The sequence below is a fragment of the Paenibacillus sp. ISL-20 genome, from assembly GCF_018613005.1.
Classification (GTDB): Bacteria; Bacillota; Bacilli; order Paenibacillales; family Paenibacillaceae; genus Paenibacillus_AQ.
The window spans coordinates 57,672-115,342 of record NZ_JAGGRD010000031.1 but is presented as its reverse complement, the minus strand read 5'-3'; the positions used below and the strand labels follow the sequence as shown (position 1 = coordinate 115,342).

Annotated in this window: 54 protein-coding genes and 1 pseudogene (2 of these 55 cut by a window edge); 37 read left to right on the top strand and 18 right to left on the bottom strand. The window is 50.7% G+C overall.

Going from position 1 to position 57,671, the window contains the following annotated elements; all coding sequences use genetic code 11:
• Positions 1 to 879, bottom strand: partial view of an NAD-dependent malic enzyme gene (locus J7E85_RS19205; RefSeq protein WP_213647857.1) — the 5' portion only. 537 nt of this gene lie to the left of the window's left edge; 879 of the gene's 1,416 nt are visible here — the first part of the coding sequence; the start codon lies at positions 877 to 879; its stop codon lies off the left edge, out of view.
• A gap of 205 nt (positions 880 to 1,084) precedes the next feature.
• On the opposite strand from J7E85_RS19205, the gene J7E85_RS19200 reads away from it, so the two are divergent.
• Both J7E85_RS19200 and J7E85_RS19195 read left to right on the top strand, forming a co-directional pair.
• Positions 1,085 to 1,384 carry a hypothetical protein gene (locus J7E85_RS19200; RefSeq protein ID WP_215160500.1) on the top strand — a complete coding sequence of 100 codons (300 nt, stop codon included), beginning with the start codon at positions 1,085 to 1,087 and terminating at the stop codon, positions 1,382 to 1,384.
• A 378-nt stretch (positions 1,385 to 1,762) separates the two neighbouring features.
• Positions 1,763 to 2,800 (top strand): lytic polysaccharide monooxygenase, encoded by a 1,038-nt coding sequence (locus tag J7E85_RS19195; protein ID WP_215160498.1) that lies wholly within the window; start codon positions 1,763 to 1,765, stop codon positions 2,798 to 2,800.
• A 786-nt stretch (positions 2,801 to 3,586) separates the two neighbouring features.
• Here J7E85_RS19195 and J7E85_RS19190 read toward each other — a convergent pair.
• Positions 3,587 to 4,348: a DeoR/GlpR family DNA-binding transcription regulator gene (locus J7E85_RS19190; protein ID WP_098741885.1), complete on the bottom strand. Its 762-nt coding sequence runs from the start codon at positions 4,346 to 4,348 to the stop codon at positions 3,587 to 3,589.
• 361 nt (positions 4,349 to 4,709) lie between these two features.
• Between J7E85_RS19190 and J7E85_RS19185 the strand changes: the two genes are divergently transcribed.
• From J7E85_RS19185 to J7E85_RS19160, 6 genes are all read left to right on the top strand, one after another.
• A complete protein-coding gene (locus tag J7E85_RS19185) occupies positions 4,710 to 5,765 on the top strand; it encodes an ABC transporter ATP-binding protein (protein ID WP_215160497.1) in 1,056 nt (351 codons plus the stop codon).
• On the top strand, positions 5,758 to 6,636 hold the full coding sequence (locus J7E85_RS19180) for a carbohydrate ABC transporter permease (RefSeq protein WP_215160496.1): 879 nt from the start codon (positions 5,758 to 5,760) through the stop codon (positions 6,634 to 6,636). The genes J7E85_RS19185 and J7E85_RS19180 overlap by 8 nt, the downstream gene beginning before the upstream one ends.
• Positions 6,637 to 6,666: 30 nt before the next feature.
• Positions 6,667 to 7,500: a carbohydrate ABC transporter permease gene (locus J7E85_RS19175; RefSeq protein WP_215160495.1), complete on the top strand. Its 834-nt coding sequence runs from the start codon at positions 6,667 to 6,669 to the stop codon at positions 7,498 to 7,500.
• Positions 7,501 to 7,561: 61 nt separating this feature from the next.
• Positions 7,562 to 8,878, top strand: coding sequence for an ABC transporter substrate-binding protein (locus tag J7E85_RS19170; RefSeq protein ID WP_215160494.1), 1,317 nt, complete (start codon positions 7,562 to 7,564; stop codon positions 8,876 to 8,878).
• A 26-nt stretch (positions 8,879 to 8,904) separates the two neighbouring features.
• On the top strand, positions 8,905 to 9,672 hold the full coding sequence (locus tag J7E85_RS19165; protein WP_215160492.1) for a glycerophosphodiester phosphodiesterase family protein: 768 nt from the start codon (positions 8,905 to 8,907) through the stop codon (positions 9,670 to 9,672).
• A complete protein-coding gene (locus J7E85_RS19160; protein ID WP_215160486.1) occupies positions 9,669 to 10,889 on the top strand; it encodes a sn-glycerol-1-phosphate dehydrogenase in 1,221 nt (406 codons plus the stop codon). The genes J7E85_RS19165 and J7E85_RS19160 overlap by 4 nt, the downstream gene beginning before the upstream one ends.
• A gap of 163 nt (positions 10,890 to 11,052) precedes the next feature.
• Here J7E85_RS19160 and J7E85_RS19155 read toward each other — a convergent pair whose 3' ends face one another.
• The gene (locus tag J7E85_RS19155; protein WP_215160484.1) at positions 11,053 to 12,516 is read right to left on the bottom strand and encodes a carboxylesterase/lipase family protein; all 1,464 of its coding nucleotides are present in this window, start codon (positions 12,514 to 12,516) and stop codon (positions 11,053 to 11,055) included.
• Between the two features lie 204 nt (positions 12,517 to 12,720).
• Between J7E85_RS19155 and J7E85_RS19150 the strand changes: the two genes are divergently transcribed.
• The 6 genes from J7E85_RS19150 to J7E85_RS19125 all read left to right on the top strand — a co-directional run bounded on the left by J7E85_RS19150 (position 12,721) and on the right by J7E85_RS19125 (position 18,637).
• Positions 12,721 to 13,719 (top strand): Gfo/Idh/MocA family protein, encoded by a 999-nt coding sequence (locus J7E85_RS19150; protein ID WP_215160482.1) that lies wholly within the window; start codon positions 12,721 to 12,723, stop codon positions 13,717 to 13,719.
• A complete protein-coding gene (locus J7E85_RS19145; RefSeq protein WP_215160480.1) occupies positions 13,716 to 14,711 on the top strand; it encodes a Gfo/Idh/MocA family protein in 996 nt (331 codons plus the stop codon). The genes J7E85_RS19150 and J7E85_RS19145 overlap by 4 nt, the downstream gene beginning before the upstream one ends.
• Positions 14,712 to 15,011: 300 nt before the next feature.
• Complete coding sequence (locus tag J7E85_RS19140; RefSeq protein ID WP_215160479.1) at positions 15,012 to 15,317, top strand: hypothetical protein; 306 nt, start codon at positions 15,012 to 15,014, stop codon at positions 15,315 to 15,317.
• A gap of 108 nt (positions 15,318 to 15,425) precedes the next feature.
• Positions 15,426 to 16,244: a MurR/RpiR family transcriptional regulator gene (locus J7E85_RS19135; protein WP_251035842.1), complete on the top strand. Its 819-nt coding sequence runs from the start codon at positions 15,426 to 15,428 to the stop codon at positions 16,242 to 16,244.
• 228 nt (positions 16,245 to 16,472) lie between these two features.
• Positions 16,473 to 17,963: a PTS transporter subunit EIIC gene (locus tag J7E85_RS19130; RefSeq protein ID WP_076325939.1), complete on the top strand. Its 1,491-nt coding sequence runs from the start codon at positions 16,473 to 16,475 to the stop codon at positions 17,961 to 17,963.
• A gap of 29 nt (positions 17,964 to 17,992) precedes the next feature.
• On the top strand, positions 17,993 to 18,637 hold the full coding sequence (locus tag J7E85_RS19125; RefSeq protein ID WP_215160476.1) for an N-acetylmannosamine-6-phosphate 2-epimerase: 645 nt from the start codon (positions 17,993 to 17,995) through the stop codon (positions 18,635 to 18,637).
• A gap of 174 nt (positions 18,638 to 18,811) precedes the next feature.
• Here J7E85_RS19125 and J7E85_RS19120 read toward each other — a convergent pair whose 3' ends face one another.
• The 8 genes from J7E85_RS19120 to J7E85_RS19085 all read right to left on the bottom strand — a co-directional run bounded on the left by J7E85_RS19120 (position 18,812) and on the right by J7E85_RS19085 (position 27,575).
• The gene (locus J7E85_RS19120) at positions 18,812 to 19,654 is read right to left on the bottom strand and encodes an undecaprenyl-diphosphate phosphatase (RefSeq protein WP_215160474.1); all 843 of its coding nucleotides are present in this window, start codon (positions 19,652 to 19,654) and stop codon (positions 18,812 to 18,814) included.
• 88 nt (positions 19,655 to 19,742) lie between these two features.
• The gene (locus J7E85_RS19115) at positions 19,743 to 20,354 is read right to left on the bottom strand and encodes a DedA family protein (protein ID WP_215160472.1); all 612 of its coding nucleotides are present in this window, start codon (positions 20,352 to 20,354) and stop codon (positions 19,743 to 19,745) included.
• A 42-nt stretch (positions 20,355 to 20,396) separates the two neighbouring features.
• Positions 20,397 to 22,346, bottom strand: coding sequence for an ABC transporter permease (locus J7E85_RS19110; RefSeq protein WP_215160470.1), 1,950 nt, complete (start codon positions 22,344 to 22,346; stop codon positions 20,397 to 20,399).
• A complete protein-coding gene (locus J7E85_RS19105) occupies positions 22,321 to 23,091 on the bottom strand; it encodes an ABC transporter ATP-binding protein (RefSeq protein WP_215160468.1) in 771 nt (256 codons plus the stop codon). Before J7E85_RS19105 ends, J7E85_RS19110 begins: the two co-directional genes overlap by 26 nt.
• Positions 23,092 to 23,272: 181 nt before the next feature.
• On the bottom strand, positions 23,273 to 24,280 hold the full coding sequence (locus J7E85_RS19100; RefSeq protein ID WP_215160466.1) for a HAMP domain-containing histidine kinase: 1,008 nt from the start codon (positions 24,278 to 24,280) through the stop codon (positions 23,273 to 23,275).
• Positions 24,277 to 24,978 carry a response regulator transcription factor gene (locus J7E85_RS19095; protein ID WP_215160464.1) on the bottom strand — a complete coding sequence of 234 codons (702 nt, stop codon included), beginning with the start codon at positions 24,976 to 24,978 and terminating at the stop codon, positions 24,277 to 24,279. Before J7E85_RS19095 ends, J7E85_RS19100 begins: the two co-directional genes overlap by 4 nt.
• A gap of 411 nt (positions 24,979 to 25,389) precedes the next feature.
• Positions 25,390 to 26,892, bottom strand: a complete 1,503-nt coding sequence (locus tag J7E85_RS19090; RefSeq protein ID WP_215160462.1) for a sensor histidine kinase — start codon at positions 26,890 to 26,892, stop codon at positions 25,390 to 25,392.
• Positions 26,889 to 27,575: a response regulator transcription factor gene (locus tag J7E85_RS19085; protein WP_215160459.1), complete on the bottom strand. Its 687-nt coding sequence runs from the start codon at positions 27,573 to 27,575 to the stop codon at positions 26,889 to 26,891. The genes J7E85_RS19090 and J7E85_RS19085 overlap by 4 nt, the downstream gene beginning before the upstream one ends.
• A 238-nt stretch (positions 27,576 to 27,813) precedes the next feature.
• Between J7E85_RS19085 and J7E85_RS19080 the strand changes: the two genes are divergently transcribed.
• The 4 genes from J7E85_RS19080 to J7E85_RS19065 all read left to right on the top strand — a co-directional run bounded on the left by J7E85_RS19080 (position 27,814) and on the right by J7E85_RS19065 (position 30,986).
• Positions 27,814 to 28,578 carry a pirin family protein gene (locus J7E85_RS19080; protein ID WP_215160457.1) on the top strand — a complete coding sequence of 255 codons (765 nt, stop codon included), beginning with the start codon at positions 27,814 to 27,816 and terminating at the stop codon, positions 28,576 to 28,578.
• Positions 28,579 to 28,953: 375 nt separating this feature from the next.
• On the top strand, positions 28,954 to 29,820 hold the full coding sequence (locus J7E85_RS19075) for a C40 family peptidase (RefSeq protein WP_251035841.1): 867 nt from the start codon (positions 28,954 to 28,956) through the stop codon (positions 29,818 to 29,820).
• 189 nt (positions 29,821 to 30,009) lie between these two features.
• Complete coding sequence (locus J7E85_RS19070; RefSeq protein WP_053490029.1) at positions 30,010 to 30,207, top strand: YwbE family protein; 198 nt, start codon at positions 30,010 to 30,012, stop codon at positions 30,205 to 30,207.
• A 173-nt stretch (positions 30,208 to 30,380) separates the two neighbouring features.
• Positions 30,381 to 30,986 carry a hypothetical protein gene (locus tag J7E85_RS19065; protein ID WP_251035840.1) on the top strand — a complete coding sequence of 202 codons (606 nt, stop codon included), beginning with the start codon at positions 30,381 to 30,383 and terminating at the stop codon, positions 30,984 to 30,986.
• Positions 30,987 to 31,093: 107 nt separating this feature from the next.
• On the opposite strand, the gene J7E85_RS19060 is transcribed toward J7E85_RS19065, so the two are convergent.
• Together J7E85_RS19060 and J7E85_RS19055 are read right to left on the bottom strand one after the other, a co-directional pair.
• Positions 31,094 to 31,456: an AMP-dependent synthetase and ligase gene (locus J7E85_RS19060; protein WP_098741910.1), complete on the bottom strand. Its 363-nt coding sequence runs from the start codon at positions 31,454 to 31,456 to the stop codon at positions 31,094 to 31,096.
• A 75-nt stretch (positions 31,457 to 31,531) separates the two neighbouring features.
• Positions 31,532 to 32,017, bottom strand: coding sequence for a GAF domain-containing protein (locus J7E85_RS19055; protein ID WP_215160456.1), 486 nt, complete (start codon positions 32,015 to 32,017; stop codon positions 31,532 to 31,534).
• A 186-nt stretch (positions 32,018 to 32,203) separates the two neighbouring features.
• Here J7E85_RS19055 and J7E85_RS19050 point away from each other — a divergent pair, with 186 nt between their 5' ends.
• A complete protein-coding gene (locus tag J7E85_RS19050) occupies positions 32,204 to 32,509 on the top strand; it encodes a hypothetical protein (RefSeq protein WP_071221900.1) in 306 nt (101 codons plus the stop codon).
• Positions 32,510 to 32,614: 105 nt separating this feature from the next.
• Here J7E85_RS19050 and J7E85_RS19045 read toward each other — a convergent pair whose 3' ends face one another.
• Positions 32,615 to 33,637 carry an alpha/beta hydrolase gene (locus J7E85_RS19045; RefSeq protein WP_215160454.1) on the bottom strand — a complete coding sequence of 341 codons (1,023 nt, stop codon included), beginning with the start codon at positions 33,635 to 33,637 and terminating at the stop codon, positions 32,615 to 32,617.
• Positions 33,638 to 33,863: 226 nt separating this feature from the next.
• On the opposite strand from J7E85_RS19045, the gene J7E85_RS19040 reads away from it, so the two are divergent.
• From J7E85_RS19040 to J7E85_RS19020, 5 genes are all read left to right on the top strand, one after another.
• On the top strand, positions 33,864 to 34,439 hold the full coding sequence (locus tag J7E85_RS19040; RefSeq protein ID WP_215160452.1) for a GNAT family N-acetyltransferase: 576 nt from the start codon (positions 33,864 to 33,866) through the stop codon (positions 34,437 to 34,439).
• Between the two features lies 1 nt (position 34,440).
• The gene (locus J7E85_RS19035) at positions 34,441 to 35,199 is read left to right on the top strand and encodes an energy-coupling factor transporter transmembrane component T family protein (RefSeq protein WP_215160450.1); all 759 of its coding nucleotides are present in this window, start codon (positions 34,441 to 34,443) and stop codon (positions 35,197 to 35,199) included.
• A 122-nt stretch (positions 35,200 to 35,321) separates the two neighbouring features.
• Complete coding sequence (locus J7E85_RS19030) at positions 35,322 to 35,912, top strand: ECF transporter S component (protein WP_483311329.1); 591 nt, start codon at positions 35,322 to 35,324, stop codon at positions 35,910 to 35,912.
• Positions 35,913 to 35,916: 4 nt separating this feature from the next.
• Positions 35,917 to 37,482 (top strand): ABC transporter ATP-binding protein, encoded by a 1,566-nt coding sequence (locus J7E85_RS19025; RefSeq protein WP_251035839.1) that lies wholly within the window; start codon positions 35,917 to 35,919, stop codon positions 37,480 to 37,482.
• Between the two features lie 193 nt (positions 37,483 to 37,675).
• Positions 37,676 to 39,196 carry an MDR family MFS transporter gene (locus tag J7E85_RS19020; protein ID WP_215160448.1) on the top strand — a complete coding sequence of 507 codons (1,521 nt, stop codon included), beginning with the start codon at positions 37,676 to 37,678 and terminating at the stop codon, positions 39,194 to 39,196.
• A 67-nt stretch (positions 39,197 to 39,263) separates the two neighbouring features.
• On the opposite strand, the gene J7E85_RS19015 is transcribed toward J7E85_RS19020, so the two are convergent.
• The gene (locus J7E85_RS19015; RefSeq protein WP_215160445.1) at positions 39,264 to 39,734 is read right to left on the bottom strand and encodes a MarR family winged helix-turn-helix transcriptional regulator; all 471 of its coding nucleotides are present in this window, start codon (positions 39,732 to 39,734) and stop codon (positions 39,264 to 39,266) included.
• 213 nt (positions 39,735 to 39,947) lie between these two features.
• On the opposite strand from J7E85_RS19015, the gene J7E85_RS19010 reads away from it, so the two are divergent.
• From J7E85_RS19010 to J7E85_RS19000, 3 genes are all read left to right on the top strand, one after another.
• Positions 39,948 to 41,288 carry an MFS transporter gene (locus tag J7E85_RS19010; RefSeq protein ID WP_215160444.1) on the top strand — a complete coding sequence of 447 codons (1,341 nt, stop codon included), beginning with the start codon at positions 39,948 to 39,950 and terminating at the stop codon, positions 41,286 to 41,288.
• 82 nt (positions 41,289 to 41,370) lie between these two features.
• Positions 41,371 to 42,102 carry an ABC transporter ATP-binding protein gene (locus J7E85_RS19005; RefSeq protein WP_215160442.1) on the top strand — a complete coding sequence of 244 codons (732 nt, stop codon included), beginning with the start codon at positions 41,371 to 41,373 and terminating at the stop codon, positions 42,100 to 42,102.
• Positions 42,103 to 42,116: 14 nt separating this feature from the next.
• Complete coding sequence (locus J7E85_RS19000; RefSeq protein ID WP_215160440.1) at positions 42,117 to 43,379, top strand: ABC transporter permease; 1,263 nt, start codon at positions 42,117 to 42,119, stop codon at positions 43,377 to 43,379.
• 55 nt (positions 43,380 to 43,434) lie between these two features.
• Here J7E85_RS19000 and J7E85_RS18995 read toward each other — a convergent pair whose 3' ends face one another.
• A complete protein-coding gene (locus J7E85_RS18995) occupies positions 43,435 to 44,709 on the bottom strand; it encodes a BaiN/RdsA family NAD(P)/FAD-dependent oxidoreductase (RefSeq protein ID WP_215160438.1) in 1,275 nt (424 codons plus the stop codon).
• A gap of 211 nt (positions 44,710 to 44,920) precedes the next feature.
• Here J7E85_RS18995 and J7E85_RS18990 point away from each other — a divergent pair, with 211 nt between their 5' ends.
• The 3 genes from J7E85_RS18990 to nadE all read left to right on the top strand — a co-directional run bounded on the left by J7E85_RS18990 (position 44,921) and on the right by nadE (position 48,444).
• On the top strand, positions 44,921 to 46,645 hold the full coding sequence (locus tag J7E85_RS18990) for a two-component system sensor histidine kinase NtrB (protein ID WP_215160436.1): 1,725 nt from the start codon (positions 44,921 to 44,923) through the stop codon (positions 46,643 to 46,645).
• Between the two features lie 324 nt (positions 46,646 to 46,969).
• Positions 46,970 to 47,404, top strand: a complete 435-nt coding sequence (locus tag J7E85_RS18985) for a BrxA/BrxB family bacilliredoxin (protein WP_215160434.1) — start codon at positions 46,970 to 46,972, stop codon at positions 47,402 to 47,404.
• A gap of 230 nt (positions 47,405 to 47,634) precedes the next feature.
• The gene (nadE, locus tag J7E85_RS18980; RefSeq protein ID WP_215160432.1) at positions 47,635 to 48,444 is read left to right on the top strand and encodes an ammonia-dependent NAD(+) synthetase; all 810 of its coding nucleotides are present in this window, start codon (positions 47,635 to 47,637) and stop codon (positions 48,442 to 48,444) included.
• 68 nt (positions 48,445 to 48,512) lie between these two features.
• On the opposite strand, the pseudogene J7E85_RS34875 reads toward nadE, so the two are convergent.
• A pseudogene (locus J7E85_RS34875) lies at positions 48,513 to 48,593 on the bottom strand (dihydrofolate reductase family protein); the annotation flags it as partial.
• A gap of 155 nt (positions 48,594 to 48,748) precedes the next feature.
• On the opposite strand from J7E85_RS34875, the gene acpS reads away from it, so the two are divergent.
• Genes acpS through J7E85_RS18965 form a run of 3 tightly spaced genes read left to right on the top strand, consistent with a single transcriptional unit; the run spans position 48,749 to position 51,612 of the window.
• Entirely contained in the window at positions 48,749 to 49,144 is a 396-nt protein-coding gene (gene acpS, locus J7E85_RS18975; RefSeq protein WP_215160423.1) for a holo-ACP synthase, read from the top strand.
• 25 nt (positions 49,145 to 49,169) lie between these two features.
• Positions 49,170 to 50,318, top strand: coding sequence for an A/G-specific adenine glycosylase (gene mutY / locus J7E85_RS18970; RefSeq protein ID WP_215160420.1), 1,149 nt, complete (start codon positions 49,170 to 49,172; stop codon positions 50,316 to 50,318).
• Between the two features lie 58 nt (positions 50,319 to 50,376).
• Positions 50,377 to 51,612: an MFS transporter gene (locus tag J7E85_RS18965; RefSeq protein ID WP_215160418.1), complete on the top strand. Its 1,236-nt coding sequence runs from the start codon at positions 50,377 to 50,379 to the stop codon at positions 51,610 to 51,612.
• A gap of 102 nt (positions 51,613 to 51,714) precedes the next feature.
• Here J7E85_RS18965 and J7E85_RS18960 read toward each other — a convergent pair whose 3' ends face one another.
• Positions 51,715 to 52,323: a superoxide dismutase gene (locus J7E85_RS18960; RefSeq protein ID WP_100540176.1), complete on the bottom strand. Its 609-nt coding sequence runs from the start codon at positions 52,321 to 52,323 to the stop codon at positions 51,715 to 51,717.
• 320 nt (positions 52,324 to 52,643) lie between these two features.
• On the opposite strand from J7E85_RS18960, the gene J7E85_RS18955 reads away from it, so the two are divergent.
• The 4 genes from J7E85_RS18955 to J7E85_RS18940 form a co-directional block, all read left to right on the top strand.
• Positions 52,644 to 55,211: a hypothetical protein gene (locus J7E85_RS18955; RefSeq protein ID WP_215160416.1), complete on the top strand. Its 2,568-nt coding sequence runs from the start codon at positions 52,644 to 52,646 to the stop codon at positions 55,209 to 55,211.
• Between the two features lie 27 nt (positions 55,212 to 55,238).
• Entirely contained in the window at positions 55,239 to 56,006 is a 768-nt protein-coding gene (locus J7E85_RS18950) for an ABC transporter ATP-binding protein (protein ID WP_215160414.1), read from the top strand.
• 68 nt (positions 56,007 to 56,074) lie between these two features.
• Positions 56,075 to 57,352 (top strand): ABC transporter permease, encoded by a 1,278-nt coding sequence (locus J7E85_RS18945; protein WP_251035838.1) that lies wholly within the window; start codon positions 56,075 to 56,077, stop codon positions 57,350 to 57,352.
• A 33-nt stretch (positions 57,353 to 57,385) separates the two neighbouring features.
• Positions 57,386 to 57,671, top strand: the 5' end (the start) of a protein-coding gene (locus J7E85_RS18940; protein WP_215160410.1) for an efflux RND transporter periplasmic adaptor subunit. The gene runs 803 nt beyond the window's last position; only the first 286 of its 1,089 coding nucleotides appear in the window; the start codon lies at positions 57,386 to 57,388; its stop codon lies off the right edge, out of view.

Below are 57,671 nucleotides of genomic sequence, written 5' to 3'. Positions count from 1 at the left end.
ATCGACGCCAATGATGTCCTTGACGCCTGCCGACAGGAGGATTTTGCTGCATGCTACGCCCGCAGCACCGATTCCGCACACTACGACTCTAACTTTATCGATCGATTTGCCGACAATTTTGAGGGCATTAATGAGTGCGGCATACAGAACCACCGCCGTACCGTGCTGATCATCATGGAATACGGGAATATCCAACTCATCCCGAAGTCGTTGTTCGATCTCGAAGCAGCGCGGGGAGGAGATATCCTCGAGGTTGATGCCACCAAAAGCCGGAGCCATTGCTTTGATGCAGGCGATAATCTCTTCGGTATCCTGGGTATCCAGGCAGATCGGAAAGGAGTCTACGCCTGCAAACTGTTTGAAGAGCATCGACTTTCCTTCCATGACCGGCATGGCCGCATAAGGACCGATGTTGCCCAAACCGAGTACGGCGCTTCCGTCCGAGATGACGGCCACCGTATTTCTTTTAATTGTAAGCGTAAAGGCTTTTTTCGGGTCCTCTTGGATGGCTGCACATACGCGGGCAACATCTGGCGTATAGACGCGCGACAGGTCATCACGGTTTTGGATTGGGATTTTGGGCTGGGTTTCGATCTTGCCGCCGAGATGCAGCAGGAAGGTGCGGTCCGAAACGTTGACGAGCCGGACGCCCTTTAGATTTTTCACTGAATTTGTAATTTTACCGATATCCACGCTGTCAGTAACCGTAATAGTAATATCGCGTACGGTAATGTGGCCGCTCGCCTGAATGACGTCAATGGCTACCATGTCTCCCCCCGCTTCAAATATGGCGGATGCAACTTGACCGAATTTGATTTCTTGTGTATTCATTTCTAGTCTGAGGATAATGCTTTTTCCTCCGAGTCCATTGTTTTCCATTGCTACCTCCAAGTGTTTGATCGATTTCGTCCTTCTGAGTGTATGTAGCTGTGCAAAATGTTAACGTTATCATAGTTCGCTGAGCAGTGGTCAATTTCCTGTTTCATTGCAAAGAAACCGTGATATATATAAGAAGAATTTATTGGAAATGCGAATGCCAGGGAAGTATAATCGAAAGCATCTTATTGTGAAGGAGAGAGCTGCCATGAATGCCAGAATCGAGGAGCTTGAAAAGCGTTTGACGACCCAGCATCATAAGGACCTGTTCCTTCAGATGAAACATACGTTGAAAGCCGTTGATGATTTGGCCGAACAGCACCGGGTCTACCAGGCTGTTCAGGCACTCAGTGGGACACGCATTGTGGGGACGGAGGAACATGTTTATTTCGACACCTTGAATCAGGTCAAGGAACAAATTTTGCATACCCTGGAGCTGACGATTGAGGATTTGGAGCACAAAGGGGATAAACATTATACGAAGCATTTTAAGGACGGCGTGGAATAGAAGTCGTTCTGCCGAACAGAACGCGGATAAAATGTTTGGATGATAGCAAGAATCCCCAGGGATTCTTGCTTTTTTTATATTTTGTTTTTTTGATTGTTTTCAGCAATGTCCGTCATTTTCATAATATTTTGGGTTACATATTTATCCGATTTCATTGAAATGTGTAACAAATCGTTGATTAGTATTATGGGATACGGCTTCCGGATGCTTTAAAATAATGATAGTACTGGTAAAGCTTGGACAATGCAGTTTGATGATTTCCAAGTTCAGTCAAGTCAGATAGCAACAACTGTCTCAATGGAAGGGAGGTGGCCTGAGAAGCCCAGAGGTTTTGTAAACGCTTTAATTATTATTTTATATTAAAGGAGGAAGAATTGTATGACTTTAAGTTTGCCGAACAAAGCTTGGCTCAAGCATCTAATCATTGCCGGTTCCACGATGTTAGTGATGACCTTATTCATGGTATTATTTGCGGATAAAGCTTTTGCCCACGGGTATGTCGATTCTCCAGGCAGCCGCGCCATTCTGTGTAAGCAGGGGCAAAATACCGATTGCGGCGCAATCGTGTATGAGCCTCAAAGCTTGGAAGCTCCTAAAGGCTGGCCGAACGCAGGCCCCGCCGATGGCAAAATCGCCAGTGCAGGCGGCGCGTTCCCTAAACTTGACGAGCAATCCGCAACTCGCTGGAGCAAAGTAAGCATTTCCCCGGGAACCACAACGTTCCAATGGCATTTGACAGCCAACCATGCAACGGCAAGCTGGAAATACTACATTACGAAAGATGGCTGGAATCAAAATGCTCCGCTGAGCAGAGCTTCGTTTGATCTGACGCCTTTCTGCTCCATTGACTACGGCGGTGTAAAACCTCCGACAAACTATGCGTCCACTTGTAACGTTCCTGCTAAATCCGGTTACCATGTCATTCTGGCGGTATGGGAAGTAGCTGACACACCTAACGCTTTCTATAACGTCATCGACGTGGACTTTGGCGGTGGCGGTGGAACTCCGGATCCAGGCGTACCAGCACCGACAGGACTTACTTCCCCATCCCAAACCAACAACAGTGTTTCCTTGGCATGGGCAGCTTCCACCGGTGCTTCCAGTTACGAAATTTACCGTAACGGATCTCTTGTGGGTACATCCACAACAACCTCCTATACCAATACGGGGTTAGCCGAAGGAACGTCCTATACGTATACTGTGGTAGCCGTAAGCAGTACGGGCAGCAAATCATCAGCATCCGCCCCGCTTACCGTGTCAACATCCGGAAGCTCAACGACCTATCCGGCATGGAATGCAACAGCCGTTTACTTAGGTGGCAGCAAAGTCAGCTACAACGGCGTGAACTATGAGGCAAAATGGTGGACTCAAGGCGAAACTCCTGGATCTGCCGATGTTTGGAAGGTCATCCCTTAATCGAATAGTGTGAGAGGATCCGGCGTCTTATGACTGCCGGATCTTTTTTTTAAGCAGCCGAGGAGGGAATGGGGTAGTGGGTTCTTGATATGTGTAGAGGAAATAGCTCCCGTCGGCTACGTATTGACCCTGGTGGCTCTTGGAATTACCTATCGAAATGTTGTGGGTTCACTGACTGTCGATGTTCTTCATTCGAAGATTTCATGGCCTTCGTCAACTTTAACGGACCCTAGTTCCGTTATTTAAGATCATAACCCGGTTTTTCACAATGTACCGGACTCCAGATCCGCTATTATGAGAATTACGGGAGCAAATACCGATTAAAACAGCAAATAAGGTTTGCTGGGTCCGCTAAAGTTACTAAAAGGGCTGTTTTCTAAGAGTTAAGGTATTCTGAGTCCGTTAGGAAGTCCTCACACCAAAGAACAAGTTGAGTTTTGGACATATTGAATGATATGGCGATCGTATTTTTGGACGTACAGTGAATTTCTGCTTATTGCCCTTTTGGTCTAAGCGGGGGGAATCGCAGTCCGCTCCCCAACTAGTCTTAATGGTAGCAGAAGAGCTATCCTTGAGAGTTAAAGGCAGCATGAGCTTGTTGTCACTTGGATGGTAAACATAGCAGTGGAATAGAAATAAATAAGCTGCCGGCAAGCAGCAGCTTGATCAGGGCACCCTAGGGGTGCCTTTTGTGTTTTCTGTAAGAAGGATGTTTAGGTATGCCAGGTACGCAATGGTACGTAAAGGTATGCAATGGTATGCCAAGGTATACAAAGTGCGCAAGCCTCAAACCCTGTACACGGTAATGCCCCGTTCCTGAAACGGCCTGATATCCGAGTCAGAAGCCTCAGTACCGGTGACGAGGGTATGTATCGCGCTGTTGGGAGCGACCGTGTGCAGAGACAGCTTGCCAATCTTGCTGTGGTCGGTGACCACGACAATTTCGCCGGCGGCCTGAATCATATTCTGTTTGGCAGGGACGAGCAGCGCTTCCGGGTGCATGAGGCCATGCTGAGGATGCAGGGCGGGGGTACCGATGAACGCTTTCTCGACATGCAGGGATTTCAGCACATGGTCGGTAAACATGCCGTTTAGCATATAACTCGAGGGGTACAACTCCCCGCCGGTCAGAATGACTTTGATTCCCGGAGCATCGCGAAGCTCAACAGCGACGTTCATATCGTTCGTAATGACCGTAATGTCCGAGCGGTGCACAAGATGCGTCGCAATATGAAGGGTGGTTGTTCCCGAATCAATGATGATATTTTCCCCGTCTTCCACAAGCGAAGCCGCAAGCTGACCGATGCGTATTTTCTCGTCCCGGTGAAAGTTGGTTCGCTCATTAAAGGATGGCTCGTTATGCGTCCATTGCTCCATGATGACCCCGCCATGTGTGCGCTTCAAAGCGCCTTCCTGTTCAATCTCCGCCAGATCGCGGCGAATGGTGGCCGTGTGAACACCGAATTCCGATGCCAGCGCAGCAACCGTTGCTGTTCGGTATTGCCTTACGTAATCAATGATCCTTTTCTTTCGTTCATGTGCCAGCAATCGATAATTTCTCCCTTCCTAAATGGACAATGAGCTGTAGAGGTGCGTTTGTACATACAATGCGCATTTTTGCTCTTTTATGCTTAAGGATTCCATGTCTTAATAGTGTACTCCCATTATGTTAATTCCATGTTAAATCCCTTGATGCGAAGCGAATTTACAAAATCCGTACGAAGGTCTAACACTCTCCTAATATTGCACATCTACAATCGAATTAAATAAAAATGAACAAAAGTGATCATTGTATGTGCATTTGATGCGTACTTATTATCAGGTGCATGTAAGGGATTTCATTTTTATGGATTCATTGATTTTTGCTTGTCATGACAACATCATTACACTTTCGTGAGGGGGATCGCTCTTGGCATCCATTGAATTTGTGAAAGTAAGCAAGTCGTTTGATCGTCAAACCGTTATCCAGGACCTGGATCTTACCATCGAAGACGGAAAATTCACCGTGCTGGTCGGTCCGTCAGGTTGTGGAAAAACAACGCTCTTAAGGATGATTGCAGGCATTGACCCTCAAACCTCCGGTTCCGTTCTTATCAATGGCAAGGATGTTACGCGAATTGCACCGGGGAAGCGCGGCGTGGCCATGGTATTTCAGAATTACGCAATCTACCCAACGATGTCGGTCCGCGAGAATATCGAGTTTGGTCTCGTGAACAACAAGGTTCCCAAAGCCGAGCGTACACGTCTGGTGGAGACCATAGGGGCAACCGTGGGACTGAACGATTACTTGGATCGTAAGCCTTCTACCTTGTCTGGCGGACAACGGCAGCGAGTGGCTTTGGCCCGAGCGATGGTTAAGGATCCGTCCGTATTCCTGATGGATGAGCCGCTGTCCAATCTGGATGCCAAGCTGAGGGTTCAGATGCGGATCGAGCTGATTGAACTGCACAAGAAGCTGGGAGCGACCTTTGTCTATGTGACCCATGACCAAATCGAGGCGATGTCGATGGCAGACACCATCGTGCTTATGAACAAAGGCGTCATTCAGCAGGAAGCGCCGCCTGAAGTGGTGTACCGCGAGCCCAGCAATCTGTTTGCGGCCCAGTTTATCGGGGTTCCCCCCATGAACATTGCCCCGCTGGGCGACGATGGCACCACATTCGGATTCCGTCCGGAGAGCGTTGTGATCGGAACAGAACCGGAGTCGTTTCATTATATGACCAAGGGTGAGATCATCACGCGCGAAATGCTGGGCTCCGAGACAATTTATCAGGTGAGGACGACGGAGGACCAGGCCTTCATGGTGAAGTGCCAGGATGACAAATTCCATGTCGATCAGGAGGTATATCTCGGCGTACCGGCGGATAAATTGTTTTTCTTCGGGGCGGATGAGAACCGGATCGAAGAGCAGGACGCCCACTATAGGGAGTTCATGGAGCGGCTGAGAGGGCTGGCTCATGGATAAGAAGCGGATTTGGGAAGGGATCAGGCCCTATGTGCTGATCGCGCCGGCCATGGCGGGTATCATGCTGTTTGTGATGTATCCGGTAGGTTATCTGATTTACTTAAGCCTGTTCAAATACAACCTGATGAACAAGGACAAGAGCAAGTTTGTCGGACTGGACAATTTCACCCAGATTCTGGGCCGTGGGGATTTTTACAAAGCGCTCTGGAACACCTCCGTCTATACAATCGGCGTCGTGATTCTTACCATGCTGCTGTCCCTGTTGATTGCGGTGTGGCTTAACAAAAAGGGGCATTTCAATGCGGTTGTTCAGGCTGGGATTTTCACGCCGCACGTCGTTTCCATTGTATCGATCTCGCTGGTCTGGCTGTGGCTGATGGAGCCGAATCAAGGACTTCTCAACTATCTGTTCAAGCTGGTGGGGCTCCCGCCTTCCGCATGGCTCCAAAGCTCCAAGACCGCATTGATATCCGTAATTATTGTATCGGTCTGGCAGGCCATCGGTTATTACACCCTGATCATTGTGGCAGCCCTGCAGAGCATATCGCCAAGCATTTATGAAGCGGCCGCGCTGGATAATGCCAGCAGGTTCAAGGTGTTTTATAAAATCACATTGCCGATGATTTCGCCACAGCTGTTTTTTATCCTGATCATCATGACGATCGGTTCCTTCAAAGTATTCGATACCGTTCAGGTGATGACAGGCGGAGGACCGAATAATGCAACGACCACGCTTGTGTATTACATATACGGCTTCCGGACGACCAACATCGGTTATTCGGCTGCGACAGGCGTCGTGCTCATGGCCATTATCGGATTGCTTACGTTCATCTATTTCCGGCTGCTGTCCAAGAAGGTCCATTATCAATAAGGCTTTGGCCATGCAGAAAGGAGGTACAGTTTGAAGACCTTTGACTTAAAAATCGTATGGACGGCGCTGGGCTATTTGCTGAAGGCCGCAGTGCTCATGATTTTCATCTTCCCGTTTCTGTGGATGATCTCCACATCACTCCAGACATTCCGGGAAACGATGACGTTTCCACCGACGTGGTTTCCAGCCTCGCCGCAATGGGGCAACTTCGCGGAGGCGATGAATGCAGGTCCTTTTCTGACCTATTTCAGGAACTCCGTTGTCGTTACCGGATCCATCATCGTTCTGCAATTTCTGATCATGATCCCGGCCGCGTATGCATTTGCGAAGTATAAGTTTCCGGGAAAAACGCTGCTGTTCGGCATGATCCTTCTGGCATTCATGATCCCGGGTCAGGTTACGTTCATACCGGTCTATCTGATGATGGCAGATTGGGGATTAGTCAAAACCTTGCTGCCGCAGATCATCCCGTTCATCTCGAATGCCTTCGGCATCTTCCTGCTGCGGCAGTACTTCATGCAGATTCCGGAGGAAATCATTGAAGCGGCCCGTCTTGATAATGCGAGCGAATTCAAAATCATTCGGAAAATCATGGTTCCCATGTCGAAACCGGCACTTGCGACCATCGCGCTGTTCAGCTTTGTCAGTCACTGGAATGACTATTTCTGGCCGCTCGTCATGACCGATTCAGCTGCCGTCCGGCCGCTGACCCTGGGGATCGCCATGCTAAGGGAGACCGAGGGCATCAGCAACTGGCATATCATCATGGCCGGCAATGTGATTCTGGTGGTGCCCATCCTGCTTGTGTATGTATTCTGCTCGAAACACATCGTGAAGGCTTTTGTTTATTCAGGTATTAAATAATTCCAGGAAATAACAGGGTTCGGCAATTCATAATCGAATGATTAATGGAGGAATGAGTCATATGAAATCCAAATGGTATACACTGCTATCCGTCATTATACTGTTCAGTTTGCTTGCCGCGTGTGGTGGTGGGGGAACTTCCGGTGATACGGGCAAAGCGCCGGGAAGCGTGGGAACCGAAGCCCCGTCCGGAGACAAAGGGGAAACTACAGTTCAGTTCTGGCACTCGTTGGGAGGCAAGAACGGGGAATACATGGATGCACTTATTCAGCGCTTTAATGCATCCCATGAGGATATCGAAGTGGTAGGCACCTTTCAGGGGAGTTATGACGAGACGGTAACCAAGCTGCAGCAAGCGATAGCCTCCGATACCGGTCCGGATGTCAGCATGCTGGAGCGAGCCTATGTTCAGATGTTCGCAGATTCGGAAGTGCTTGAGGATCTGACGCCTTATCTTGAAGGCTCTGGCATCAGCGCCGATGACTTTACGCCGGGGCTGATGGGACACTCCGTCTTCAATGATCAATTGGTATCGCTGCCGCTGAACCGTTCCACCCCGATTCTGCATGTGAACAAAACATTGCTAGATGAGCAGGGGCTGCAAATTCCGACCACATGGGAGGAGCTGAATGAGGTCGCAAATGCGCTTGTAGTCAAGGAAGGCAGCGAGTATAAACGATACGGCGTTACGATGCCCTATGACACTTGGTATCCGATTGCCATGATCTCGCAGGCGGGCGGCACTTTCTTCAATGATGACAATACGTCGATCGGCTTCGGGGATAACGGTGTCGGCGCCAAGATGATCGCTTACCTTAAAGACCTGCAGAGCACAGGCGCCTTGTATTATCCGCCGGCTCAGGATTCCGGCAACATTGTGAACAGCATGTTTGTGGAAGGCAAGGTCGGAATGATGTATCAATCTACGGGATCGATTGGCGGGTTGTCCAGCGCGGTGGATTTTGATTACGTCACAGCGTTCCTGCCTAAGGACGAAGTGTATGCGAATCCGACCGGAGGCGCGAATGTGACGATGCTGTCCTCTTCCAAGAACAAGGAAGCGGCATGGGAATTCATCCGGTGGTTGGAGATGGAAGAGGAAGGCGGTCTTGAATTTATTTTGCAATCTGGCTACCTGCCATTCACGAAGAAGATGGTGGAGTCGGAGCAGATCCAAGAGCTGTGGGCCAAAGAACCGAACCGCAAAGTCGCTTATGATCAGCTGGAATTTGCCGTCGATACCAATAAGGACGTGGCATGGCCGGAGATTATGCATGAGTTCTTCTCGGCTATGGAAGCGATCATGTACGACAGCAAGGATATTCCGGCTACGCTGGATACCTTCAAGAAAGAGACGGAACGGATTTTGGCCCAATAACAACTGGTAAAGGAGTGGCAGGACATATGATCGAACGACTACGGGAACCATCCTGTACAATGGTGGCTGCACACCGCGGGTATAAATCAGCTTATCCGGAAAATACGCTGCTGGCCTTTCGCAAGGCGCTGGAGTTAGGCATAGATATGCTGGAGTTTGATCTCCGGCTGACGCTTGATAAGGAAGTGGTGGTTATCCATGATGCAACGGTTCAGCGTACGACGAGCGGCGCTGGCGAGGTGAGGGATTTTACGCTTGCGGAACTGAAATCTTTGGATGCGGGCGGCTGGTTCGCTCGGGAGTTTGAAGGATTGAAGATCCCGACGCTTGCGGAGCTATGCGAGCTGTTCCGGGAATATCCCGAAGTTCTGTGCAACGTGGAGATTAAGCCAAGCCCTGATGCCAAAGAGGCTGCAGACCTGGCGGTTGATGTGCTGAACCAATACGGGTACCTGCCGCGCTGTGTATTCACCTGTTTCGATGCAGAAGTTCTGACGCATATTCATGATACGCATGGTCTGAAGACACAGGGCTTTCCGGGTGAGAAAATGTCCCGATTTGTCTTCGAGGAGGATGGAACCTACTCCAAGATGTGGGCAATCGGCGTAGAGATGTCGCTGCTTACGCCAGAGCTCGTTGTCCGGTTCCAGGAACAGGGGCTGCTGGTCTGGAGCTATTGCCCGGACGATGAGGAGAGTGTCAGCTATTCGCTGGAATGCGGGGTTACCGGTATGACCTGCAATAACCCCCTTCCGGCGCTGGCGATGATCGGAAAGAAGGGCACGCGGATATGACCTCCATTTTATCGAATATCCGAAGTTTGGCGGCGCATTTACCTGCTAGGCAGCTTTCGAATCTGGACGAAGTGGAGTCGATTCAGATCCAGTCCGGAGCTCTACGCGAGGTCGCGGGTTACCTTGAGACAAAACAGTGGACCTCGGTGGTGATGGTCGTAGACGGCAATACTTATGACATAGCGGGCCTGCCGCTTGCGAACCTGCTTACAAAATCCTCGATTGAGGTCCAAGTTACCAAGCTTCTTCCTGACCGGAAGGGAGATGTTATCGCGGATGAGGTTTCCCTGATTCAGGTCATACTGGATATCCAGCAGAGCAGGGCGAAGGCGGTGCTTGCGGTAGGTGGGGGAACGATTCACGATATTAGCCGGTACGCTGCTTATACCGCGGGTATCCCATTCATCTCGGTACCCACGGCCGCTTCGGTGGATGGATTTAATTCCAAGGGAGCGCCCATCATTATACGGGGTGAGAAGAAGACGATTCCCGCTATTGGACCGAGCGCGATTTTTGCGGATGTCGATATTCTCATGTCGGCTCCCCCGCAGCTTACCGCGGCCGGGTTCGGGGATATGCTGGGCAAGTACACGTCCCTGTTCGACTGGAAATTCGGCAGCCTGGTGGCTGATGAACCCTATTTGCAAATTTCGGCGGATATTACGCGATCCGCGCTCAATCAATGCGTGAACGGGGTCGAGCAGATTGGGAAGCGAACCGAGGAGGGTGTACGCATCTTAATGGGTGCGCTCGTTGAATCGGGCTTAGCCATGCTGCTGTTCGGTCAATCCCATCCGGCTTCAGGCTCGGAGCATCATCTGTCCCACTATTGGGAGATGGAGTTTATCCGGCTAGGGGAGAAGCAGCTGCTGCACGGTGCCAAGGTGGGTGCCGCTTGCGTGGAAATCTCGAAGCTGTATCACCGTCTTGGGGAACAGGGGCTTGAGATGTACAGAAGCGCCTCCGTAGGTGCGAATGACACTGCACTTCGGATCACGCAGCATTGGAACGAAATCCGGTCGCAAATAATGCAAATCCCGGAACCGGTAGAGCTGGCCGATCTGATGCGCTCGGTTGGCGGACCAGCCGGGGTATCGGAGCTTCCGATCCAAAGCGAGCTGCTAAAGCGGAGCCTGGGTGAAGCCCACAAGGTTCGAAACAGTCGGTACACGCTGCTCCATGCCTATAATGAACAGGGATCCCTATTCGTAAACTAAGGGTCCATATGCAATGAAATAAAGCTGTCTCCTCAAGCAGATCATTCTGCTTAATAGGGGACAGCCTTATTTGGTTTTTATGCAGCTGTGGTTCTATTCGGACTGGTCTTCCGGAGACGGCCAGCCGCCTAAAGACTGACGGTGTCGCCGTCACTTGTCCATTTTATAATTGCAGCATTTCCCGCTTCTCCGCATCCGGGTCCTCGATGACCCTGCTGTCGTTGTTAAATATCATCGTTGTACGCGATGCCCGATCATAAGCAGGCCACGGCAGCGCCTGCGTATCCGGTGAGCCATTGCGCGCAAATGCAATCCAAGCATCCTGCATCCGGTCGGACAGGGCTTGCGTGGCGGCATCGACTTGAACACCGATGTTCTGAAACAGCGCCAGGGTGTTGAATACAAACGGGATTTCTAGGGCGTGCATCGCTTTGCCGAGAACCGGATGATTCGGCAGCGTCCAATCGAATCGGTACATCCATACCGGCGCGTGTTTGCTCTGAGCGGAAGCGAACTGCAGGGCCGAGCGCCAGAAATACAGGTCGGTCATAATCTGGGCATGTCCGTCGATGCTGTACGGGTACTCCTTGGTGATTGGGGCGGCATCCTCAATGCCGGTCATCATCTCCACGGTGCGGACAAGATCGTTCTCCTTCACAAGCGGCATGTCCGGTCGGAAGAACAAAGCCCCTTCATCGAGATTTGTTCCGATCAGGATCGGCACGTCCTTGGCCCAGCCCGATTGAACAGCCTGCAGCGGATCATGAGGCAGCGTGTCCGGTTCCAGCACCGGCTGGAAGATCATGTTGACGCCGGGTCCAATCCGTTTTTTTAGCCGTTCCCCGGCTTCAAATATTTGCTCACCAGTGAGGGATTCAAGTTGATGGGCCTTATCAGGCGTTATGTCCAGCTCTTTAAGCAAACCAGCCGTTATCATCTGTGCCTGCTCTGGAGCCATCACCTGGGCAGCGCCGCTTTCCATAATGGCTCGCTGAAACAACCCTTTGGCTGCCGGCATTGCAAGTAAAGCCGCAATGCTCATGCTGCCGGCTGACTCTCCGAATACCGTAACCCGCTCTGGGTCGCCGCCGAAGGCCGCGATATGATCCCGTACCCATTGCAGGGCCGCAATCTGGTCCAATAAACCGGTATTAGAGGCAAAGGATTCGCCGTATGGGGAGAGATGGAGAAAGCCTAGCGGACCCAGGCGGTAATTGATGGTTACCACAATCACGTCGCCTCTGAGTACGAAAGATGTACCGTTATAGCTTGGCAAACTGCCGGAGCCCGTGATGAAAGTGCCCCCGTGAATCCATACCATGACGGGTAGAGGCTCCGCTGGCGTATTCAGGGGTGCCCACACATTGAGGTAGAGACAATCCTCGGACACCGTTTTGGTCACTCCTCCGCCAAGCATGCTTGACGTGGATTCTATTGGCTGAAGGCACATGGGGCTGAAGGCGGTGGTATCTTTTATCCCGTCCCATGAATCGGGGGGAACAGGAGCACGGAATCGAAGCGGGCCTACCGGGGGCTTCGCATAAGGGATTCCCTTCCATACACGTACTCCGTTTTCCGAACTGCCTTGAATACGCCCGTCTTTCGTTTGAACGACAAGTTCTGACATGTTCTCGCTACACCCTTTCTCTCTACTCTATATATACACTTTACCAAGTTAGCGGCATAAGTTCAAAAAAGCACGAATCATGCGAAATAGAGGCAGGAATGTTGTGCTATATGAAGAATGTAACAGGGTGGGTAGTATTCGCGGACAACGGATACCGCATCACTTTTTGGTCCAAGTCATTATAGGTATACTGGAGGGATAAGCATGAACATAGCGATTTTGGGCTGCGGAACGATGGGGACAGCCTATGCGCATAATTTGGCGAGAATGCCGGGAGTAACGGTGACGGGTGTGGTCGATATTAACGCCGGGCGGGCTGAGCGGGCTGCAGCTTTGACCGGGGCGAAGGCATACACGGATGTAGAGTCGCTGTTTGAACAAAAAGATTTGGAAACGGTTGCGGTGTGTCTGCCCACCTATCTCCATAAACCGTTTGTATTGAAACTAGCTGAAAAAGGGCTGCACGTCATCTGCGAAAAACCGGCTGCATTGACCCTGGAGGATGCACAGGAAATGAAGGCAGCCTGCGAGAAGCACGGAGTCCGGTTGTTTATCGGACATGTCGTCCGATTCTTCCCGAACTATCATGATGCCTATCGGCAGGCCCACTCTGGGAGCATCGGAACACCGAAGATGGCTCACTTTAAGCGGTACGGTTCGTATCCGCAGGGTATGGATGGATGGTATAACGACCCGGGCAAGAGCGGCGGTGTTATCATGGACCTCATGATTCACGATATCGATTTTGCCTGCTGGCTGTTCGGGGAAGTGGAGTCGGTATATGCTTCCATCGTTAAGCGGGATGAGCCTGAGATGGAGTATGCTCAGCTTACGCTTCATTTTAAAAATAGCGGAATCGCCAGTCTAACCGGCTATTGGGGGTATCCTGGACCGTTTACGACGCAGTTCGAGATTTCGGGAGACCAGGGAATCATAAGATTTGATAGTAATCAGGTGCAGTCTTTGGACATTAAATTGGTCAATGCGGAGGCAGGGGAGGGAGCAGCTGTACAGGTTCCTTCAAGCCCAAGTCTGTATGACCCTTATTATAACGAGGTGCAGCATTTTATCGAGTGCATCCGAAACGGCAGCGAGCCGCTCGTAAGTATTAAGGATGCTTGCTATGCCGTTGAAATCGCTCAGGCAGCGGAGCAATCGGCTCAGACTGGACAGCCCGTGATGATCGGAGGGACGGTTTCATGAAGAAAGTTAAAGTAGGCTTTATCAGCTTTGCCCATATGCATGCTGCGAGCTATCTCTTAGGCATGCTGAAGCGGGATGATGTCGAGGTGATCGGAGTCGCCGATGAAGACGCGGAGCGCGTGCGTCCTTACTCTGTGGACCGGGGTATACCGTATTATGCAGACTATAATGAATTGCTGGCACAGGAACTGGATGCTGTCGTCATCTGTTCGGAGAATGCGCGTCATGCGGAATTTACCAAGCTTGCCGCAGCCGCGGGCAAGCATGTGCTGTGCGAGAAGCCGTTAGGTTTGTCCGAGTCCGAGATGCTGGAGATGATTCAAGTGTGCAAGGATCATGGCGTGCAGCTTATGACGGCTTTTCCTTGCCGTTATATTACGTCCGTTCGTCAGGCGAAGGAAGCGATTGACGCAGGGCAGATCGGCGAAATTTTGGCCATGAAGGGAACCAACCGGGGAAGCATGCCTGGCGGCTGGTTTATCGACCGGGAGAAATCGGGCGGCGGAGCTGTATTGGATCATACCGTCCATGTGATGGACCTGATGCACTGGTTTACCGGCAGTAAGGCAGAGACAGTATACGCCCATGCGGAAACGCTCTTCAATGACACGCAGATTGACGATGCCGGCATGGTCCACGTCAAGTTCGCGAATGGCGTTGTTGCCGTACTGGACCCAAGCTGGTCCCGTAATCGCACCTTCCCGACCTGGGGGGATGTCACGCTTGAGATCATCGGCACCAAGGGTGTGCTGAATATTGATTCTTTTGCCCAGAAGAACGATGTCTACAGCGATGTAACTGGGAAAGCGGCGTGGAGCTTCTGGGGCGATGATATGGACGAAGGTCTTGTCAACAGCTTTATCGACAGCATTCGCGATGGCAAGCCGGTCGAAATAACAGGGGAAGACGGCTATTACTCTGCCCGTGTTGCCATTGCAGCGTACGAATCGGCAAGCACCAAGCGCACCGTTCAGCTGAAGTCGCAAGGGTAAATGCGGATGTTACCGTTATAGCCGAATGACAAGATGCTCTTGGCCATGCAGCGCGCGAGTGCCATTGGGTTCATGAATGGGATTCGTCGCGACAATGATGGCCGTACAGTTAACGATGCTATAGGCGAAGCTTTAGCTTCCTTCCGGCAGGGGGGCTTTCCCTCTGACACCGGATAACGGATTAGCATCGTTATGGTTACACAAGCCTCTTCGATTCTTGCATTCGGAGGGGCTTTTTATGTTGGCAAAAAAGAGTATTTTGTTAAAAACCGAAAACGTGATATTGAAGGAGACTTGAACATGCTGGTAATTACACTTTGTGGCTCGACCAAGTTTAAAGCGCAATTTCGGGAAGTCGAAGCTGCGCTTACGTTAAGCGGGCATATCGTTCTTAGTGTCGGTTTTTTTGAGCAAAGCGATGGGATCGAGATCACGGAGGAGCAAGAGAGCAGGCTCAAAGAGCTGCACTTCCGCAAAATCGATATGTCGGACGAGATCTTTGTGATCGATATGAACGGATATATCGGAGAGAGCACCCGGGCCGAAATCGACTACGCCAACCGGCACGGCAAAAAGGTGCGCTATTATTCGAAGGACCAACTGTAGTAAGCTGCTCCTCGAAGTCCCTTATTCACGAGCATTCAGGTCCATAGCAATAATATTGAATCCGTATGCTTTTTTTGTTATAATTCCCAAATGGCGGTGGTGGATTCAATGGATATCTATATGGTTATTCAGCAGTTATATCCGAGTTTCTCGAAGAAAGAACAGTTGGTAGCGAATTATATTCTTCAAGAAGGTCAATCGATTAATAACATGAATATATCTGTGCTCGCGAACCATGTTGGTGTCTCGAATGGGACAATCACGCATTTCTGCAAGAAGATTGGTTGCAATAATTTTGCTGAATTAAAGGTTCAGTTGGGCAGGCTGCGTACTGCGACGGCTCCTTCGGTGGAGGACAATATTCTCATTCAAGTATCTAAATTCTATCAGACGGTCATTGAGCGTTCGAATCAATTACTGGACATTACATATTTGCATCGGCTTGCTGAAGCGATTAAGAGCGCAGCACGGATTTTCATATACGGGATCGGAAGCTCGGGACTCTCAGCGAAGGAAATGATGCTTCGTTTGCTGCGTATGGGCTTCAATGTGCAGAGTATTACGGATTCGCATTTAATGCTGATCAACAGTTCGATAGTGAATGAGAATGATTTCGTTATTGCGATTTCCAGTTCAGGGGAAACATCTGTCATTGTCGACGCAACCAGAATTGCAAAGAGTAATGGGTGCAAAGTCATCTGTCTGACCAGCTTCTCCGAGAGTACGCTGGCGCAACAAGTGGACTCTTGTATCCTGGTCTCCAATACATTGTTTGTTGATAAAGAAAGGTTTGTAAATAGTCAATTTTCCGTCATGTATGCGATCGATATTTTATGTATGATCTTACTCGCGGATGCGGATTTTAATAGACGGATGCAAATTACAGTTAATACGATTCTTGAACATAATCGAATGGATTACCAATAAAGCATTCATCGTACCTGTGAACCTCAGAAGTTGACGTATTTATCGTCTACTGGAGGGGCACAGGTTTTTTTATTGGTGAGTTGTTCATACTAAGGGTTGTCATGGATTTAATTGCTGGGTAATAATAAAATTATTTTAATAAAATTATATTTACTAAAATAATTTCATGATGTAGAATCGACATATCGCGATGGAAGTACAATGCTTGATCTAATAGGAGGAAAATCCATGTTTAAACAGTTGCAAAAGCTTGGTAAGTCATTTATGTTACCGATTGCAATCCTACCTGCTGCGGGTTTGCTGCTTGGGATTGGCGGATCCTTATCGAATGCGAATACGATTGCGGCATATCCGATTCTGAATACGCCGTTTTTACAAGCTATTTTTCAAATTATGTCAGCAGCCGGCAACGTTGTGTTTACCAACTTAGCGCTAATCATGTGTATTGGTCTTGCCGTGGGATTAGCGAAAAAAGATAAAGGTACTGCCGCACTGGCAGCAGCCGTCTCGTTCCTAGTTATGAATGCATCGATTGGTGCAATGATCACGGTATTCAATCCAAGCGTTGAATCCATTGACACCGGGGTTGTAGGGGCTATTGTCATTGGTATCCTGGTTACTTATTTGAATAATCGATACCGGGGGATTCAATTACCTTCCTTTCTAGGATTTTTTGGGGGCTCGCGGTTTATTCCGATCGTCTCATCGTTTAGTGCTATTTTTGTAGGCGGGATCTTCTTCTTAATCTGGCCTACGTTTCAAGGCTGGCTGGTAGCGGCAGGAACTGCTATTGCCGGCATGGGATATTTCGGAACCTATTTATACGGATTCTTGCTTCGTCTTACAGGTGCTGTCGGTCTACACCATATGATTTATCCGATGTTCTGGTTCACAGAGCTGGGCGGTGTCGCCACGGTTGCAGGTCAGCAAGTGGTGGGTGCGCAGAAAATCTTTTTTGCCGAACTGGCTGATCCGAATCATGTTGGAATGTTCTCCGAAGGAACCCGTTTTTTTGCAGGGCGTTTTGCTACGATGATGTTTGGTCTTCCTGCGGCATGCCTTGCGATGTATCATTGCGTACCGAAGAACCGTCGCAAACTTGTGTTTGGTTTATTCTTTAGTGCTGCGCTGACATCGTTCCTGACAGGGATTACGGAGCCGATTGAGTTTATGTTCTTATTCGTCGCTCCTTGGTTATATGTGATTCATGCGGCTCTGGACGGTCTATCCTTTATGATCGCGGATATGTTATCCGTTCGTATCGGGAATACCTTCTCTGGCGGGGCCATCGACTTCTTGCTCTTCGGGGTTCTGCAGGGGAATGCCAGGACGAATTGGATCTATGTCATCATTATCGGGCTCTTCTGGGCGATCATCTATTACCTTGTGTTCCGCTTCTTAATTACGAAATTCAATGTGGCGACACCTGGACGTGAAAGTGATGGGGAGAGCGTATCGGTTGAATCCAAGGACAGTATTGGAGATACCGCGATGAAAGTGCTGAGTGCGCTTGGCGGCAAGGAGAACCTGGAAGACGTCGATGCATGTATTACAAGACTTCGTGTTGCCGTCAAAGATGTATCGAAGGTAGATAAGGATACAATTAAAGAACTGGGTGCTACCGCAGTATTGGAAGTAAAAGGCGGGATTCAGGCTGTATTTGGCGCCAAAGCCGACTTAATTAAACAAAAGATAAATGAGACTATTGGTGAAGAATAAAACAGGATAGGGTATGGAGGGAACATATTGTGAATCGAGGATTAATTGTATCATGTCAGGCTTTGCCAGGCGAACCGTTGCATAGTTCATTTATTATGGGGCGTATGGCCATTGCGGCTGCCGAATCCGGTGCGGTGGGGATTCGTGCTAATAGCGTTGAAGACATCGAAGAGATTAAGAAGCAAGTGGAGTTGCCCATTATTGGCATTATCAAAAAAGAATACCCGGGTATGCAATCGTTCATTACAGCGACCATGACCGAAGTGGATGCGCTTGTTGGCACGGGGGTTGAAATTATTGCTGTGCAAGCAACGATGGATCAGGATGAGGCATTCCTGCAATCGATCTTTACAAAATACCCTTCGCAGAAGTTCATGGCGGATATCTCCACCACGGAAGAGGGGTTGCGAGCAGATCGATTGGGGTTCCACTACATTGGAACGACACTTATTGGTTATACACCGCAGTCTCAGCATGTGGAGAAGTTCACCGTGCTGGAAGAACTGATTAAGCAGTGTAAGAAACCAGTCATTGCAGAAGGCAACTTCAACACACCGGAGCAGGCTGCACAAGCGATCAAAATGGGGGCTCATTGTGTGGTTGTAGGCAGCGCCATAACAAGGCCGCAAATCATCGCGAAATGGTTCTCTGATGAGGTAAACGAAGTTCTATAACAAAAGAAGCATAGAGGAAAGATTTGTTATGATATAGTCTGTTAATACCATAGCCATCCGCGCACTTTTAATAAAACGGGGCTGTCCCAAAAGTCATGAAAGATGACTTAGGGACAGCCCCTTTATACGTGCCCGAGCACCTCTAGGATTGTAAACGGTACTTGTAGAACGGTTTTACAAATAAAGCACCAACGCAATAATAGCAGCGAGCACGATCCGGTAGATCGCAAACGGCACCAGCTTGATCCGGTTAATCAGCTTCAGGAAGAAGCGGATGGAGATCAAGGCGAAGACGAAGGCGGCCACGAAGCCGGCGATGAAGAACGGAAGAGCCTCCAGCGTGAAGTATTCCCAGTTCTTCAGCAGCGATAGTAAGCTGGCTCCGAACATGATCGGCACCGCCATAATGAAGGTAAAGTCCGCCGCCGCGCGGTGACTCATACCGAGCATGACGCCTCCGGAAATGGTGGAACCGGAGCGGGAAAAGCCTGGCCAGAGCGACAGACACTGAATCAATCCGACGCTGAATGCCTGTCTGTACGTTATTTGGTCGACAGTGACCACGTTCGGCTCTTTTTTCGAGCTGACTTTATCGGCAACGATCATGAAGATGGCCCCGATCACAAGTCCGATCAGCACCGTTTCGGTAGAAAATAAATGCTCGTCAATGAAGTCTTCGAACAAGACGCCCAGAACACCGGCCGGAATCAAACCGACGATCACCTGGCTGAGCTTCAGTCTGCCTGTACCCGCGGGTACGCCGGCTTCAGGCTTTTTGCGCTTGAGTCCCAAAAGATCCAGGAAGCGGTCCTTAAACACAACGAGGACGGCGAGAATGGAGCCCAGCTGAATGACAACCTTGAAGGTGTTGGCTACGTATTTCGTCAAAAACTCCTCGGATTTCAGCCACATATCATCAACGATGATCATATGACCGGTAGAGGATACAGGAGCGAACTCGGTCAGTCCTTCGACGATACCCAGAATAATTGCTTTGAGGATGGTTAAAAAATCCATGACCCACAGTCTCTCCCTTTCAAAAAAATGTGAAATGTAATGCTATGAATGATGAATGGCATGAAATGTCGGTGTCAAAAGCGGACTTTTAAGCTGACTTTCTCCGCTTGCGGAAGAAAAAGAACAGAAACGCAATCACGGCCACAGCTATTACAGCATAAGCGATATTGGAATAGACGTCCATGAAGGCCACGATTTTTTCCCATGAATCGCCGACAGCGGCTCCCACGCATACCAGAATAATATTCCAGATCAGGGTACCGATGGTCGTGAAGAGGAGGAACATACCGAACTTCATGTTGGACATCCCCGCCGGGATGGAGATCAAGCTTCGGATCAGCGGAATCATGCGGCAGAACAGCACGGTCCAGTAACCGTATTTATCAAACCACGCATCCGCCTTGCGGATGTCTTCTTTTTTGACACGGAGGATATGCCCCCAGCGATCCACGATTTTTTCAAGCCGCTCGACATCGAGCAGGCGACCAATCCCGTACAGAATAACAGCACCGACGACAGATCCGATCGTAGCGGCAATGATAACGCCAGGCACCGTCAGTTTCGTGTAGGTGGTCATGAATCCGCCGAAGGTAAGAATGACTTCGGAGGGGATCGGAGGAAACACGTTTTCCAGGGCAATCATCAGCAGGATGCCGATATAGCCGAACTGCTCCATCATATCCGTAATCCAGTTTTCCAAAAGTTACACCTCTTTCAAAGATAAGGATGCTGATTTCATCCTTTATATAAGGGTCTGCTTCAGCTTGCGCAGATATTGACTGCGGATAAAGAAGAAATACAGGACCTGCATCATCAGGAAGCTGATCAGCACGATGCCCATTTCAGCCGCAATGGATAAATAGAAGTAGCTCTGCAGCGCGACAAAGGCAAAGATGCTGTGCACAATCGCAAGGCTGATCGGTACAAAAAACAGCAGTGCCAGCTGTCCGGTGACGATCCGCCGGAACTCCTTATCGGTCATTCCAAGCCGGGATATTGTGGCATAATGCCTGCGGTCATAATCCAGATCGGCATAGAGGCGGAAGTACAGGAAGCTTCCTGCCGCGATAAAAAACACTGTGCCCACAAGCAGTGCCGCGAAGAGCAGCATATTGTACAGGCTGTCCCGAAGGGCAAACAGCGTGCCGCTGACCGCCAACGCATAAGGCTGACCCATCTCATAACGCACGGCCCCGCGTGGAGCCAGATGGGGGACGATGCCCTCCGTCTCTGTGAAATCATCCACATAGAAGCCGGTGTACCGCTCTAGCCGGACCGGATTCGTGATGGCGGCGAAGGCTTCGTCACTGACCACAAGCCCACCGAAGCGGGAATCGTCGTCCATTTCCGGCAGCAAGTATTCCGGCACGCCGACATGATCGGAATAACCGATTTCATGCAGGAGGATTCCGGAATCATAGAGTCGGTATGAAGCGTGCTCCCGCTCGCGGATATAAGCCCTGTCATTTTGCGAAGCAATCAGGACAAGTGCATCCTCACCGCTCAGCGGCTGTTCATCAAAGGGCAGTCCCGACATCAGAACCGCCGCCTTATAGTCGGAGAAGGAGATCAGTGCCAACGGATTTAGTAACTGCCCGACCTGTGCGGAAGCCGGCTCAACTTCCGTATATTTCACGCGAAACGATAGCGTTTCAAACGGTATTTTTTTCGACTCAAGCTCCTGTCTGATTTCATGTAAATGCTGTTTCTCGGAGGTGTCTCCCGTTTTGGCAAGATAGCCGATGGCGGCAGGGAAATCCTCGTTGAATTGCTTCGTGAGCACCGGGATGGAGGCAAATACGCCTACCGAGCAAAAGGAAACAGCCAGCACGATTGTCACCATCGAGAACATCTGTGCATGATCCCTAAGCCGGTAATGCAGGCTGGATAGCGAGATCAGCTTGGTCCTTCTCCAGGCTAACCGGCGGCTCTGCTTCAACCTCCGCACGAGAGCAACTCCTAACTGCGTATACAACAGATAGGTGCCAATCATCGTCATGAAGGTAACCGGAAATATGCGCAGCGCGAGGGTCGACGCGCTTGTCGTGGCCGCCAAGCTGTAGCTGACCACCAGAAGCACGGCTGCCAATATGGATAACCAGGGCGATGTCCTGGGCGCGGTTTTCGGGCGCTGTCCGGACTGAAACAGGTCGATCAACGCTTTAGGACGCAGCAGCCTAGAGGTGCACAGCGAGATAATGATAAACAGCAGCACATAACTTGCAACCGTCAGTCCAAGCGCACGCAGGGGTATTCGAAACGGCAGGGGCGGGATTCCAAGAAAGGCCGAGCCTGCCATCAAAAATAGCTTGCCTGTAATGATGCCGAATAGGATGCCTGTAGCAATGGCGCTTACGCCGATGATCATATTTTCGAGAAACACCATCTTGTTAAACTGGCGATCCGTCATGCCATGCATGAACAGAATGCCGAACTCGCGCTTGCGCGTCTTCAGAAAGGCACCAACGGAATACAGCACGAAGAAAAACGAGAATACATACATGATCAGCTCGGCGCCGAGCATCGCCTGGATAACAACCGGATAGAACATCTCGTCCGCTATCGAAGGATGGAACAGGAACAGCGCGCACACAAAGAAAATCATGACGGAGAATGCGCTGCTTAAGAAATAGGCCGCATAGGTCCGCTTATTCCTCAGGACATTCCTAAAAGCGAATTGTCGAAAGGTCATGACTGCCTCCTCCCAGTAAAGCCAGCATGTCGATGATTTTCTGGAAAAAGGCTTGGCGGTTGTCACCGCAATACATTTCATTATATAGTTGACCGTCCTTGATGAACAAGACGCGGTCACAGTAGCTGGCTGCCACCGGATCATGAGTGACCATGAGAATCGTTGCGGCAGCCTCTTTGCTCGAAGCCGAAAGCGTCTGCATCACCTCTTTGGAGGCTTTGGAGTCCAGGTTTCCGGTGGGCTCGTCAGCGAGAATCAGGGAGGGCTCCTGAATGAGCGCCCTGGCGATGGCGGTGCGCTGCATCTGCCCGCCGGAAATCTCATAGGTGTGTTTGTGCAGAATGGATCCGATGCCGAGCCGGTCTGCGATCCGGTTCAGCCGGCTGCCCATTTCGTCCAGCGCCATGCCCTCCAGCGTCAGCGGAAGAACGATGTTTTCCTCAACGGTCAGCGTATCCAGCAGGTTGAAGTGCTGGAAGACGAAGCCCAGCTCCCTGCGCCGGAACAGAGCGGTATCGCTCCTGTTGAGCAGATGGGGATTGCGTCCGCCTATGATCACTTCCCCGGCCGTGGGCTGATCGATGGTGGCAATCAGATTGAGGAGCGTCGTTTTTCCGCTGCCGGAAGGTCCCATAATGCCAACGAATTCGCCTTTGGCGACGTTGAAGTGAATATGGTTCAGCGCTTGGAACGCCACTTTGCCCTCATAGATTTTGGATAGATGCTTGACGCTCAGGATGGGCATATCTTCACTCCTTTATAACGATGATATCATTGTAAAAGATTCGTTCGCGTTCATGCTATATTCGTAACTTACAGTTACCTTACAACCTTGTAAGGTTTCTTTTGCTGCCGTAGATCAGGGGACTGCCGCTGCCATCGTTTCCGAATGGGCAAAAAGTAGCTGCCCTGCCTGCCGTTGAACTTTATTGTGCAGTGTGGCCTGAAGAATCTGCAAAAATGATGCGGACCGCCGTTCCTTCATCGACCTTGGATTCGATCTCCAAGGCATGTCCAAGCTTATCGCATATTTGTTTGACAAGAAACAGCCCCATGCCTGTAGATTCTTGGAACCTGCGCCCGTTCTCTCCGGTAAAATAGGGGTCGAACACTCGCGGCAGGTCGCTTTGGGGAATGCCGATGCCTTCATCCCGGATTTCAAGCACAACTTGATTCTCCCGGGTGTAGCCGTTAAAAAAGAGGGTGCCTTGTTCCTTCAGCGTATACCGAACCGCATTGGTCAGCAGCTGTGTCAGCGCAAAAGAGAGCCATTTCTCGTCCGTGGCCACCGTTAGTCCGGAATCGATCCGGATGGACGGGTAAATTCTCCGCCGGATAAACAGACGCTTTTGCTCGGAAGTGACATGACGGACGATTCGCTGAAGCGGCAGCTTCTCCACGTGAAAGTCATGCTCGAACGTATCAAGCCTGGCGGTGTACAGCACCAGATCAAGCCCTTTTTTGAGTCGATCCAGCTCGTCGCCGATCGCGGCAAAACGGGGATCATCGTCATCCTGAAGGATCAGGTGAATGACCGAAATCGGCGTTTTCATCTGGTGGGCCCATTGGTTGATGAACTGAAGATGGCCTTCAATCTTATGCTTATAGTTATGCAGATCCGTGGTGTAATGGCGGAACTGGGTTTTCAGCAGTAGATGAAGCGCTTCGGCGAGCGGAGTATGGGAGGATTCTGCTGAGGATTCGCCGGTGAGGGATTCTCCCGTGAGCGGCTGTTCTAATCGTTTATAGAATGAACGGTTGGCAATAAATCGGAAGGCCAGATAGCCGAGAAGCAGCAGCAAGCTGATGATGCCTGCGTACAGACTAACCATCAAATTGCGATAGCCATCCAGTCTGTAAATGAGTGTTATTACGAGAAGCTGGGCTATGTAGACAATCATTAAGGGACGCTGTTCTTGCAGAAATAACCTCATGCTTCATCCCCCCAGTTCGGTACCAGTCGATAGCCGCGACCGCGCACGGTTTGAAGGCCATCCTCGATCCCGAGGGCAGCAAGTTTCTTGCGGACGCGGGTGATGTATACGTTCAGCGTATTATCGTCCACGAAGGCCTGATCATCCCATATTTTCTCCAGAAGCCGGTCCCTGCTGATGATCTGCTCGGGCTTCTTCATCAACTCGTCCAATATTTTGGCTTCAGTATGGCTGAGCTCCGTCTGGTTCTGCCCAAGCGACAGGGAGAGACGTTCAACGTCGAGCGTGAGTCCAGCAGCGCTGAGCACGCGCTCATTCTGAGCGACAGCATAAGAGCCGTAGGCACGCCGGAGCTGGCTCTTGATTTTGGCCATGGCAATCTCGTAGTCAAAGGGTTTGGTTATGTAATCATCGGCACCGTTCTCCAGCGCCATCACCTGATCCATTTTCCCGTCGCGGGCGGAGATGAAGATGATCGGGCAGGTGGAGAGACTTCGGAACTGGCGACACCAGTAATAGCCGTCGTATTTTGGCAGATTGATATCCAGAAGCACAAGGTGGGGGTCATACGATTCAAATTGATCGCGTACCGTCTCGAAATCATGAACGGACTGCGTCATGTAACCGAATTTATGAAGATACTCTTTCAGCAGGTTGACCAGCCCGGTATCGTCTTCGACAATAAAGATTTTGAACATATCGATCATAGTCCCTTCATTTTACATTCTTCTAGTACCGACTGTATTGTACCAAATTGTCAGGATATAAGAAAAAAATACGTTAGCAAAGACAGTGGGACATTAGGGAGAGCGTTGGGAAGTTATGCCTTGCGCACATCGTGATTTCTCCTAAAAAATGACTTGACGCTTGTGCCATCTGCTGACGATATACTTGATAATTCCAATCGAATAACTATGATAAATTCAATCGACCAGTCTACTGGAGATCATGAGCATCCTTCATATGATCTCTTTTTTTGTTGTTATGATCTCATATTATTTAGCAACCAAGGAGGGGGAATCATCGATTGCGTGCAAATGACGAACTCAAACTGACGGCCGATGTTCTCGTCGTTGGCGGTGGTCCCGCCAGAGCTTGTGAAGGGGGTTTCAGGCTAAGGACTGAATGATACCCGGCCACTCGGCACGAAAAACCGTTCCTTGGTTGACCGTGCTGTCCACACTCATCTGACCGCCATGTGCGGCAATGATGGATTGGGTAATGGATAATCCAAGGCCCGCACCCCCATGCTGTCTGGTCCGGGATTCATCGATGCGGTAGAACCGCTCGAACAGATAGGGCAGATGATCCTCCGGAATCCCGGCTCCATTATCGCCAACCAGCAGTACGGCTTGGTCTTTGGTTTTATTAACCGTTACGGTAATCCGCCCTGTGGCAGAGTCAGTATGCTGTACCGCATTATGAAACAGGTTGTAGATGACCTGTTTGATCTTATCGGGGTCACACCGGCACAGTACCGGTATCGCTTGAATCGTTACACTCCTGCCATAGGCAATCATCCTCAGATGGGGCTCCATCTCAAGCAGCAGCTGATCCAGCCGGGTTTCCTGCAGATGGAGCTCCGGCTTGCGGTCAAGCTTGGCTAACAGAAGCAAATCCTCGACCAATTTCTTCATGCGCCTGGATTCCCCGTGCATGCTGGATAGTGCAGCATGCAGCTGCTCCGGGTTGTCGGCAGCGCCGCGGCTAAGCACCTCCAGAAAGCCGTGAATGGAAGTGAGCGGCGTTCGCAGCTCATGGGAAGCATCGGCAATAAACCTCCGCATCTGCTCTTTGGCTTCGCGTTCCGTTTCAAACGCATCTTCGAGTCTTTCCAGCATGCCGTTAAACGATTCGGCCAAGCGGTCAATCTCTCGCTGACCCTGCACGGCAGGAAAACGCTCCGCCAAGTTTCCAGCGTCTGTGCGCTCTACCGTTTCGACCATTCGGTTCAGCGGGTGGAGCGTCCGGCGCAGCAAAGGCAGGTACAGTGCAACCCCCGCAGCCATGGCAAGTACCGCCAGTACGGCAAAAATCAGCAGTTGCCGCAGCAGAACGGCATGCAGCGGCTGCGTATCCAATCCAAGCTGCAGCACACCTGAGGGGCTGCTCGGATTGCCGTAAGGGCGAAAGACAATGATCTGCTCGGTGCCCTCGGCATTGTCGATTACTTCATACGGAATAGGCTGACGCTCCTGAAATTTCTCCAGAATCGCTGAATAAGCCTCTGTTGTCAGCTGTGGTGCGGACAGACCATTGTCTGCGGCCAGGTCGATGTAGCTTCCGTCGGTTTCGATCTTGGCAAGCGACATATTTGGCAAAAAAAACATAGGTCTGTCCCCCTTACGCGGATTTTCCGGAAGGGCTGCGTTATTTCGCCCTGCAGGCCGGTTATGAGGCTCCCGATCAGGCTCCCATAACTCCACGGGGATCGAGCGAGCCTGAAGGGAAAGCGCCTCGGCTTGATTACGGAACAGGGCATTTTTCATTAACACATATTGCAATGCGCCGATCAGCACGAGCAGAACCGCCAAGACGATGAGGGATCGTGACAGGAGCTGCGTACGTAGAGACATAGGCCCGGATGAACGCGTACGGTTTCGCAAACTCATGGCAAATCCACCCGGTAGCCGGTTCCGCGAAGCGTGCGAATGACCCGGTGTTCTTTATCGCCGAGCTTCTCGCGCAGGGATCGGATATAAACCTCAACGATGTTATCCTCTCCGCCAAAGTCATAATCCCACACAATATTCAAAATATTCGGTTTACTCAAAACGCTGCCGTGTTTGGTCACAAGCAGTTTAAGCAGTTTATACTCCGTGGGCGACAGCTCAAGGGCCTCCCCCTGGTATGCAATTTCCTTCTTCCGGTCATCGATGGTGAATGGGCCAAGCCGAATTTCACCCAACAGGCTCGGGAACTGATTGCGCAGCCTTGCTTGAATTCGGGCAAGCAGCTCTTCGAAACTGAAAGGCTTGGCCATGTAATCATCCGCTCCGATCATGAGGCCCTTCACACGGTCATCAATCTCGTCCTTGGCGGTAAGCATAATGATCGCGATATCCCGGCCCTCCTCCTTCAACCGTCTGCATACCGAAAGTCCGTCCATCCCCGGCATCATCACATCCAGTACGATGATATGCGGCTCGAAGCGGCTTGCTTCCATTATCGCACGTTCCCCACCCGGGGCCGTTCGCACCTCAAACCCTTCATTTTGGAGACCAAGCTCCAGAAACTGCAGGATATGCGGCTCGTCATCCACTAGCAAAACGCGAATACGATGCATTGATTCCATAGCACAAAACTCCCCTTATCTCATTCCTTCAACTTTATCATACGTGCTCTAGCTGAATGAAGACTGAACGTGAACTGAAAATAAACTGAAAAGTGATTCGCAAATATGCATTCGCAATAAGGGAATTTAAGGATGTTGATATATATTCTGTTATCGTTGATACTATCTTAAAGCCGAGATAATCAATGCAGCACCTGTTCAAGGTCCATCATGGATGGGTGAAAGGAGGAGACTGGACATGATAGGAAATGTATATCCACCCGAGAATCAGAGCACGGGCTCTCTCGATGGAGGAAGGATAACGGAGCAGAAGCCGATCGGTTTCTCCGGAGAAGGGTCTGCCGTGACCCGGGTGGGGCCACTATTCTATTGGTCCTGGTTCCGTTCGCCCGTCGAAGGTTATATCGCACCTCATCCCCATCAAGGTTTTGAAATCGTGACTTATATGATTCAGGGAAAGGGCGTTCATAAGGATTCTCATGGCACGCACAGTGAGTTGGGGCCTGGAGGCCTGCAATTGATGAGGGCCGGTTCCGGGCTAACACACGAGGAACGTCTGACTGGACCGGATGCAGAAGGATTTCAGATTTGGTTCGAGCCGTATCTTCGTGATTCATTGAAACAGAACCCTGCCTGTCGTCAGTATCGACCGGACTCCTTCCCGGTAACCCGCATACAGGGTGGACTGGTCAAAACGATGATTGGCGGTTCTGCACCAACCGATTTATCCGTAGATGTGAGGATGCTGGATATTCAGATTCTGGCTGGTAACGAAGCTCAGTATGAACTGAAGTCCGGCAGGAGAGCGGCTGTGCTTGCCGTAAGAGGAGCTGGCAGCTTTTGTACCGAAGAGGAAAGTCTTCTATTTCGTCAGCGGGACTTTATGGTAATGGATACAAAGCTGGGCGAGACGCTAAGCCTTAAGGCGCAAGACAATGTCAGGGTTATCCTCATTGACGTACCGGAAAACCCTGGGTATCCGCTCTATTCCAAGAGGCCATAAGGTCAAAAGTTTACAAAAATGTAGTGGAATGAAATTTAGGATGTACGATAAACTAAAGTCTGTCAGATGGGGACACCCGTCTGGACAGGCTTTTTAAGCTGTTAGGAAGGCTCGAAATATATTCTCTCATGCAACAATAGTAAGAAAAAATACGTATATACGTATATATGGTAAGTAGAAAGACCCAACAGAGAATTCCGGCGTTTGTTATACCGGGCTGGTTGGGTTATTTTGGCATGTGTTATTTCTATAATAATCTATTTATACTAAATTTAAGCATAAAAAGAGACTATAGTCCCCCTCTTTACCAATAGTTGGCATGCGTTTTTGTGAGGATGGTAGCATGCGTCCCGAGACATGGCCTGTCTATAATGATTGCGGGATCACGAAAATGACAATTTCGTCATTCCACAATCTAACGAGATGGGGGAGATCATTATTTTCTCGAAAAAAAGCTTTAAACAATTGATGGCCGGGGCGCTTCTATCAGCAGCTGTTCTTGGTTCTTACGGATATGGGTCTGTGAATGAAGTGGCAGCTGCCAGCGTGCAATCAGTAACCAATGGTGTAGCAGCCTCGAATGTGTATATGCGCAATCAGCCTTCGACTTCGGGTAAAGTATTGGACCGTGTGTATAAAGGTGACCGCGTTCAAATTCTGGGCAGCAGCTCAGGCTGGTATAAGATCAAAACTTCGAGCGGCAAGCAAGGTTATGCTTCGTCTAAATATATTAACCAAAGTAATGGCTCTTCTAACAATTCCGGCAGTAATTCCGGCAATTCAGGAAGTACCGGGCCCTCTGCCAATGCCAGCGTTGAAAAAGTAATCAGTGCAGGTATGAAGTATCTGGGCACGCCTTATGAATTCGGTTCTAACCGCAATTCAACGAAAACCTTTGACTGCTCGGCCTTTGTCCGCCGCGCTTTTATGGACGGCGCTAACATTACGCTGCCAAGCGATTCCCGTGCGCAAGGGCAATACGTCAAGGACAAAGGCACAGCTGTTTATAACGTGAATCAATTAAAACGCGGGGATCTCGTATTCTTTATGAGTTACAGAGGTTCATCGGCATCCGCTTATGCCGGATTGGACAAGTCCAAACAGCGGATCACCCATGTAGCTATTTATTTGGGAGACAATAAGCTGCTGCATACGTACTCAAAACAATCCGGTGGTGTCCTTGTAGGTACCTTCGGTGATTCCTGGAAAAATCGCTTCATGCATGGCGGAAGCGTCCTGTAGAGCATCATAATTTTTCATTGGGTATGTACCCGTACTTAGAATGAGATAGAAGGACTGTCCGATTCGAAGATCTGAATGATCTTTTAACGGGCAGTCCTTTGTTGTTTGGAATTTGCTTTTCAACCTTGATTTCAGTAAGGTGGACAATAGAGAATGGACAGCATCAAGAAATGGACAGGAGGGACGGCGATGAACGGTGGGCAGCGTTCCAATATCAAACCGGGACTTGAGGTTGATATCGTATTGAAGCAGGATCAGCGAACGGGCAAATTAACCCGCGGCGTGGTCAAGGATATTCTGACCAATTCCCCGAACCATCCGCATGGCATTAAAGTACGCCTTCAAGATGGACAGGTGGGAAGGGTAAAGAACATTTACGAGTCTTGAAATTCGATGCAGTCCTGTGGTTATCACAACTCAGGGCTGCCATTAATAGAACAATTTGATGATAAGCCGATCCAAAACTTCGCAAATCTGAGGGGTTTTGGATGCGGCTTTTTTGCATTTATATGCAACATTGCTCACAGTCCATTCGTCTGGAAGTTGAGGTGAAAATGAAGATGAAAAGATACCTTTATATGGGGTTTGTTTTGATATTGATGATGCTAACAGGTTGTGTGAAGCAGGAGATGCTAGGGGCGGCTCCGTCTGATCCTCCATTGAATATAGCTGCCAGGGGACATCATGCGGAAGTTCCTGACGGCGACTTCGTGTATCGCCTCGTTAGCGAGAAGGAGCAGTACGAGCATGGAGATCAGGTTCGAGTATACGCGGAACTGGAGTATGTCGGCGAGTTGGATGAGGTTACGATCGGCCATGCGGCTTCCGCCTTTTATTTCCCGATGAAAGAGCTCACAAGGGACTACAACATCAGTTATGCCATGAATGAGCCCTATATTACAACCACGCTGAAAAAGGGCGAGCCCCTTCGCGAATATTATAAAATCGGCGGTGGTTACGACAGCAGTGACGACAAGAGGTTCAAAGATTTCATCCGTTCCCTGAAGGACGGCTTTCCGGATGGGAACTACGTCGTCTATGGATCTGCGGATTTCGTGATGGATTCACAATCGCACGGCGCGGACCAGGGCGATTCGAACGGGGAAGAGCCAAAGAGGTATAAGATACAAGCTGAGATCGAATTCAGAGTAAGTGAAGAGAAATAGTAGATAACAAAAGAGAAGAAGTAGATAACAAAAGAGAAGAAGTAGATAACGATAGAAGGGGTATCTCGCAGGTCTTATCGACCTATGAGATACCCCTTTTGACATTCTTATTGGAAGCCTTGGCCTTGATGTGTGTTAGGAAAACCCTGTTGGCCAAACGAAGGCTGAATGTGCTGTGTTTGGTTGTGAGCTTGCACGGAATTCTCGACTTGTCTAACGATTTGGGAGATTTGCTGATACTGCTGCATCGCCTGTTGATGGCCTTGAAGGGCAGACTGGATCATCTGTGCCGCTTGGCGCTCACGCTGAGCGAGCTCCTCCAGGCGGGCAGCATTTTGCTGCTCTTGCTGCATCAGCTGCTGGTACATAGCCGAACCCTGCTGCGTTTGCTGGGTCAACTGCTGAAGAATTTGCTCGCACTGACGAATTTGCTGCGAAATCTGAGAGTTGTTGTTATTCATTTGATACATAGCTTGTATTCCTCCTAAGAATTGTGGTTTCAAATCCTTGGTTAGTGTACGGAAGAATACATAAAAACATCCTGATTATAAAGTGAGCTGACCTTCCAATATATGGACAAACTCCTCCAGATAAGCTTGATCCTCCTGGTCGAAACGGTTCTTCAGCGGACTATCGATATCGAGAACGCCATACAATGCGCCATCCACCATCATCGGAATGACAATCTCGCTGTTCGAAGCTGCATCACAGGCAATGTGCCCGGGGAATTCATGTACATCAGCAACAAGCAGTGTCGTCTGTTGAGCCGCAGCCGTGCCGCAAACGCCACGATTCATCGGAATCCGGATGCAAGCGGGCAGTCCTTGGAACGGTCCGAGCACCAGTTCTTTACCATCATAGAGATAAAAGCCGACCCAATTTGTATCGGACAGAAACTGCTTGAGCAGCGCCGAGGCATTGGACAAATTGGCAATGGCATTGGGCTCATCGTGTATAAGTGCTTTTAACTGGTTCAGGACCTGGGCGTATTGCTCGCTCTTGGTGCCTTCATAAGGTGTGTTTTGAAACATGTGGATACCGCCCTTCCTTTATTCGCGTTGGTTCAATCACCTTAGTATAAGTATATGATATTCGTCAAGGGACAAGCCACAGGAAGAAAAGCCCCTAGTGAATCCGGCTGATTCCTCTCCCAGACGCAAGGGTAATGTATGACATGACTAGGTATCAATTTAATCAGGTGGAGGGAGAGAACCTTAATGCGGGCAGACGTACAGAATTTGTTTATCGGTATTCATATGCTCTATCACGCCCATGAGCGGGACCTTACGATCAGCGAGATGCAGCCCGAGCTGGAGCGCCATGGATATAAGGTTGGCGATAGGGAGGTTAAGCATGAGCTCGAACGATTGACCGAGGAGAACTTCCTGACGGCGCACGGTGAAGGATACAGCCTCACGGGAGCCGGAATCGAGGAGTTCAAGGAAATCCAGAGCAGGCTTAAGGAGCTTTGTGATGAAGTGCTTAAACCGGTGAATCCGAAGAAGGCAGACTCCATGGCGTAAGTAGATAACGGCATAACATTAGAAGAAGCCCCCGACCCACGCTGGTTCTTATGCGTGCAGGCGGGGGCTTTTTTGAAGAGATAAGAAAGGGTTAGAGCCAGCGGACTATATCGTTTCAAGAGAGCCGTCCAACTCCAGTTGGAAAGGATGGGGTACAGGGGCAGCTTCCGCTTCCGGCTGTGATACGCGTTCAGCTTCCGCCTGCGGTGCTCTCACGGGTTGATCTATATGTTCACGAAGGAAAGAGTGCACGCTTTCCCGATATAACTTGGGATCAACATGATAAGCGGTCGCATGGATAGCGCCTTCGATAAGAAGAAGTTTTTTCGGGTCCGGTTTAGCCTCGAACATGTCGATACTCATTCGGGTAGGCACGTAATTATCCTTGGTGCCATGGATAAACATAACCGGCAGTGTGCTGTTCCGAACAGCACGGATCGGACTGACTTGATCGAGGCTGAACCCGGCTTTGCGCTGAATTCTGGCGTTGACCCAAGTCAGGAACGGCACCGAAGGGATTTTGTTAATGCGCGTAAGCTGATGCCGCATTAAATCCGTCAAATCGGAATACGGGCAATCGGCGATGACAAGTTTAACCTGCGGCTCGGCAATGGACAAATATTCAAGTACGGTTCCGCCTCCCAGTGATTGACCATGCAGCCCGATGGCCACATCCTGGCCATACTGCCGAATAAGCCAGCGTACCCACGCTTGCACATCGTGTTTCTCATAATAGCCGTAGGTAGTATAACGTCCTTCGCTTCGTCCATGCCGGCGTTGATCGATGAGGAGTACATTGTAGCCCTCTTCTGTGAACAAATCGATGAATTGAGTGGATACGGCTCGTGATCCGGTATAGCCGTGAGCGAGAAGCATCCAATGCTTGGAGCCGGGATTGTTCTCAATGGCTGCGCCGCACAGCTTCAATCCGTCAAAACTCGTGATAACCACTTCGTTCTTCTGAAGCGACTCATATTGCTTTCTGCTGTATAGTCCGGCTTTTTCCAGAACATTGAACAGCTTGAGATCGTTCTTTACTCTCATCCTTGTAATTTGCAGATATCCGATTTGTGTAATGGCAGCGGCAAGGACAACGACGGTGAACAGCAAGACAATCGCGATATACATACTCAGATGATTTTCCTCCTTCTTCCGTACTGTACAAGGGGGGGCCGTAACATGCATATTGACGGAAGCCTCCCGAATCCATCAATATAGATACATCTAGATTCTAAGATGCAGATGGATGACCAGGACACGGATTAAATATTCGCTATACTCTTTTATACACGCACATAGTATCACCGGAAACAGCCCATACAAGTCAGTTTTTTTGCAAGGAGGTGCGAAAGCCATGTATGTCTGCGAGGGAATCATTCCGGAAATAAAAGGCGGTCGGATACGGTTGCGAAGGATGGAAGCGGATGATGCGGAAGCGATGTTCCGCTGCTGGTCCGATCCGAAGACGAGCGCTTTTCTGGATTTGCCTGCTATGCATTCGGCTGAGGATGCAAAGGCATTGATTCATTGGCTGCATCTGCTTGCTGAGCAGGACGAAGCCATCCGCTGGGGCATCGAAGTCATCGACACCGGCCAATTGATCGGCAGCTGCGGGTTTAATATTTGGCAGCTGGAGGGCGCATTCAAGGGCGAGTTCGGCTGTGAGCTCACAAGCGCTTATTGGGGGAGGGGCTTCATGTCGGAGGCGGCCGAAATGGTTGCGGCATTTGGGTACACATCTATGGGACTAAACCGGATCGAAGTTTTTGTTGATCCGAGAAACGAACGGGCATGTCGATGGTTTACGGGGATCGGCTATACGCGCGAAGGACTATTGCGGGATTATCGCCATACGCCAAGCGGTTATGTGGATGCCGTCGTTTTTTCGCGATTAAGAAAAGATTGGCCGATAGAGAGGCAGGAGTTGTAATATGCTGATTCAATATGAGAAGGGGAACGCGCTTCTTCATCGATATGATCCATTAAGCAAGCTGGTGATATTATTTTGTACCGCTGTGATAGCCATGCTGCTTGATCAGGCCTGGCAGCAGGCAGTATTCCTCCTGCTATGCATCGGACAAGCCCGATTTGCAGGCCAGGTATCAGGCAAACGGCTGCTGGGGGGGATCCGGCTGATTGCGATGGTTGCGGTGCCCTATTTCATTCTGACCAGCCTGACGGTCACAGGAGAGACGGTATGGCTGCAGTGGGGACCAATCTCCCTGACGGTGGAGGCGTTAAACGCTGCGGGTGCCATGACACTCCGGATGTTCACCTTGTTTCTAACCTCGATGGCTTATATCTTGACGACAGACCCGAGAGAACTGGTAGCTGAATTAACCCGACGTCTTCGAATCCCTTACCGGTTTGCGTTTGGCATATCTGCTGCGCTAACCTTCATCCCGCTGTTGGAGGAAGAGGGAACTCATATTCTGGCTGCCCAGCAAGTAAGGGGCCATCGACCTCCCAGGGGCCTCGGTAACCGAGTCCGCTACGGCTTGAAGTTTGTATCGGCTGTACTGCTCAATGCACTGCGGCGTGTGCAGCAAACGGCGGGTGCCATGGAGTCCAAAGGCTTTGGCGCGTATCCGGACCGAACGTACCGCACGGAGGTTAACATTCCATCTTGGGCGGTCATATCGGCTGTCATGTATGTACTGGCAACCGTTTTCGTGTGGTGGATTGTCTAAATTGTTAACCAATAATAATAAAAATTAGGTTGACGTTAAGGGTGGAAGCATGCAAAATATGAAATGAAGCATTCGAAAGCGCTAGTACAGCCGCCCATGGCTGGAAATAAGGAGGACTACATTTGAATTCATCATCATCCCCAAAAAAATGGTTTGCTTTTACAACGCAGGAAATTATTCTGATGGCGATGCTCGCTGCCGTCAATGCTGTTCTAACTGTATACATAGGGCCGGTTAACAAGCTGCTGAACAGTCTTGGCGGACCCATCGCAACCTCGACGACGACGGGCATCTACATGGTATATGGGCTCTTGGCCTATTACATCATTCGTAAACCGGGAACGGCGGTTGTGACGTTTGCGATCGGCGGCACGATACAGGCTCTGACGGGCACGGTATACGGCATCGCTTCGTGTTTTGTGGCCGCAGGCTGCTATATGATCGTGGCCGAGACGATTTTTGCCATCTACCGCCACAAAAAGTGGAGTGCCGGCGTGCTCATGCTGGTTGGCGGCGCGATGGTACCGTTATGGTTCCTGTTCGCGGCCAATATGTTCGGATATACGTCCTGGCCGCTTGAAGTGCTTGGCATCGCCCTGGTTGTGCGCATTCTGAGCGGCGTGCTCCTCTGCGGTCTGTTAACCAAAGTGTTAGGAGAGGCGTTAGTGAAGACAGGCCTGCTTCGACGGTTTGCCGTCGCCATGAAGGGATAGCCCCATGTCGGGAACAACGGTAACATGCCGGGAACTCGGGTTTATCTATGATGGAGAAGAGCGCCCGGTTATACAGGATCTCCATCTGGAGATCGAGCAGAACGGGTGGGTCGCTATCCTTGGGGCAAGCGGCACCGGGAAGTCGACGCTTTGCCAGCTGCTGTGCGGCCTTCTTCCGCGGAGCGGCGGAGGCACAAGAACAGGGGGAGTGCTGCTGGATGGCATTGATCCCGCAGCGGCGCCGATTGCCGACGTGGCTGAGGCGGTAGGGGTATTGTTTCAGGATCCGGATGCGCAGCTCGTTCAAGGCATCGTAGAGGACGAGGCGGCCTTCGGTCCTGAAAATATGCGGGTTTCACCCGCGGAGATCGAGGAGCGGGTGGTGCACTCCCTTACGGCGGTCGAGTTGCTGGAGCGCCGGATGGATCCGGTGCGCAGCCTGTCCGGTGGACAGCGGCAGCGGACGGCCATTGCCGCGGTGCTGGCGCTGCGCCCGCGGCTCTTCGTCTTCGACGACGCCTGCGCCAGCCTGGATGCCGCGGCGCAGGCGAACTTCCTGCAGCTGTGCCATAAGCTGCAGGCGGAGGGCCGGACGCTGATCACCGCGTCCGGCCGCTTTGACGATGTCGCGCGCGCCGCGCAGCGCGTCATCGTCCTGGATGGCGGGACCGTCGTGCTTGACGGTCCGCCGGAGGAGCTGCTGCACCGCTGCGGGAAGCAGCTGATGCAGCTGGGCTTGCTGCCTCGGCCCGCAGGCGAGGCAGCGGGTACCGCCGCCGGAGACAAGCCTGTCCCGGCGGCAACTCCCCCGCATCCGGCTGAGCGCCATGCGGGCAAGCCGACCGCTGCAGGTTCCATGCCTGCGGCGGTACCCCATGCAGAAGGCGGGAGGGAGTCTGCCGCCTCCCCATTGCTTGAGGTCGATTCGCTAACATTTGCCTATCCCGGGGGCCGGGAGGCGCTGTGTGATATCCATGCGAACATTTACCCAGGCGACTGGGTGCTGTTAACGGGGGAGAACGGCTCCGGCAAAACAACCCTCAGCCGTCTGATCATGGGGCTGCTGCCCACTCCGGCAGGCAGTATACGCTGGCAAGGGGAAGATACGAAGGGAATGGCCGTCTACCGCAGAGCCGAGATGATCGGTTATGTGTTCCAGCAGCCGGAATATATGTTTACCGCCCCGAATGTATGGGAGGAGCTGATCTACAGTCTTCATGGAGGGCTGCCCATGAAGAAGCGTCCGGAGCTGTCTGCCGTCCAGCAGGAACGAGCGAGGTTCCTGTTAGAGAAGGCAGGACTTGCGGATCGTCTTCAAATATCACCCTACCTGCTCAGTCAGGGTGAGAAGCGCCTTCTGAGCATCATCAGCCAATTGATGCTGGGGAGGTCGCTGTACATCCTGGACGAGCCAACCTCGGGAATGGACTATGCCGCCATCGATAAGGTGACCGAGCTGTGCCATTTTGTCATTGGGGAAGGCTCCGCCATATTGATGATCACTCACGATCCCGAACTCATGAAGGAACATGCTACATCGTTCATTCATCTGAAGAGCGGGAAAATGTGACTGTGCAACCTTCAAGGTAACCTTTATAATAGAAATATTACATAGATATGAAAGCGCTCCTGGTATAGGGAGGCGCTTTTTATGCTGTTGGCCCCGGTTGAACCCTATCTCTATAAAGGATACATACCAGAAACCTGTTGCAGCAGAACTGGGATTATACCGGGGCTGTCTAGAGTAAAGGGGACGAAGGAACGTGGGTGTATTAAAACAAGACAAACGAGGCTATATCCTGGTCGGTATTCTGTTATCCACCTTTATGGCTGCGATCGAGGGAACGGTTGTCGGTCCGGCAGGTCCGGCGATTATCAGCAGCTTCGGCAGCGTGAGTCTGATGAGCTGGATCTTTACGGCCTATCTGCTGACGATGGCTGTGACGACGCCGATCTTCGGTAAAATAAGCGATTTATATGGACGCAAGCCCGTATTTTTATACGGCTCGCTGATCTTTCTCGTAGGCTCATTACTGTGCGGCCTGTCGCAGAACATGACGCAGCTGATCATATTCAGGGCGATCCAAGGGATCGGGGCGGGCGCCGTCATTCCGGTGACCTTCACGATTGTTGGAGATATTTACAATCTGGAGGAGCGCGGTAAAATTCAGGGGATGATCAGCTCCGTATGGGGAATCTCCTCTCTGATCGGCCCGCTGCTTGGCGGTTATTTTGTCGATTACCTGTCCTGGCACTGGATCTTTGTCTTTAATGTACCGTTTGCCCTGTTATCGATATGGCTGATTTTCCGTTATTTCAAAGAGGAACGCACCACCCGCGAGGTGTCGATCGATTACGGGGGAGCGGCTCTGTTTACCGTGGGGATGACGGCGCTGCTATTTGCGCTCGCGGTAGGCGGCGGAGAGACGTATTCCTGGACTTCTCCATTCATGCTCAGTCTGATCATCGGTTCCGTGGTGCTGCTGCTTGCGTTCCTGGTAGTGGAGAGCAAGGTGAAGGAGCCGATGCTGCCGCTGCATCTGTTCAAGATCAGGGATATTACGGTATCGACGGTGGCCAACATTCTGATCAGTGCGCTTATCATCGGGTTGACTACGTATTTGCCGCTGTGGATTCAAGGCGTTCGAGGCGGCAACGCGACCTTGTCGGGACTGACATTGGCCCCGATGTCGATCGGATGGCTCATCGGTTCGATTATCAGCGGCCGTTTGATCGTTAAATCCGGCTCCCGGAAAACGGCGATTATCGGCGTCGTATTCCTAATGATCGGAGCGGTGGGATTGGCTTATATGCATAAGGATACGGCGCTGGGCGTGCTGCTGGTCTTTACTTTCATTTATGGCGTCGGCTTCGGATACATCTCGACTTTGTTCCAGATTATTGCACAATCCTCGGTGGGTTATCAGGTTCGGGGAGCGTCCACGGCGCTGAACTCCTTCATTCGGACGTTCGGTCAGACCGTGGGCGTAGCGGTGTTCGGATTATGGGTCAACGCGGGAATTGCGGGCAGACTTGCGGCGGAGCCGGATGCCGCAGGCATTACCAGTGACGACATTAACAAATTGCTCTCTCCGCATGGAATGGCTGAACTGCCTGAAGGGTCAGGCGGTCTGCTGAGCGGAATACTGGAGGGCAGTCTGAATTCGCTGTTTGTGGTGATGGCCGTAATGGCCGTGATCTGTTTGTTTATCGTGGCCGCCTTCCGCAATGCTCCTCCTGAACCGGAGGCGGAAACGGAAGAGGCGCAGACTTCAATGAAATGATAGATAGACTCTTATTAATAAGAAGAACCCTGATTCCGAGAAGGAGGAAGGGTTCTTCTCTTTGTTTTCAGCCTTGCTGGCGTACGATTTGCACCTGTTCCGCATGTTTGCCCATTTTACTCAGAAGCCCAATCAGTTGATACTTCTCTTCCTCATCCAATCCACCCAGGGCATGCTGGATGTGACGTTCATGCAGGGGGTAAAGCTTCTGCATCAACTGTTCTCCGGGCGGAGTCAGCTCGGCGTAAATCACTCTTCTGTCCTCGGGACAGGGCTTGCGGCGCACATATCCTTTTTCGACGAGCTTATCAACCACATAGGTTACGTTTCCGCTCTGCAGGAGCAGCTGTGCCCCGATCTGCTGGATGGGCTGGCGGCCTTTATAGTACAGTACCTCCATTACGGCAAATGAAGTTGGATTAAAGCCTTCGATTTTACTGCCATTCACGACATGTTCGTTGACGCTCTTGAATGACTTGGCAAACACCCGATACAGGTGCATAGCAAGCTGTGTATCGCGTTCATGTGACACCTTCATACATTCTCCCGCCTTTGATATGGACTCATGTCCTGAATTACTTCAAATCTAAGATTACGCTGAATTGAATAAATTCAACATGTGATTTGTCACAATGCAGCCGAAACATTTTCATTCTCCGGCTCCGTATCAACTACACCTCCAGCCCGATACGCCTTCTGAATGCCGATTTTATAATGAAATTATTCAGATGGGATGAAAAGGGTGGGGAACATGAATCAAGCACAAACCGTGGAATCAGAGGGTTTAAAACCGCTGCTGCGCAATCGGAACTATATGTTATTGATGGGATCTCAGCTGGTGTCCAACATGGGAGAGTGGCTGTATATCATCGCGCTCTTGACGCTTGTCGGATTGAAATGGCAGGCCGCGCCTTGGGAAATAACGGCGATGACATTATGCATGGCCATTCCCGTCTTGATTGGCGGCCCCGTGGCAGGATGGATCGGTGACCGGTATGACCGCAAAAAAATCATGGTGATATCGGACGTGGTCAGAGTTTTTATCTTGATTGGGGTTTTGTTTGCAGGCAATCTAATACAAATTTATATACTGCTGATCGTTAAAGGCCTGATGGATGTCCTGTTCTCTCCTGCCAAGAGCGGCAAGATCAAAGAGATCGTAGACCCGAAGCACATCGATCAGGCGGTGACAATCAGTTCATCGATCGAGCAGTTGTCCAAGATCATCGGGCCGTCCTTGGGCGGTTTATTAATGGCGTTGTTCGGCATTCAGTTATGCTTCATTATCGATGCCGGGGCCTTCGTTATATCGGCGCTGTTTCTGCTTGGCGTGCCGGGACGGAAGCTGCTTAAGCAGAAAGGACTGACCGGTGAGTCGCCAAATGAAGGGCGTAGTGGACATGACGGACGAAAAAAATCCTTTTTCAAGGAAATCGGGGAAGGGGTGCAGCTGATCTATGGCATACCGCTGCTGCTGGGAGGCGTCGTTACGATATGCGCAGTAGTACTGGTGCTGCAAATGGCTGATTCTCAGATTGTAACCTTGTTCCGGTTGATTCCGAATGTATCAGAAGATCTGCTTGGTTACTGTATTTCCGCCAGCGGCTTGGGCACGTTGATCGCAGCCATGTTTGTCCGCAAGCTGAGCTGGAGCACGCTTGCCAAGATGGGAATAGGCGCTGCCGCAGCGGGTTTGGTGTTTGCCGTATGTGCCGTAGTCGTCGTGACCGAAATGCCACATCTGCTGCAGAGCGTGGTGTTGTTCGGATCCTTCTTTCTGGCGGGTGCAGGCGGAGGGTTCGTGCTTGTACCGTTCCAGATGCTGCTCATGAAGAGGACCCCGGAGCATATGACGAGCCGCGTATTCGGAACGGTCAATAGTCTTACCAGCGGTGCGGCGATCATTGGGCCTACGCTCGGCGGCGCGCTCGTTACAGGCCTGGGGCCTGTGCCGACTTATATCGTTGCAGGGCTTGGAACTGCTGCAGTGGGTGCCGTGCTGCTGCTGTTCAAAGGCAGAATCGAACGGAAGGATGAAGCCTCTGCCACAGGGGATGAAATCCATAGGGTCCCTGAAACTTCTACGATGTAATGTAAGAGTGTTTCACTAAATGCAACGAATCCCCATCCATCTGCGTAATACTGAGAATAGGATTAATGGATGGGGTGTTAGGATGCATAGGATTCAAGAAAATGAACTTGAGCCCGAGCCGGTGCTGAAGGTGGATATTCAGCAGGCGGGTTACGAACCAGGTCGCCCGCGCATACGGGATATATCGTTTCAAGTGGTACCCGGCGAACTGCTGGGGTTAATCGGACCGAATGGAGCCGGAAAAAGCACGACCATTAAGTCGGTGCTGGGGCTGCTTAAAGATAGTAAAGCCGACGTCTTTATTGCAGGCCATCCTCCCCGATATGCTTACGTTCCCGAGCAGCCGGTGTTTTACGAGGAATTGACGCTATGGGAGCATCTGGATTTGGCAGCTGCCGCATTTGGAATGGAGGATGAACATTTCGAAGCACAGGCTGATCAGCTTCTCCGTCAGTTTGGAATGGAGTCGGTGCGCAATGAACTTCCGGGAGGCTTCTCCAAAGGAATGAAGCAGAAGATGATGCTGATGATCGGCTTTCTCTCCAAGCCAGACGTCTATATTGTAGATGAACCGTTTATCGGATTGGATCCCCGGGCCACCCGAGATTTTTTGAATCTGCTGCTTGCAGAGAGACGTCGGGGAGCCGGTGTATTGATGTCCACCCATGTGCTGGATACCGCAGAGAAAATTTGCGATCGCTTTGTGCTCATATCCGGCGGCCGGATTGCTTCGGAGGGCACGTTGGATCAAATCCGCGAGGCCGCTGATCTTCCCGGCGCATCGTTGTTTGATTGCTTCGATGCGCTCACATGAGAGGGGTGATGGATATGGATCGATCCTATCATTTTAGCCATCCAGGCGCCCTCTTTTGGCGAAGGGTAACCGCACATTGGAAGAATCAACGCGACAATCTGGCAACCGTGGTCGACTGGATCGTGATGCTGTACATCATTGTTCCGGGTCTGCTGCTGGGAGGCGGGCTCTACCGCGAGTTATGGACAAGCCCGCTTCCCGGATGGGCACAGTTCTTCCCGCTGCAGGCGGTGGTAGGCATCCTGCTCTTTATGTTCTCCGGCAGAGTGCTGCTGTTTCTGGAAGAGGCTGACGTGTTGTTTCTTCGGCAGCAGGGGGGATGGATGAAGGGCTTAATGATCAGAGGCATGGTATACAGCCATACGGTCTCAGCGATCAAGGGATTGGTCGTTACAGTGCTTGCGCTGCCAATCCTGGTCAGGGAACATGGGATAACGGGTATTGCCCTGGTGACCTTGCTGGTGATTACAGCAGTATGCGCCTGGTGCGCGAATCTATTAACCGCTATGATTCGCGCAAGCTATAAAGGCTGGCGGAAACATGTGCTGACTTATATCGTACGCTGGCTCTCATTCGGACTGCTGGCGCTGCTTGTTACATTTTGGCTTGAGTCCTACGTTGTACTGTGGGCAGCTTCCTTGATTCTGCTCTTGGTGCTGTTTCTTCTTAGCCGCAGGCGTCTTGCCATGCAAGGGACATTTATCGCAGATGCGCGTGAGGATGCGAAGACAAGGATCCAGTTGACGGAGAAGCTGCTCATTCAAGCTGTTGGTAAACCTCCCAGCGTACGAAGTAAAACCTGGTTTATGCGCAAGTCCGGCCGGTTGTTCAAAGGTACGGCGGAGAAGAGGCTTGCCGATGCGGGGTTAAAGGCGATTTTACGCCACTCTGAGAGCTTATTATTATATATTCAGATTACGCTGGTTGGCATCCTGGCCGTCTGGCTGCCGCCGCCGATCATCAAAATCATCGTATATCTTGCTCTGGTATTGATGATGTCGTATTGGCTGAATACAAGGTGGGCGTTGTTCGCCAAAGCCGAATTTATGCAGGTGCTCCCGTTTACGAATCAGCAGCATCGTTCGGCTGGTGTTCTCGCGGTCCGAACCTTACTCGCTCTTCCCGCCTTTCTATATTCGCTCATGACAGGGTTAACGCTTTTACAAGGGGGAATGGGATGGCTCGCCGCGCTTGTATTGACTGTGCTGGCTGTCATGATCGCGCCCTCGCTCATGTCTTGGCCGGTCTACAAGGAAGAGAGACACTCGCAAGAATAATAAAAAGCGCGCTGGAATGCTCCAATGGATGGGGCATACAGCGCGTTTTTATTCATTATTTGTTTATCACTGCGGCTTCGGCTGCATGCTTGCCTGCCGTATAACCGGTTGCAAAGGCAGCCGTAATATTGTAACCGCCGGTGTATCCGTGAATATCCAGAATTTCACCACAGAAGAAGAGCCCGGGCATCAGCTTGGATTCCATGCTTTTGGGTTGGACCTCCTTGAGGCTGACGCCGCCGCCTGTCACGAAGGCCTCCTTCAGCGAACGGGTGCCCGAAGCGCGGAACGTGAACTTTTTTAGAATGGAGGCAAAGGTTGTCAGCGCCGTTTTGGAGATACCGCTGCAGATCATGTCGCTGTCGATGGACGACTTGGTTAGCAGCAGGGGGATCATTCGTTCTGGCAGCATGCCCTTGAGCACGTTTTTGATGCTCTTTCTTGGCTCATCCTCCAGTCGCCCTTTGAGCTCGGCCTCAAGCTCTGCTTGGGAGCGGTCGGGGAACATATCGATGCCCATGTCCACATTCACGATATCAAACTTCCGCTGTACCTGGCGGATGAACTGACTGCAGCGCAGCGCGATCGGTCCGGACACCCCGAAATGGGTGAACAGCATATCTCCCCGGTGGGCAATCACTTTTTTTCCTTTCGGATTCCAGACGGACAGCTCAACATCCCGCAGTGACAAGCCCTGCAGCTCTTTAGAGGCAATAAAAGGCTCGGTGGAGACGATAGGCACTTCAGTTGGATACAGCTCCGTGATGGTATGTCCTGCCGCCTCAGCCCATGGATAGCCGTCCCCCGTGGAACCGGTTTGAGGCACGGATTGTCCACCCGTTGCAATAATCACGCAGGAAGACTTGATTACTTCCCCGGATTTCAGCTCGACCCCGGCCGTCCGGCCGTTCGCATAGAGAACGCTCTTCACCGGACTGTTTGTCCGGATATCGGTACCAAGCTCTTTCACTTTGCCAATCAAGGCATTCACAACGCTCGAGGCTTTATCCGTCACAGGAAACATGCGCCCATTGTCCTCTTCTTTGAGGCGGATACCAAGCCCCTCGAAAAAAGACATGATATCCTTGTTGTTCCAATGCTGAAAAGCACTATATAAAAAACGGCCATTTCCCGGGATGTTGGAAATCAATTCATCCTGATCTTTGGCATTCGTCACATTGCATCTTCCGCCGCCCGATATGCCAAGTTTACGGCCTAGTTTATCTCCTTTGTCGATCAGCAGAACGGAAGCTCCTCTTTCCCCTGCAGCCACGCAGGACATCAATCCGGAAGGTCCGCCGCCAACGACAATAATATCATAATCAAGCATGTTTGCTCATAGCTCCTTTGGGGGTATATCAACTAATAGATGAATCTTATTATATAGGATATTTGCGAATTATCCCAAACCTCATGATTAGGACATAGGATGGAGTTTCCCCAGGCTTCGAATGAGAAATTACAAGATATTGTAATATGATGTCGCCTATGCTTTAATCAGAAATATTAGATGCGTTGTCCAATTGAGGTGATCGATCGCTGTGCTGAGCCTATGGAAAGATATTTTGCTGCAAGTTTTGCTGTCTGGTACACTCATCTTTCATCTGCCGCTTCTCCTCGACAGACATCTAAAGTGGCTGAACAAGAAGAATCCGGATGATCTGCTTCGATTTCGCCAATATATTGTCATTGCATGCGGAATCAGCACTGTATTATGTGTCTTGATCTCGGCCATGAACGATTATTACGTTCCGATCCATCTTGGCGTAATCCCGTTATTTTTAGGCATATTATATGGAAGTCGACGTTCAGGGCTATGTCTTGCAGCTATATATATCACAAGCTATGGGCTGATGAACGGCTGGTCCACGATCGGCCTCATTCTGTATATGCTGGTTCTGGGGTACTCGCTATTACCCTGGATCACCTCCAATTTCAAGAAAGGCTCCATGACCGAAAAGATTTGTTGGCTGTGGAGCGCGCTTATTCCGGCTATGCTGATTATTGTAGCCTCCCACGCGATTGAAGGAAAGGTTAACCATGATGCTCTGAATCCGGATACGATTCTGGTAACCATTCTGTATATGCTGATCGGAATTTTTTATTCTGGAATGATTGTGTACTGGATCGAATTAACATGTGAGCGCCTGGGCGCAGGCCAATACGCTGTGAAGGACAAAGAGTGGTCGTCTTTAACAAAAATGATGGAGATGATTCCTTTAGGGATGGTTGCGGTGGATCGAAGCGGCAATATCATCGCCTTTAATCAACCGCTTATCCGCAGCTTTCGAAACGTCTTTCCTAATCTGACGACCAGGGATGTCATCGGCAGACCATTATTTGACTTATTGGACGGCATGATTCAAAAGGAACATCTGCGCAGCCGGTTTCAGAGAGCTATAGATGGAATCGAAAGCACCGGCGAGATTATGCGAAGCGCTACCCGGGTGTATTCCACCGGCATCTATCCGCTTATACATCATGGGAACGGCGACATCTTGGGTGCGGTAGGTATTATGGAAGACATTACGGAGCTGGAGAGGCTTCGCACGGAATTTATGAATGTAGAGCGTTTAAGTTTGGTTGGCCAAATGGCGGCAAGCATTACCCATGAGATTCGCAATCCGATGGCTGTCGTGCGCGGATTTTTACAGCTGATGCAGGAGAAGAGTCCGGATACTTTAGACCATTATTACCGGATCGTCATGGAGGAGCTTGATCGGGCCAACGGTATCATCAGCGATTTTTTATCCCTCGCCCAAAACCGGGTGGCAGAAAAAGAAGAGTGTCACCTTCATGACATTATCCATGAGCTTAATCCGCTCTTGTGGGCCGACGCGAATTTGCGCGGACAGAGCATTGAGCTGAAACTCGGAACCGAAATTCCCCCTCTGTACCTGAATACCAAAGAAATGAAACAGCTGATTCTGAATTTATGCCGAAACGGGATGGAGGCTATGGACGATAAGGGAACGTTGACAATTGAAACTCGGAAGGAAGGAGATCGGGCGCAGCTGTACGTTGCGGATACCGGAATCGGCATCTCGGAGAATGAGCTGGAGCGTTTGTTTGAACCATTCTTTACGACGAAGAGCAAGGGAACGGGGCTTGGACTCGCCCTGTGTATGAGCATTGTACAGCGTCATCATGGAACCATTGATGTGAAGTCGAAGCTTGGCGAGGGAACGGTTTTCATTATTTCTTTTCCTCTTCACTCGTACCCGCAAGGTTTGCCGGAATCCCAGAGCGCTGCCGCTTCCGAATAAACGGATTGGTAATTAGGCATCATAAGGCAGAGTTTAGGGTAAAGGAGGGATTCGGATGAGTAAAAATGATTCCAAGCAACAGGAGCAGCAGGAGCGTGAAAACAAAGATCGCCGTGGCGAGCCCATCGTTGACAAGAAAAAAGATGGGGTAAACTATCCTGCTACCTAGTTCAACCAATGGAACAATGAAAAACGGGCGGTATCCTATTTTGTGATGCTGCTCGTTTTGTATTTTCTTGCTTTCACTCTTTAGGATTGTATAATATAGATATCGATGAGCTGTTATAATTCGAACAATCTTGTTTATATAAGGAGTGAAGAGTTATGGGTATGTCTTTTGACCGATATATGCGCGATATGGTTCAACCGATGCGGGATGAGCTGACCAGCTTGGGAATCAAGGAGCTGACAACACCTGAAATGGTGGAGGAAGTTCTTCCTACAGCGAAAGGTACAACGCTGGTCGTTGTAAACTCCGTATGCGGCTGCGCAGCAGGGCAAGCGCGTCCTGGTGTAGCCATAGCGCTTGAGAACCAGGTGAAGCCGGATCAATTGTTTACCGTGTTCGCCGGACAGGATAAGGAAGCAACGGCTAAAGCACGTGAGTATTTTGCTCCGTATCCTCCATCCTCCCCATCGATTGCTCTGTTGAAAGACGGGGAATTGGTGCACTTTATTGAGCGTCATCAAGTGGAGAATCGTTCTGCAGAAGAAATCGCGGCGGATTTGACCGACGCATTCAATCGCTACTGCCAGTAATCGGCAGTTACATAGGCCCCGAAGCATTCGGCATATTCCGAAGCCGCGGGGCTTTTGTTATAGATATAGAATTTATAAGTTATCTAGCTACGCTGATGAAATTCTATATCGCAAGAAAAACTTCCCGCTAAATGCGGTCTGTTTTCTAATGAAAGTACGTCGATAGACGTTTTTCTTATAGGAAGGAAGTACTTCAGAAAGAGAGAACATACTGAAAGGAGTCATATATCATGAGCCTACAAGAACAAATTATCGCAGAGCTGGGTGTCAAACCTACTATTAATGTGGAGGAAGAGGTACGCAAGCGCGTTGATTTTCTGAAAACCTATGTAAAGAACTCGGGCACTTCCGGACTGCTGATCGCCATTAGCGGCGGGATTGATTCAGCCGTGGCTGCGGGTCTGTGCAAGCGGGCCACCGATGAACTCACGGAGGAGATTGGCAAGGAATACAAGACACTCGGGGTGTTCCAGCCATACGGCGAGCAGGCTGATATTTCAGACAGCTATGCGACAGCAAAGGCCTTCGATTTGAAACATACCGTCGAGACGAATATCGAGGAAACGGTGAACGAAATAGCTTTGGAGGTTGAGCATGGCCTGAAAAATATCGGTGTCCATAAGCATATGAGTATTCCCGGTAAAGGCAATGTGAAGGCCAGAGTGCGTATGGTGGTACAATATGCGCTGGCATTTGAGCAGAATTTGATCGTGGTCGGCACGGATCATGCTTCCGAGGCGATTACCGGCTTCTATACCAAGTGGGGTGATGGAGCAGTGGACATTACGCCGCTGAGTTCCCTGAACAAGCGTCAGGTTCGTATGCTTGCATCCTATTTGGGGGTTCCGCAATCGATTCTGAACAAGGCGCCTTCTGCCGGCCTTTGGGAAGGTCAGACAGACGAGAAAGAGCTCGGAATCAGCTACGAGGATAACAGCGATTATTTGGAAGGCAAGACGATCGATCCTGATGTTCAGCAGAAACTCGAGAGCTATTACGTCAAAACCGCGCACAAGCGCAATACGATTCCAGGCATCTAACATACGAATATCCAGGCAAATAGCCTTCCGGAGGAATACCCTCTGGAAGGCTATTTATTTAGCAGGCACTAGGTATATATGATATTGTAGGTCGGTTTGAGAACGCCGTTGGTATATTGCTTCATATCAACCAGTTCGAGTTTTAGCCGACATCAATATGGATGGAATTTGAAATACAATAAATTTAATTAATTCATGTTGTTGTAACACCGTTGGTCTCGCGTTGACGTACATCGACTGATACAATAAGTAGGGGTATATTTTTGGACAGGAAGACTGGATCCATGAAGGAGAGCGGACGATTGTGATCTACGGAATCGGACATGATGTGCTGGACATGAAGCGAATGGAGATGTTGATGACAGGTCCGCATGGAGAAAGATTCATGAAGCGCGTGCTTACGCATGGAGAGCAGGCCATTGCCGCTGGCAAGGGGGCGAAACGGACGGAGTTTGTTGCCGGGCGCTTTGCTGCCAAAGAGGCGATATCCAAAGCCTTTGGCTCCGGAATCGGAGGTATAATCGGGTTCCGTGACATAGAAGTGCTGCCGGGTCCTCTTGGCAGGCCTGAGGCCCGACTATCCCAGGAAGCCTGGGATCGCCTTGGAATGGAGAAGTCCGCACATTATGCGATTCATTTGACGATTTCGCATCAGGCCACGCTGGCTTCCGCTTTCGCCGTGGTTGAGAAGATAAAGTAAGGATGACGAAGGAGATTACTTATAGATGCATAATACGGAACACAAACAATACTTCAGCCACGAGCTGCTGGATTGGTATGAAATCAACAAAAGGGATTTGCCATGGCGCCGGCATCGTGATCCCTATTATATATGGGTATCTGAAATTATGCTGCAGCAGACCCGGGTGGACACGGTAATCCCGTATTTCCACCGGTTTATCGAGCGGTTTCCAACGATTCAGTCGCTTGCGGATGCGCCGGAGGACGATGTATTGAAATGCTGGGAGGGCCTCGGCTATTATTCCCGGGCACGCAACCTTCAGGCTGCCGCAAGGCAGGTGACAGAGCAGTATGGGGGCGTTATGCCGAGCGGCAAAGATGAAGTGTCGGGACTTAAAGGAATTGGTCCTTATACCTCGGGTGCCATTCGCAGCATTGCCTTCAACATTCCTGCCGCAGCAGTGGACGGAAACGTCATGCGTGTACTGTCCCGCTATTTTTTGATTGAAGAAGATATTATGAAGGTGAAAACCCGGACCAAGATGGAGGAGCTGGTGCTGACGCTGGTTCCGGACGGACGAGCATCGGATTTCACCCAGGCGTTGATGGAACTGGGAGCGTTGATCTGTACGCCGAAGTCCCCCAAATGTCTGGTATGCCCGGTGATGGAGCACTGTACAGCGCGATTTGAGGGCAAAGAGGAGTCCCTTCCTATTAAGACGAAGGCCAAGCCGCCGCGTCCTGAATACCGCCTTACGGCCATTGTAGAGGGCACCGGCGTGCACGAAGGGAAGATTCTGATCCGTAAGCGTCCATCCACCGGTTTATTGGCAGGGATGTGGGAGCTGCCGCATGTGATCGTGTCGACTGGGGGGAGCGGCCTACCGGCCGTGATGTCCGAGGAGACGGCGATGAGCCGCTTGAGGGATGCCTTGCTGGAGGAAGGAGTTCCGATCCTGCCGATGGGCCATGTGATGGACGCCGAGCATACCTTTAGCCATATTCAATGGCATATGGGCGTGTACCGCTGTAAATGGCAGGATGTGCCACCTGCAGCCCTGCAAGCAGCAGAGAGTGCAGCGGCATATGAGACAGGCGAAGAGAACTTTCGCTGGATTCACGTTCATGACATGGAACGCTACGCATTTCCGAATGTGTTCATTCGGATTCTGAACTCGTATTTCTCATCTTAAAGCCGTATTTCCCATTGCAGTGGGGGATATCAGTGGCTCATAAGGAGTAGTGGAGCTTTTGCATAGCTGGAAGAATGCGCTTCTTTACATTTTTGGCATTGGGGTTTCCAATCTGGGGAACTGGATCTATCTGGTCGCGATTAATTTGCTTGTGCTGCACATGACAGGCTCTCCTGCGGCAGTGGCTGGATTGTTTATTATCCGGCCGCTCGCAACCCTGTTTACCAACTCCTGGGCGGGCAGTATTATTGATCGGACGAATAAGCGCAGGCTTATGATCACCACCGATGTGATCCGGGGGGCTTTGATTGCCCTTATCCCCTTCATGTCCTCGGTTTGGGGCATCTACTGTATCATGTTTCTGATTAACGTGGCGGGCGCTTTCTTTGGGCCTACGTCCATGACGTATATAACGAAGCTGATCCCTGCAGAGGAACGAAAGCGGTTCAACGCATGGTCCAGCTTTACGACATCCGGCGCGGTGCTGCTTGGACCCGCCATATCCGGTCTATTGATCGCTTATACGGACATTCGGATCAGCATCTTCATCAATGCCGTATCTTTCTTCATCTGCGCGCTTGTCATTTACTTCCTTCCCGATGTGGATGGAGAGGAGAACGCAGGCAATGGACGGGATGCCATCACAATGAAGACACTGCTTCAGGACTGGGCTGCGGTTATTGATTTCGGGAAAGCGGCGAAGTATTTTATGCTTGTATATCTGTTATTTCAATCCGCCATGCTGCTCAGCTTTGCGCTCGATTCCCAAGAGGCCACCTTCATTAAACAGGTGCTGCTCCTCGGCGACGAGGATTACGGACTACTCGTCAGCGTAGCCGGAGCAGGGTATTTGGCCGGCTCAGCGGCTGCGTCTCTAACTGTCAAATGGCTGTCATTGCGCATGTTTATCGGGGCTGGTGTACTTCTGTCGAGTGCCGGGTATATGATCTTCTATGCAGCATCCGGCCTCCTGACGGCCGTTATCGGCTTTATCGTGTTTGGTTTCTTCTCTTCGTATGCGAATGCGGGGTATACCACCTTTTTTCAAAATCAGGTTCCTATTGATCTGATGGGGCGCTTTACGAGCGTGACCCGCTTGTTGGAAGGGATGCTGCAGATTCTCTTAACACTTCTGCTCGGTTTTGCCGCCGATGTCTGGTCGCTGCAGGCCGTATGCCTGATCGGTGCAGGTGCAGCCGTCCTGATCTCGGTCATTCTGCTGGTGGTCATCTATGCACCATCTAAGGTCCGGTATTATGAGTCTGGCCCTCCAGCAGCGGTAAATAACACGTAACAGCATGATATAGATATAGAAAAAGGCTGCTTTCGCAGTAGACAGGGTCTACAGCTGAAAGCAGCCTTTTTTGGTATGATATCGGTTTTTAGTTAGGCGATATTATTTCGCGTTATCGTAACGTTTGCCGACTTCTTCCCAGTTCACTACATTCCAGAATGCGGAGATGTAATCAGGGCGTTTGTTTTGATATTTCAGGTAGTAAGCATGCTCCCAAACGTCCAGGCCGAGGAGAGGTGTTTGACCTTCCATGATCGGGCTGTCTTGGTTCGGTGTGCTGGTTACTGCCAGTTTGCCGTCTTTAACAACGAGCCAAGCCCAGCCGCTGCCGAAACGGGTTGTAGCCGCTTTTGCGAAATCTTCTTTGAATTTGTCGAAGCCGCCCAGCTCGCTGTTGATGGCATCAGCCAATGCGCCAGTCGGTTGTCCGCCGCCGTTTGGTCCGATAACTTCCCAAAACAGGGAGTGGTTAGCATGGCCACCGCCGTTGTTGCGAACCGCTGTGCGGATGCTTTCCGGTACAGCGTCAAGGTTAGCGATCAGATCCTCAAGGGATTTGCCTTGAAGCTCAGGAGCGTTCTCAAGAGCAGCGTTCAAGTTGGTTACGTAGGTATTATGGTGGCGATCATGGTGGATCTCCATCGTTTGTGCGTCGATATGAGGCTCGAGCGCGTCGTTTGCGTAAGGAAGTGCTGGTAATTGAAATGCCATAGTAAAAACCTCCTGTAAATTTAGTTTTTGGTTATGATGAAAGGGTCTTCCTTCGTCAGGAAGTCTTTATCATCCCGGAGACGTAATATGTAATCCGGCTACACTACATATATTAAACCGTTTTGGGTGATTAAATCAACTTTTATGTTTGAAAAGTCCGAGAGGGCTGATTTATTGCATGAAGGAAAGTTGTGACATCGTAAATTAATGGAAAACTTTTCTGTGAAATTTGTCGTTATATATATAGTCTTGAACAAATCTATGATCGAAACGTCGATATAGAAGGTATATGTCGAGGTAGAAAGGAGTCGGTACATAACATGAATAGTACAAAGCTCAGAGTGACTGCCATTCTGATGGCTGCCATTCTGGCTGCGGCACCGCAAGTGGAAGCCGCAGCAACTAAGACACAGCCATCGCAAATCACGAAGTCGACTGCACAGAAGGGTGCAGCGCTGGCTTGGAGCGTGCAGCTTGGGAACAACGTCACGGCAAAGCTTGACCATGCCGACGTATGGCAGCAGACCGGCACGAATGTGGCGGTATTTACACTGACTTATAAAAACGGGGGGAAAAGCGCAGCGCGCCTGGTATCTTATTTTCCCAAGGTGGTGCTTCCCGGTGGTTCCGTGACGGCGGCCAATCCCATATCCAAGGATCTGGCCAAGAAGAAGGTAGAGCCCGGGCAAAGCCTGAGTGTAACCTACTATGCGAAGACCGAGAGCAGCTCCTTGTCCGGCATGAAGCTGGTGATGGACGTATGGAATCCGCAAGTCAAAGGCTACCTGCAGCGTGTCGGAACGTACAGAATGCCCGCCAATTATACAGCAGCCGTACCATCTGGTTCGGGCTCCAAGCTGAATCTGGGCGGCACTCCGGTTACCGTACAGGCTGAATCACTGGAGATCATCAAGTATGACGGCAAAGTCATCGCCAAAGTCGGGATGTATATGACGAACCATGGTGGAAAGGTATGGAATGATCGGGGGTTCGAACCGTATTTGGCGACGGCAAGCGGCAGTTCGTTCCTTCTGCGTCATGAGGCAGGGGCTGAGGGTGTGCCTGTTCAGCCGAAAGAAAAGAAACTGGTTTATTACATAACAGAAGTTCCCTCTTATCTTAAAACGACCGGTTTGCGATTCTCGTGGACCGAAAACGATGAAACGCTGAAGCTGTCGTTGCCGGTCGCATCCTTCAAGCTGCCTGCGGCAACAGCTCCAAAGTGGGATGTTGCGGCGGGCGCAGCCAAGAAGTTGACCATCAAGGGGATTCCGGTCGATGCCAGAATCCGCCAAGCTTCGCTGCGTTCCTCAGGGGGGCAGGGCATATGGAATATCGAGATGGCCTTCAAGAATAAAGGGAAAAAATCGGTGGAGGTTCCGGCCTACGAGTTTGCGATTAAAGCATCCGAAGGCTCCTTCCATCCTTACACTCCGGATAACAAAGCGGGTTTGACGCTGCGTCCCGGGGAAGAGAAAACGATGGTGATGGAAATAACGCTTCCGCTAGATCTCAAGCAGGACCGATTGAAGCTGCAAATGATCGGGACATCTGGACCAGCCAGCTCATCTAAACCGCCGGCGAGCTCGGGTGAACCGGCCGGTGAGCCGACCACCGAGGTCCAGGAGTCATTGACCCTGCCGATTGCATACTTTGCCATCCCTTATCAGACGGAACGCAAATCATCTATCGGTGTGGAGTACGACGCGCAGACGGCCAAAGGATTTGCGTACACGCTGGAATCCATCCAGCGCCTGCCATGGCAGGATCAGGATCTAATCGTTGCGAAGCTGCGTCTGCGGAATACTCAGGAATCCAAATCGCTGCCGCTGCCTGAGCTTAAAGTGAACGTCACAGCGGACGAAAAAACGAGTCTGACTGGTTCGGAGGTTATTGCAGAGGAGCAGGGTTCCCTGATTTCCCCGGGGTCATCAACCGAGGTATATGTCATGGCGCGGATCCCGTATACCAAGGATATCCGTTCGCTTCGCTTCGAGCTGTTTACGCAGCAGGAAACGGCCAAAACGTCGTTCCTTACCATGACCACGTCCGGCATGACGCAGTCGATCAGCACTTTGGAGAAAGGGAAGCCGTATACCGTTACCGCGATTGGTAAGCGCGCAGAGGCGCAGGAACGGCGGACGGTCATCTATGAAGGTGTGGACTCCGATATCGTCTATTCCGAGTTCTTGCTGACCAGCAATGAACAGCGCCGCGTTCAAGCAGCGGTGCTGAAGGGGTATTTCCAAAGCACGGATGGAAAGATCTATGAAGCGGAAACCATTCAGCCTGAAGCCTCGCTTCAGCCGGGGTCCAAGCAGTCGATCGTCTTTTGGGCCAGAGTGCCGAAGGGGGCTGCAAGCGAACTGGGGCTTGCTCTGGGTACGGCGATGACTGGAGGCAAGCTTGCTGAAACGGGTAAAGACGCTACCGGTGTCATGGGTATGAAAAAATTGATGCTGAATCCGATCAGACCTGCCATAAGCTCCGGACTGACAAACCTCGATTGGTATCCTTACCACGTTTCAGTTACGAAAGCGGTAGGACATCTGCAGGAAGGCAGCTCTTCCATTCCGCTGAATATCACGATTGATGTGAAACGCAGCGAGAGCATCATTGCGGCGGACTCCGGTCACAAGCTGATTTTAATCATCAAGGACAACCTCGGGCAGACGCAGGAGCGCACGCTCACGCCAGGAACCGATATCCAGGTCCCAGGCACCCGGTCGATGTCGATCGAGCTGTCGGATGAGCAATACAAAAAACTTCGAGGCGGTTGGTTTAACTTGACCCTGGTGGATGAATTCCAGAACGAGCGGATCACGCTGGGCAGTCAAAGCTATAATCTGATATTCACGCCTACAGCGGTTCCTGACGAGGAGAGTTAAATTAAGAACCGGAAAGGAATAGCGAACATGTTGCGTTTGGAAAATGTATCGCACAGCTTTAAGAACGGTAACGAAGTATTAAAAGTGCTCCATAATATCCAGTTTGAAGTCCAGAAGGGGGAGATGATTGCCCTGCTGGGCAGCTCCGGGTCGGGCAAGTCCACGCTGCTCAACTTGATGGCAGGACTAATGAAGCCGACGGAAGGTCATATTTATATTGCCGATCAGGATATTGTCAAGTATGGGGAAAACAAGCTTGCTGTCTTCCGGCGCAAGCATATCGGCTTTATTTTTCAGGCCTATGAACTGATCCCGACACTCACGATTCGTGAAAACGTTGAGCTTCCCCTGGTCTTTCAATCCGTTTCTCCATCCAAGCGCCGCAAGAAAGCGATGGAGCTTCTGGAGATGACGGGGATCGGCGATAAGGCTTCACTATACCCGTCCCAACTGTCAGGCGGACAGCAGCAGCGCGTTAGTATTGCGCGCTCGTTGATTACCGAGCCTTCCGTCATTTTTGCGGACGAGCCGACGGGTAACCTGGACACCAAAACGGAAGAGGAAATTATCCGAATCATGATGGCGCTGAACGAGTCCATGAAAACGACATTTGTCATCGTTACTCACGAGATGGAAGTCGCTGCCCAAATGAAAAAAACGATTATGCTCCGTGACGGTTATCTGGTTCAGCCGGAGGACTATATAACGCCAGCAGCAGGTCAACGGGGGCCAAACGGCCCCTCGTCCCTGCCTGGGGTCCCGGTTCATACGGAGGGGGCAGGTGAGGTCAGCTGATAATTTTAGACAGCATACGGCTGGCATGGGGACAGATTAAACGTCGTAAAGTGGTGACAGCCCTGTGCATGACTGGTATTTCGATTGGATGCGCGGCTATTATCGTAGCGATCAGCATTGGGAACGGCGCCCAGAATTATTTGGAGACGGAAATAATAGGCGGCATGAAGCTTGACGAGATTACGGTGACTCCACAGGGCTCAAGCGGGCAAGGAGAAGTCAGCGGCCCCGCGGCCGGAGCTGACCGGGGATTGCTAACGGATGATAAAGTTCAGGTGATTCAGGGCTTTGATCATGTCAAATCCGTTATAGCCACCAAGCAGCTCGGGTATTTTAGAGCCATTTCGTCCGACAACCTGATAAACGACGGCTTCAACGTCGTGGCCGTGGACCTGTCAAAGCTCAAAGAGCAGGGTAACAGGTTCAAGGAAGGTGGCGCGCTTGAACAGATCGGTGCTATGGTGCTCAATTACGGAGCAACAACCGGATGGAAGGATGCAGAGACGAGCGAAAGATTGATGAATATGATAAATACCGATCCCAATAACCCGAAGCTATGGGAAGAATATCAGATGTATGAGAGCACCGTTTCGGAAATGCACGGCAAAAATATTCAGCTGGAGTCGATGGACGCAGACAAGAAACAGCTTAGCCCACAGCTTTATGTTGGAGGCGTGCTGGACGTGCCTACGGGGAGAGATGCCCAGTTTGCGTTCTACGATCGTCAGGCCTATATTTCCTTTGATACGGCGGAATGGCTAACAAATAGCTTGAACCTGCAAAATAGGACAACTTCGAAACAGCGGGTATACGATAGTCTAACCATCAAAGTGGATGATCTGCAGAGTATTAAACCGCTTGAGGATTTGATCTCAAAACTTGCGCTGAATGCGAGCGACAATCTGGCCATGCGCGATCAGGTCGCTTCCCAATTGGATACATTCAAAGCGATCGCTCTCGGCATAGGCGTATTTATCCTGTTATTGGCCTCGATATCAATCATCGTAGCCATGACGATGTCTACGCATCAGCGCCGCAGGCAAATCGGCATCATGAAGGTCCTTGGGGCGAATATGCCGCAAATCCGCAACATGTTCATCGTAGAAGCCAGCCTGCTCGGTTTGCTTGGCGGATTGCTTGGCATCGTGTTCGCATTTTTGATCATCAAGGGACTGAATTCATTCATTATGGCTTCGGCGGGCATGTCAGGGCTGCAAATTGCGGTTACGCTGGAGACGCTGCCCATCGGCATTGCATTCGCTGTGCTGACCGGAATCTTCTCGGGGATCTATCCGGCGATCAGCGCAGCAAGAACGAATGCACTTCTGGCCATCAAGCGGGATTAGGATAATGAGCATCGGAAAGGAAGCTAAATCGGTATGATAAAAAAAATCATAAAATGGACGGTTATCGTTGCCGTGCTGGGCTTGGTGGGATATTGGGGATACGGACAGGTGAAACCGAAAGAACCCGAGATTCCCATGATGGAAGAGCCGCAGGTCATCACATTTCCCGTAACCGAGGAAACCATCGTCTCGACCGTGCAGGTCAAGGGAACGTCAGAATACGGACGGGAGACCAATGTTTACGCACCTTTTGAAGCGAAAGTGGAGTCCTGGAACGTCAAGAACGGCCAACAGATTAAGAAAGGCGATGCGCTTTTTA

Excerpts from the sequence above, each read along its gene's own strand:
- J7E85_RS19200 (WP_215160500.1), top strand. The coding sequence starts at position 1,085 with ATGAATGCCAGAATCGAGGAGCTTGAAAAGCGTTTGACGACCCAGCAT.
- J7E85_RS19195 (WP_215160498.1), top strand. The coding sequence starts at position 1,763 with ATGACTTTAAGTTTGCCGAACAAAGCTTGGCTCAAGCATCTAATCATT.
- J7E85_RS19180 (WP_215160496.1), top strand. The coding sequence starts at position 5,758 with ATGGATAAGAAGCGGATTTGGGAAGGGATCAGGCCCTATGTGCTGATC.
- J7E85_RS19170 (WP_215160494.1), top strand. The coding sequence starts at position 7,562 with ATGAAATCCAAATGGTATACACTGCTATCCGTCATTATACTGTTCAGT.
- J7E85_RS19165 (WP_215160492.1), top strand. The coding sequence starts at position 8,905 with ATGATCGAACGACTACGGGAACCATCCTGTACAATGGTGGCTGCACAC.
- J7E85_RS19160 (WP_215160486.1), top strand. The coding sequence starts at position 9,669 with ATGACCTCCATTTTATCGAATATCCGAAGTTTGGCGGCGCATTTACCT.
- J7E85_RS19155 (WP_215160484.1), bottom strand. The coding sequence starts at position 12,516 with ATGTCAGAACTTGTCGTTCAAACGAAAGACGGGCGTATTCAAGGCAGT.
- J7E85_RS19150 (WP_215160482.1), top strand. The coding sequence starts at position 12,721 with ATGAACATAGCGATTTTGGGCTGCGGAACGATGGGGACAGCCTATGCG.
- J7E85_RS19145 (WP_215160480.1), top strand. The coding sequence starts at position 13,716 with ATGAAGAAAGTTAAAGTAGGCTTTATCAGCTTTGCCCATATGCATGCT.
- J7E85_RS19140 (WP_215160479.1), top strand. The coding sequence starts at position 15,012 with ATGCTGGTAATTACACTTTGTGGCTCGACCAAGTTTAAAGCGCAATTT.
- J7E85_RS19135 (WP_251035842.1), top strand. The coding sequence starts at position 15,426 with ATGGATATCTATATGGTTATTCAGCAGTTATATCCGAGTTTCTCGAAG.
- J7E85_RS19130 (WP_076325939.1), top strand. The coding sequence starts at position 16,473 with ATGTTTAAACAGTTGCAAAAGCTTGGTAAGTCATTTATGTTACCGATT.
- J7E85_RS19120 (WP_215160474.1), bottom strand. The coding sequence starts at position 19,654 with ATGGATTTTTTAACCATCCTCAAAGCAATTATTCTGGGTATCGTCGAA.
- J7E85_RS19110 (WP_215160470.1), bottom strand. The coding sequence starts at position 22,346 with ATGACCTTTCGACAATTCGCTTTTAGGAATGTCCTGAGGAATAAGCGG.
- J7E85_RS19105 (WP_215160468.1), bottom strand. The coding sequence starts at position 23,091 with ATGCCCATCCTGAGCGTCAAGCATCTATCCAAAATCTATGAGGGCAAA.
- J7E85_RS19100 (WP_215160466.1), bottom strand. The coding sequence starts at position 24,280 with ATGAGGTTATTTCTGCAAGAACAGCGTCCCTTAATGATTGTCTACATA.
- J7E85_RS19095 (WP_215160464.1), bottom strand. The coding sequence starts at position 24,978 with ATGTTCAAAATCTTTATTGTCGAAGACGATACCGGGCTGGTCAACCTG.
- J7E85_RS19090 (WP_215160462.1), bottom strand. The coding sequence starts at position 26,892 with ATGAGTTTGCGAAACCGTACGCGTTCATCCGGGCCTATGTCTCTACGT.
- J7E85_RS19085 (WP_215160459.1), bottom strand. The coding sequence starts at position 27,575 with ATGGAATCAATGCATCGTATTCGCGTTTTGCTAGTGGATGACGAGCCG.
- J7E85_RS19080 (WP_215160457.1), top strand. The coding sequence starts at position 27,814 with ATGATAGGAAATGTATATCCACCCGAGAATCAGAGCACGGGCTCTCTC.
- J7E85_RS19070 (WP_053490029.1), top strand. The coding sequence starts at position 30,010 with ATGAACGGTGGGCAGCGTTCCAATATCAAACCGGGACTTGAGGTTGAT.
- J7E85_RS19065 (WP_251035840.1), top strand. The coding sequence starts at position 30,381 with ATGAAAAGATACCTTTATATGGGGTTTGTTTTGATATTGATGATGCTA.
- J7E85_RS19060 (WP_098741910.1), bottom strand. The coding sequence starts at position 31,456 with ATGTATCAAATGAATAACAACAACTCTCAGATTTCGCAGCAAATTCGT.
- J7E85_RS19055 (WP_215160456.1), bottom strand. The coding sequence starts at position 32,017 with ATGTTTCAAAACACACCTTATGAAGGCACCAAGAGCGAGCAATACGCC.
- J7E85_RS19050 (WP_071221900.1), top strand. The coding sequence starts at position 32,204 with ATGCGGGCAGACGTACAGAATTTGTTTATCGGTATTCATATGCTCTAT.
- J7E85_RS19045 (WP_215160454.1), bottom strand. The coding sequence starts at position 33,637 with ATGTATATCGCGATTGTCTTGCTGTTCACCGTCGTTGTCCTTGCCGCT.
- J7E85_RS19040 (WP_215160452.1), top strand. The coding sequence starts at position 33,864 with ATGTATGTCTGCGAGGGAATCATTCCGGAAATAAAAGGCGGTCGGATA.
- J7E85_RS19035 (WP_215160450.1), top strand. The coding sequence starts at position 34,441 with ATGCTGATTCAATATGAGAAGGGGAACGCGCTTCTTCATCGATATGAT.
- J7E85_RS19025 (WP_251035839.1), top strand. The coding sequence starts at position 35,917 with ATGTCGGGAACAACGGTAACATGCCGGGAACTCGGGTTTATCTATGAT.
- J7E85_RS19015 (WP_215160445.1), bottom strand. The coding sequence starts at position 39,734 with ATGAAGGTGTCACATGAACGCGATACACAGCTTGCTATGCACCTGTAT.
- J7E85_RS19010 (WP_215160444.1), top strand. The coding sequence starts at position 39,948 with ATGAATCAAGCACAAACCGTGGAATCAGAGGGTTTAAAACCGCTGCTG.
- J7E85_RS19005 (WP_215160442.1), top strand. The coding sequence starts at position 41,371 with ATGCATAGGATTCAAGAAAATGAACTTGAGCCCGAGCCGGTGCTGAAG.
- J7E85_RS19000 (WP_215160440.1), top strand. The coding sequence starts at position 42,117 with ATGGATCGATCCTATCATTTTAGCCATCCAGGCGCCCTCTTTTGGCGA.
- J7E85_RS18995 (WP_215160438.1), bottom strand. The coding sequence starts at position 44,709 with ATGCTTGATTATGATATTATTGTCGTTGGCGGCGGACCTTCCGGATTG.
- J7E85_RS18985 (WP_215160434.1), top strand. The coding sequence starts at position 46,970 with ATGGGTATGTCTTTTGACCGATATATGCGCGATATGGTTCAACCGATG.
- nadE (WP_215160432.1), top strand. The coding sequence starts at position 47,635 with ATGAGCCTACAAGAACAAATTATCGCAGAGCTGGGTGTCAAACCTACT.
- mutY (WP_215160420.1), top strand. The coding sequence starts at position 49,170 with ATGCATAATACGGAACACAAACAATACTTCAGCCACGAGCTGCTGGAT.
- J7E85_RS18960 (WP_100540176.1), bottom strand. The coding sequence starts at position 52,323 with ATGGCATTTCAATTACCAGCACTTCCTTACGCAAACGACGCGCTCGAG.
- J7E85_RS18955 (WP_215160416.1), top strand. The coding sequence starts at position 52,644 with ATGAATAGTACAAAGCTCAGAGTGACTGCCATTCTGATGGCTGCCATT.
- J7E85_RS18950 (WP_215160414.1), top strand. The coding sequence starts at position 55,239 with ATGTTGCGTTTGGAAAATGTATCGCACAGCTTTAAGAACGGTAACGAA.
- J7E85_RS18945 (WP_251035838.1), top strand. The coding sequence starts at position 56,075 with ATGACTGGTATTTCGATTGGATGCGCGGCTATTATCGTAGCGATCAGC.